This is a genomic window from Bradyrhizobium sp. Mp27 (assembly GCF_029953005.1).
Taxonomy (GTDB): domain Bacteria; phylum Pseudomonadota; class Alphaproteobacteria; order Rhizobiales; family Xanthobacteraceae; genus Bradyrhizobium; species Bradyrhizobium barranii.
Genome location: NZ_JASAUS010000069.1, coordinates 1 through 44,865, shown reverse-complemented (window position 1 = coordinate 44,865; position 44,865 = coordinate 1). Strand labels below are relative to the sequence as shown.

The window sequence follows — 44,865 nt, the reverse complement described above, 5'->3', positions numbered from 1 at the left end:
CCACAAAGCTCGGCTGTCCCGTCCGCTTGACCGCCATCGCTACCCTCCGAGGCTTTGCCTTAGGGAATCACAATTGACGAATTACGCAACAGGCCCACAAGGGGAGAGGGTCAGCACCGTCCGCGCCGCACCATCCTCATCTGCAATTCTGCCCTGCGCCGCCCCGCCCCGGTTGAGCAACCCCAAAACTATCTCTAGTCTGGCCCCAACTAAGAACCAGGAGACGCGCCCCATGTCCGCTCCGCGCGACGACGAATTCGGCTTTGCGCCCGACTACGACTCCCCCGTCCCCTATATGCAGCGCACGCGCGAATATTACACCGCGATCGGCTACACCACGCCGTATCGCTGGGCGCATTACACGGAGGCGCCGTTCCAGCCGCTGAAGAAACCGCTGTCGCAATCGCGCGTCACCATCATCACCACGGCTGCGCCGTTCGATCCCGCCAAGGGCGACCAGGGGCCGGGCGCGGCGTATAATGGCGGCGCCAAATTCTACCAGGTCTATGACGGCGACACCTCGAAGCAGCACGATCTGCGCATCTCGCACATCGGCTACGACCGCAAGCACACCACGGCGACCGACAACGGCACCTGGTTTCCGCTGCCGCAGCTTTTGAAGGCATCTGCCGCAGGCCGCATCGGCGAGGTGAGCCAGCGTTTCTTCGGCGCGCCGACCAATCGCAGCCATCGCGTCACGCTCGACACCGACGCGCCGGAAATCCTGGCGCGCTGCCTTGCCGACAAGGTCGATGTCGCCGTGCTGGTGCCGAACTGCCCCGTCTGCCACCAGACCACCGCGCTGGTGGCGCGGCATCTCGAGGCCAACGGCATTCCGACCGTGGTGATGGGCTGCGCCAAGGACATCATCGAGCATGCCGCCGTGCCGCGCTTCCTGTTTTCGGACTTCCCGCTCGGCAATTCCGCCGGCAAGCCGCACGACGTCGCCTCGCAGGCGCAGACGCTGGAGCTCGCACTGAGGCTGCTGGAGACCGCGAGCGGGCCGCAGACCACGATGCAGTCGCCGCTGCGCTGGAGCGAGGACGCCTCCTGGAAGCTCGACTACAACAACGTCGCACAGCTCTCGCCTGAAGAGCTGGCGCGCCGCCGCGCTGAATTCGACAAGCAGAAGGAGATCGCGCGCGGCAACCGCGCCGCCTGACGTCCTCCGACAACAACAAGCAAAGGGGAGAGCGACGTGACGCGACCGTTCGAGGGCGTGAAGATCCTGGACTTCACGCAAGTGCTGGCCGGCCCCTATGCGAGCTACCAGCTCGCGCTGCTGGGGGCCGACGTAATCAAGGTCGAACGGCGCGAGGGCGAGGACATGCGCCGCACGCCGCTCAGCCGCGAATGGGCCGAGCGCGGACTGGCACCGGCGTTCCAGGCCATCAACGGCAACAAGCGCAGCCTGACGCTCGATCTGCAAAAGCCCGACGCCATCGCGATCGTGAAGAAGCTCGTGGCGCAAGTCGACGTCGTCATGGAGAATTTTCGCCCCGGCGTGATGGACAAGCTCGGGATCGGCTATGAGGCGCTCTCCGCGATCAATCCAAAGCTGATCTATTGCGCCGTGTCCGGCTTCGGCCAGACCGGCCCGGACCGCCTGCGGCCCGGCTATGACGGCAAGATGCAGGCACTGTCGGGCATCATGGCAATCACCGGCCATCCCGAGACGGGGCCGACGCGCGCGGGCTTTGCGGTGTGCGACGTGCTCTCGGGCGCCACGGCTGCCTTTGGCGTGTCGAGCGCGCTGTATCAGCGCGACCGCACCGGCAAGGGACAGCTGATTGACGTCTCGATGCTGGAGGCGACGATGGCATTTCTCTCGGGGCAGATCGCGGACTGGTCGGTCGCCGGCCATCGCCAGCAGCTGTCGGGCAACCAGGCGGTGAGCCGCAGGACCACGGCAAATCTGTTCAAATGCGGCGACGGCCACATCCTGATCGCCGTCAACAACGAGAAGCAGTACCGCGCGCTGATGAGCGCGCTCGGTCGCGAGGACACGCTGTCCGACCCGCGCTTCGCCGACTGGTTCGCGCGCAACGAGAACGAGAGTGCATTGCGCGTCATCATCGAGGAGGCGCTGGCGGCCAGGCCTGCGCGCGAGTGGGAGACAATCCTGGAAGATGCCGGCGCGCCCTGCGCCAGCATCTGGAAGGTCGAGGAGGTCATCGATCATCCGCAAATCAAGGCGCGCGGCGCGATCCAGGAGCTGGATACGCCCTACGGCCGCCTGCGCTTTGCCGGCAGCGGCTTCAAGCTCGCCCATGGCGGCGGCCGGCTGGACCAGATGGCGCCGGAATTGGGTGCGGATACGGATGCGGTGCTGGGCGAGCTGGGATTTGATGCGGCGGAGATCGCGGCGCTCAGGGCAAAAGAGATCGTGTAGATTGCGTAGGGTGGGCAAAGGCGCAACGCGCCGTGCCCACCATCTATCCACTTGCTTGAAACACGATGGTGGGCACGCTTCGCTTTGCCCACCCTACGGCACCGCCGCCTAGAACAACGACCCCTGCCCGTCATCTGACGAGCTAGCAGCAACCTTCCGGGCCGCCTTCTTCGGTTTCGCCGCCTCAGCTTCCGCCTCCATCTCCTCCGCGCTGATCGGCAACACGAGCTGATCGTCGTCATTGGCGACGCGGTTGACGCGGGTGGAGACCGGGTGCCAGGCGAATTCGCCGATGCGCGGGGCGGACATCAGCGGCAACACCGCGTCGACATCGTCGCCGCGGCTGTCGAGCCAGCGCTCGAAATCGCGCGGGCTGATGGTGACGGGCACGCGGTCATGCAGCGCGGCGAGATCCTCGCCCGCCGCCGCCGTGACGATCGCGACGGTGTCGAGCTCCTCACCGTTCGGCCCGACCCAGGTCTCGAATACCGCAGCAAAGCCGAGCGGCTCGCCGTCGGCGCGGTGGATGAAGAAGGGCTGCTTGCGGCCGCCCTCCGTCTTCCATTCATAATAGCCGTCGGCCGGGATCAGGCCACGGCGCCGCCGAATCGCGTTCTTGAAGGCGGGCTTTTCGAGCACCGTCTCGGAGCGCGCGTTGATCAGGAGCGTAAATCCCTTGGGATCCTTGACCCAGCTCGGCAACAATCCCCAGCGCATCAAGCGGAAATGGCGCGCGCCGTTCTCGAGCAGCACGACCGGAATCGGTTGTGTCGGCGCGACGTTGTACCGTGGCGGGAAATTCGGCTGCTCGACATAGCCGAACAGTTGCCGCAAAGCCGCGGGGGCCGAAGTTATGACGAAGCGTCCACACATCCTTGGGTATCTATATAGGGTCCGTTCAGGTCGTTTTAACCCCGAACGCTAACACTGCGGCAGATGAGCTCAAAGGCCTCCCAACCCGCGCGGACGCATGTACAGACGGGCCCCGAGGCTGCCGCCTGGGCCGAGCGGCTGCGCGTGGCCAACATCAACCCGCGAACCGGGCTTGCCACCGACTATCTCAACCATTTCAATGAAGCCGTGATGCTGCTGGAAATGGTCCCGGACATGCCGGAATGCGCCGAAGATTTTTTGACCTGGTCGCCGCTGTCCTATGCCGAGCATTTCACCGCGTCGAATTTCAAGGCACGGGATCTGGCCATCGAAGCCTATGAGAAGGCTGATCCGAACGTGCGCGCCCAGTTCGACCACATCACTGATACCATGACCTCGATCCTGACAGCGGTCGGCTCGGCCATGCGCGAGGTCGAGAAGGACACGACCCGCGTCCGCCTCGCCGAGCAGGCCACGCTCTGGGTCAAGCCGCTGATCGCGGCCTGCGGCGGCATCATCAATGGCGGCGCGGAGGCCGACGTCGACACCATCATGGCGAATTGAGCCAAGGGCCGTTGAAGGGGTGTTGAAGATATGTCCGCGGTCATCCAGCCCACCCACCCCCAGATCGCGGTCAGCGCCGCCATCTTCCGCGACGGCAAGGTGCTTCTGACCCGCCGCGCCCGCTCGCCCGCCAAGGGGTTCTATTCGCTTCCGGGCGGCCGGGTCGAGTTCGGCGAATCGCTGCACCAGGCGCTGGCGCGCGAGGTCGACGAGGAGACCGGGCTCGCCATCGAGATCATTGGCCTCGCCGGCTGGCGCGAGGTGCTGCCGACCGCCCCTGGCGCAGGCCATTATCTGATCATGTCCTTTGCCGCCCGCTGGATGGCCAGGGAGCCGGCTCTCAACGACGAGCTCGACGATTACCGCTGGATCACCCCCGACGCGCTGGCGAGCCTCGGCGGCCTCAAGCTGACCGGGGGGCTGGAGGAGGTCATCCTGTCGGCCGCCCGGCTGATCGGGCCCTGACCGCCCCGTCTTGCGTCATCCGCCCCGAGGGGGCATACACCCCGCCGATGTCCACGCGATTTCTGGCCATTTTTGCCCTGATTCTCGCCTGCGCCTGCGTGCCCACGAGGGCCCAGGACGTGGCGGCGCCGTTTGACGCCGATTTGCAGCGGCTGGCGGAGATTTTGGGCGGCCTGCACTATCTGCGCGGCATCTGCGGGTCCAACGAGGGCAACAAATGGCGCAGCGAGATGCAGGCGTTGATCGATGCCGAAACCCCCTCGGGCGAGCGCCGCACCCGCATGATCGCCGGCTTCAACCGCGGCTATAACGGCTTCCAGCAGACCTATCGGAGCTGCACGCCGGCCGCGACGGTGGCGATCCGCCGCTATATCGAGGAAGGCTCGAAGATCTCGCGCGATCTCACGGCGCGTTACGCGAACTGATTTCTCTTTCCGTCATTCCGGGGCGCGCGAAGCGCGAGCTACGATGCGCAATTGCGCATCTGAGAATCCATCGGACCACCAACTCTGACGCACGATGGAATCCGGGCCCGCGCCTGTCGGCGCGTCCCGGAATGACGAGAGAGATGAACGCGAACGCGCATCCGGAACCCTGTCATCGACTTTGTTCACAGCCGTTAACCGTTCCTAAAGATGTGGCCTAGCGGGCGTTAATACGCGTGCTACACCTTTGGTACAGCGCATCGCCGTGGATCGCGCCCCAGCCCTGATCGAGTTTCATGAGCCATTCAGTGTCCTACGCCCCCGCCCGCGCGCCGCTGCCCGATCACGAGCAGAAACAGGCCGCGCTGAGCTATCTCAACGAGGCCTGGGCCGAAGCGCGCCATGATGGCGTCGACGGCGACTGCCTGGCGCAGGCGAGCCTGTTTGCGGCATTCGCCGAGCTCGTCGGCACCTACGGCGAGGATGCGGTGGCGAAATTCGTCGAGGGCTTTCCGGGCCGCATCCGCAACGGCGAATTCTCGGTCACTCTCGCAAGGCAGTAAGCTTCTTGCGAAAAATGACCCCGCCACAGGGGCGGGGCCAGTCTACGGATGAATGACCTGGCGAACGGGTTCTGGCGAACTGGTTCGCGAAGTCTGCTGCGTTTATCGCACGGAAGCCGCCTCCCCCGGACAAGCATTAGTCTCGCGGTGACCGGGAGATATTCCCACGACGATCGGGAATGCACTCCCTCCTCCCTCACGGCGCGACCTTGAGCGTCGCTTTCATGTTGGGATGATAGCGGCAGTAATAATCGACGGTTCCCGCCTTCTTCAGAACAAACGTTGCCGACTTCTTCGGTGGCAGCATCACGTCGAAATCGCCGCTCTTCGCCGTGGCGGTGTGCGCGAACACGTCCTTGTTGATCCATTCGATGGTATCGCCGACCTTCGCGGACGTTTCGGCCGGTGAAACCACGAGATTGTCCATTGTGATCTGAATGGTCGCGGCGCGCGCCGGGACGACGATCGACAGCAAGACGACCGCAAGCGCGATCGAAGCGAGGTGTCCCGGCTTCATCCCACCCCCTATTTCAGCTCGGCCGCGACATGCTCGGCGTGCTGCTGATGGCCCTGAAAAATCTTCAGGCCGGTCTGCAACAGGCTCTTGAGCTCGGCATTGCTGGCGGACGGGATGAGCTGGGTTTCCAGCGCGCCGTTGACCGCCTTGTGGTAGGCGACCTCGTTCGCGACATAGGCCTTGTCGAAGGCCGCACCGCTCAGCTTGTCGAGCTCCGCCAGCTTGTCGCTCGCCTGCTTCGACAGCGCCTTGCTGGTATCGTTGTCTTCAGGCGTAACGTTCAGCTTCTTGACCAGCGCCAGCGCCTGCTTGTTGACCGCCTCGTGGTCGCGCAGCATGTCCTCGGCAAACGCCTTGACGTCCTTGTTCTTGGCCTTTTTTTGCGCCTGCTTGGCCGCGTTGATGTCGATCACGCCCGCGGTGTAGGCGATGTGGGCGATCTGCGGATCGGTGGGCTTGTCGGCTGCGCTCGCGCCTTGCAGCAGCGCCGGGCTCGACAACAGAATTGCCGCGGCGAGCGCCGTGCTCCATCGGGTGAACATGTCTGAAACTCCTGTGCTGCCGGACGGTTTGCCGGCGTTGCTTCACAGGCGTTGGATGGGATTTTCGCGCAAACGTTCCCGAAAAACTTCAGCCGCCGCTGCCGAGCCGCTTCAGCACCGATACGGTCAGCCGCTCGCAACGCCACCCGGCGAACGGGAACGCATCCATCACCACCGGACCGATCTCCTTCTCGACGTTCTCGCGCAGCATGGTGCGCGCACGGTGCAGCCGCGTCTTCACGGTCTCGGGCTTGACGCCGAGCAGATCGGCGGTCTCCTCGATGTTCATCCCCTCCATGACGCGCGCGACGAAGACCATGCGGAAGACATCCGGCAGTTCGTCGATTGCGCGTTCGACGACGCGCTGGATTTCACGTTGGGCCATGGTCCTTTCCGGATCGCCTGCGGGAGAAACGGGAAATTTTATGATCTGCGCGTCGAGCGCTTCTTCGGGCAGCGCGCTGAGCTCGACATGCGGCTTGCGGCTTCGCGCCCGGCCAAGCGCCTCGTTGATGGCAATGCGCGACAGCCAGGTCGACAGCCCGGACTCGCCGCGAAAGTCGTCCAGATGGGTAAAGGCCCGGACATAGGTTTCCTGCACCACGTCCTCGGCTTCGCTATCGCTGCGCAGGATACCGCGCGCCAGACGGTAGAGCCTGCGGTTGTTGGCCTGCATGATCTCGCGCAACGCGGCCTCGTCACGGCCCCGCGCGCGGTCGACCAGTTCGGCTTCCGATGCTCTGGCGCCGGCGGACAGGCCGGCTGCGGTCCGCTGCATGGTGGTCACCTGTTTCCATTCGTTCCGGACATTGGATGCAGGCCTGCGAGAAAGGTTCCCGACTTTCTTCCTTACCCTCCCCGGAGGGGGGTAAGAGAGTCCCCTAGTCCGTCTCGATCGGCAGTGCCGGATCCCTCGCCCATTCGCCCATGGAGGCATCGTACAGCGTCAGCTTGTCGTAGCCGAGCTGTGTCAGCATGAGCAGGTCGATCGTCGCCGAGATGCCGCCGCCGCAATAGCAGATCACATTCTTGTCGCGCGTAACGCCTTGGGCCGCGAATTTCGCTTCGGCGTCGGCAAGCGTCGTCAGCGTCTTGTCGGCCTTGGCGAGCGTGGCCGCCGGCACGTTGACGCTTCCGGGCACGCGGCCGGGCCGGCCGTAGCGGCTCGGCTCGAGGCCTTGATGAAATTGCGGCCCGAGCGCGTTGACGATCACGGTCGAGGGATCGCCGATCCGCGCCTTCACGGTGGTCTTGTCGACGAAGAAGCCCGCGCGCGGCGCGGCCTTGAAAGTGGTGGCGGGATAGCCCCTCGGCGCGCCCGTCTCGACCGGCCGTCCCTCGTCCTTCCATTTGTCAAAACCGCCGTCGAGCACCTGTGCATCGACACCGAGCGAGCGCAGCATCCACCAGAACCGTGTCGACCACATCATGGTGCCGATGCTGTAGAGCACGATGGTCTTGGATGCATCAGCGCCGTGGCGACCGAAGGCGGCCTCTAGCTGGGGCACGCCAGCCATCATGAAGAGCTGTTGCGCGGAGGTGTCGGAGAACTCGCCCTGCAGGTCGAGGAAATCGGCGCCGGGGATGTGGCCGGCCGCGAAAGTCTTGTCACCGGGGACTGCGCGATAGGGCACATCGCTGCCCGGCGGCACCGGCTCGTTGTAGGTCGTGCAGTCGTAGAGGCGTAGGCTGGGATCACCGAGTATCGCGGCGAGTTGCGCGGTGGTGATGAGGGGTGTCGGTTGGGACATTGCTCTCTCCCAATTTGAGCTTGCGCTTCCCGGCACTCTGTCATTGCCCGCGAAAGCGGGCAATCCAGTATTCCAGAGGCGGCGGTGATCGAACCGAGAAGCCGCGGCGTACTGGATGCCCCGCTTTCGCGGGGCATGACAGCGGAGCGAGAAGCGGGACCTCGCCGTCTACTGCTTCAGCGTCTCCAGAAACCGCACCGGCTCGCCTTGCGAGGCTGTCACCAGTTCGCCCTGCCACATTACGCGGCGGCCGCGGATGAAGGTGCCGACGGGCCAGCCGGTGACGCGGACCCCGTCATAGGGGGTCCAGCCGGCCTTCGACGCCACCCATTTGTTGGTGATGGTTTCGCTGCGCTTGAGATCGACGACCGTGAAGTCGGCGTCGTAGCCTGCGGCAATGCGGCCCTTGCAGGCCATGTTGTAGAGACGCGCGGGGCCCGCGCTGGTGAGGTCGACAAAGCGCGCCAGCGACAGGCGGCCGGCGTTGACATGGTCGAGCATGAGCGGCACCAGCGTTTGCACGCCGGTCATGCCGGAGGGCGAGGCCGGATAGGTCTTCGACTTCTCTTCCAGCGTATGCGGGGCATGGTCGGAGCCGAGCACGTCGATGATGCCCTGCTCGATGCCGCGCCAGATGCCGGCGCGGTGATCGGCCCCGCGCACCGGCGGGTTCATCTGCGCCAGCGTGCCGAGCCGCTCGTAGCATTCGGGTGCTGCGAGCGTGAGATGATGCGGCGTCGCCTCGCAGGAGGCGACATCCTTGTGGTCGCGCAGGAACTCGATCTCTTCCTTGGTCGAGATGTGCAGCACGTGGATGCGCTTGCCGGTCTCGTGCGCGAGCTTGACCAATCGCTGCGTCGCCATCAGCGCCGCGGTCTCGTCGCGCCAGACCGGATGCGAACGCGGATCGCCCTCGATGCGCAGCGACTTGCGGTCGTTGAGGCGGTATTCGTCTTCGGCATGGAAGGCGGCGCGGCGGCGGATCACCTGGAAGATACGGCGCAGGCTCTCGTCGTCCTCCACCAGCAGCGCGCCGGTCGACGAGCCGATGAACACCTTGACGCCCGCGCAGCCGGGCGCGCGCTCCAGCACCGGCAGATCCTGCACGTTCTCGCGGGTGCCGCCGATGAAGAAGGCGAAATCGCAATGCATGCGATGATGGGCACGCTTCACCTTGTCGGTGAAGGTGGCCTCGGTCACGGTCAACGGCGACGTGTTCGGCATCTCGAACACGGCGGTGACGCCGCCCATCACGGCGCTGCGCGACCCTGTCTCGAGGTCTTCTTTCTGCTCCAGCCCGGGCTCGCGGAAATGCACCTGGGTGTCCATCACGCCGGGCAGGATGTGGAGGCCCTTGCAGTCGATCGTTTCAGTGGCGGAGGCCTGCGACAGCGGGCCCAGCTCCGCGATGCGACCGTTGGTGATGCCGATATCGCGAACACCCTCGCCGTCCTGGTTGACGACGGTGCCGCCTTTGAGGATCACATCGAAGCGCTGGGTCATGGCTGAAGGCCTCTCTCATCCCCAAGCGCGGGGCTTGAGGTCTTGTCGTTTATGCCTTGCGGGCTTACGTTCCGGAGCAACATGTCGCAAGAGATTTTCACATGAAATCAGCGTTTCTTCCCGACCGGAGCGTGGTCAAGGTCGCGGGCGAGGACGCGCGCAACTTCCTCAACGGCCTGATCACGACCGATCTCGACAGGCTGAAGCCGGGCCTGGGGCGATTCGGCGCGCTGCTGACGCCGCAGGGCAAGATCATCGTGGATTTCCTGATCACAGAGGTGCCCGCAGGCCATGGCGGCGGGTTCCTGATCGACTGTCCGAAGGCGCTGGCCGAGGGCCTCGCCACCAAGCTGAAATTCTACAAGCTGCGCGCCAAGGTCACGGTGGAAAGCCTCGATCTCGGTGTGCTCGCGGCCTGGGACGGCCAGCTTGCGGCGCAGCCGGACCTTGCGTTCGCCGATCCGCGCAATGATGCGCTCGGCACTCGCATCCTGATCCCCGAAGATCTCAAGCAGAAGCTATCCGATCTCATCGGCGCCGAGCTGGTCGACGCCTCCGCCTATGAGGCGCATCGTATCGCGCTCGGCGTGCCGCGCGGCGGGCTCGATTTCATGTACAGCGATGCGTTCCCGCACGAGACCAACATGGACCGTCTTGCCGGGGTCGATTTCGACAAGGGCTGCTATGTCGGCCAGGAGGTCGTCTCGCGCATGCAGCATCGCGGCACCGCACGCACCCGCAGCGTCAAGGTGCTGCTCGATGACCTCTCGCCGGAGGCCGGCGTCAGTGTTATGGCCGGTGACAAGCCGGTCGGCACGATGGGCTCGTCCGCCCAGGGCAAGGGCATCGCGCTGGTGCGCATCGACCGCGTTGCGGATGCGCTCGATGCCGGCCAGCCGCTCACCGCCGGCGGCCTCGCCGTGAGGCTCGCCGAACCCGACGTCGTCCGCATTCCCCTGAAGCAGCCCATCGCATGAGCCGAGCCCCCCGCCTGCATCCCGACGGAAAGACCCGCTGCCCCTGGCCCGGCGAAGACCCGCTCTATGTCGCCTATCACGACACCGAATGGGGCGTGCCGGAATATGACGACCGTGCGCTCTATGAAAAGCTGATCCTCGACGGTTTCCAGGCCGGCCTCTCCTGGATCACGATCCTGCGCAAGCGCGACAATTTCCGCAAAGCCTTCGATGATTTTCAGCCGGAGAAGATCGCGCGCTACAACGACAAGAAGGTGCACGCGCTGATGAACGATGCCGGCATCGTGCGCAATCGCGCCAAGATCGACGGCGCGATCCTGAGCGCGAAATCGTATCTCGACATCATGGAGAAGGGCCCGGGCTTCTCGAAGCTGTTGTGGGACTTCATGGACGGCCGGCCCAAGGTCAACAATTTCAAGACCACTGCGAACGTGCCGGCCTCGACGCCTCTGTCGATGCAGATCTCCAAGGAACTGTCCTCGCGCGGTTTCAAATTCGTCGGTCCGACCATCGTCTACGCCTTCATGGAGGCGACCGGCATGGTCAACGACCATCTCGTCGACTGCCATTGTCACGCGAGCTGCGGCAAGACGCAGCGCAAGCCGCGCCTCAAGGCCAAATGACCGCGAAGAAAACGGCACGCGACGTGGCATCCCGCGCCTGGCAGCGCATGCTGTCGGGCCGGCGGCTCGATCTGCTCGATCCCTCTCCGCTCGATGTCGAGATCGCCGACATCGCGCATGGGCTGGCGCGCGTGGCGCGCTGGAACGGGCAGACCACCGGCGCGCACATCTTCTCGGTCGCGCAGCATACGCTTCTGGTGGAGACCGTGATGCGGCACGAGATGCCGCGCGTCGACGAGCGCATGCGGCTCGCCGCGCTGCTGCACGATGCGCCCGAATACGTGATCGGCGACATGATCTCGCCGTTCAAGGCCGTCCTCGACGGCCACTACAAGGCGGTGGAGAAGCGCCTGCTCGGCGCCATCCACATCCGCTTCGGCCTGCCGCCGGCGCTGCCCGAGGAGATCACGCAAGCCATCAAGGCCGCCGATCGCGGGGCGGCCTATCTGGAGGCGACCGAGCTCGCCGGCTTCAGCGAAAACGAGGCGAAGCGCCTGTTCGGCAGAGACCCCGGCCTCTCCGACAGCGTCCGCCGCGACTACCTCACGCCCTGGACCGCGGCGCGGGCCGAGAGGCAGTTTCTGGAGCGGTTCAACGCGGTGTTCGCGTAGCATCATCCCTTCGTAGGGTGGGCAAAGCGAAGCGTGTCCACCAAATTAGCCGCGGTGTGCGCAGTGCGAAACGGTGGGCACGGCGCGATGCGCCTTTGCCCACCCTACGAGCGCTCGCTATAATCAGCGGCAAAAAGGTCCGCCATGATCCACGTCTGTTCCCTCGCCGCCCTTCCCGAAACCGTCCGCCTCACCAGGGCCAGCCATGTGCTGACCGTCATGGCCAATGTCGAGCAGGTGGCACGTCCGGTGTCGGTGCTGCCGGCCAACCATCTCAAAGTGTCGATGGACGACATCACCGAGGAGATGGACGGCTTCACCGCACCATCCGAAGCTCATATCGACCAGGTGCTGAATTTCGTGCGCGGCTGGGACCGCAGCGCGCCGCTGGTGGTGCATTGCTATGCCGGCATCAGCCGCTCCACCGCGAGCGCATTCGCGGCCGTCTGCGCCCTCAATCCGGATCGCGACGAGATCGAGATCGCCAAGAAGATCCGCGCGGCCTCCCCGATCGCCTCGCCAAACCGCCGCATCGTCGGCCTTGCCGACCGCGCGCTCGGACGCAACGGCCGCATGCTGCGCGCGCTCGACGAGATGGGCCCGGGCGCAATGATGGTCGAGGGCCGCCCCTTCGTGATCGAGCTCGAATGACAACTGCGACATCAGCCGCATGAGCGACACGCAGCTGACGCCGATCGAGATCGGCCTGACCGCGGCGATCGTCGCGATCGAGGACCATGAGCCGCTGATCCTCACCGCGCACAGCAGTGATGGGCTGGCGGGCCTGCCGTTCGGGCCGTTCGATGCGCCAAGCCATCGCACGTTCGAGATCGGCCTGCGCGCCTGGGTCGAGGCGCAGGCGGGCTTGCGGCTCGGCTATGTCGAGCAGCTCTACACGTTCGGCGATCGCGGCCGTCACGCCGAGGCCGGCGACACCGGTGCGCACATGGTGTCGATCGGCTATCTCGCGCTGACGCGCGCGGTGGGCGGCGAGCTCGCAGCGACCGGCGCGAGCTTCGAACCGTGGTATCGCTTCCTCCCCTGGGAAGACTGGCGCGAGGAGCCGCCCGCGATCATCGCCCGTGACATCATTCCGGCGCTGACGCTATGGGCCGAGGAGGAGACGCCGGAGACCACACGCGCTCTGCCGCGCCGGGATCGCGTGCGGTTCTATTTCGGTCTCGACGGCGCGCCCTGGGACGAGGAGCGCGTGCTCGACCGCTACGAGCTCTTGTACGAGGCCGGGCTGATCGAGGAGGCGCGGCGCGACGGCCGCCCTGCGGCATTGGCGCGCAAGCAGCTTCCCGCGCTCGGCACCTCGATGCGGTTCGATCACCGCCGGATTCTCGCGACAGCGATCGCGCGGCTGCGTGCAAAACTGAAGTATCGTCCTGTGGTGTTTGAACTTTTGACCGCGGAGTTCACACTCACTGAACTGCAGTACACGGTGGAGGCGATCTCCGGCCGGCACCTGCACAAACAAAATTTCCGCCGCCTGGTCGAAACCGAAGCCCTGGTCGAACCGACCGGGGTGATGTCGACACAGACCGGCGGACGGCCGGCGGCGCTCTTCCGCTTCCGCCGCGACGTGCTCCAGGAACGACCCGCGCCGGGCTTGCGCGTACGCTCCCGGCGCTAGATCCTAGGATTTGCGTGACCGGCCCCTGCCCGCCGGTTGCCTGGAGGCTTCATGTTCGACGGCCCGTTTGACGTCTTTGCGCTGATCATTGCGATCATCTCTGTCCTGATCGCGATCAAGGCCTCCAGCCAGGCGGCCGAGCTGCGCCGCCGGCTGGCCTCGCTCGAAGAGATGTTTTACGCGCAGCGGCAGGTTCAGCCGCCGCCGTTGATGCCCGCGCAGGCGCAGGCCGAAGCGCCGGCGACGACGGCTGCCGAGCCGCCGCCGCTCGCGCCGGAAGCCGAGGCAGCACCGCCTCCGCTCGTCACCGAAGAGGTTTCACCGCCGCCGCTCGCAGCGAGCACCGAGGCCGACGCACCGCCGCCGCTGCCCGCGCCGGCACCCGGCTTCGAGGAGCGGCTCGGCACGCGCTGGGTGGTCTGGATCGGCGGCCTTGCGCTCGCGCTCGGCGGCTTCTTCATGGTGCGCTATTCGATCGAGGCGGGCCTCGTCGGCCCCGGCGCGCGCGTGTTCCTCGGCGGGCTGTTCGCAGCCGCGCTGCTGGGCGCCGGCGAATGGTCGCGGCGCAAGGAGAGCATCTCCAACATCGCGGCGCTGCCGATCGCCAACATCCCCGCGATCCTCACCGCGGCCGGAACCGCGGTGGCGTTCGCGACCATCTACGCGGCCTATGCGCTCTATGGCTTCCTCGTGCCCGCCACCGCGTTCGTGCTGCTCGGCATCGTTGCGATGGGCACGCTCGCCGCGGCACTGTTGCATGGGCCCGCACTCGCGGGCCTCGGCGTGGTCGGCGCGTTCGTGACGCCGATCCTCGTCTCCAGCGGCAAGCCGGATTATTGGGCGCTCTATATTTATCTTGCGATCGTGACCGCCGCGAGCTTCGGCCTCGCGCGCATCCGGCTGTGGCGCTGGCTCGCGGTCACGACCATCGCCTTCGCCGTGCTCTGGATCTTCCCGGGGCTCGATACCAGCGAGCTGCAGGTCGCGCCGCACGCCTTCCATGCGATCGCGGGCTTCGTGCTCGCAGCCCTTCTCGTGGTCTGCGGCTTCATGTTCGGCCCGACCATCGAGGGCGGCGAGATCGAGCCGGTGTCGTCGAGCTCGCTCGGCGCCTATCTGTTCGGCGCGATGCTGATCGTGCTGTCGAGCGCGCATGCGGACCTTGCGCTGATCGCCTTCACGCTGCTCGTTGGTGCGACGCTGTTCGTCGCCTGGCGCGCGCCGGCGGCAACGGGCGCGCTGGGCGCGGCCGCAGCGACCGTCTTCATCGTGTTCGCCGAATGGGCGGTGCGCGCCAATCCGGATATGCTAGTGCTGCCGGGCGGCCCCATGCCCGGCGTTGGACCGGTCGCCACCGACAGCTCGGTGACGCTGCATCTGGTGATGGCCGCAATCTTCGCTGCCGGCTTCGGCATCGCGGGCTTTTTCGCGCAGGGCCGGTCGAGTTCGGCAATCATCCCGGTGGTGTGGTCGGCGGCAGCCGTTGCGACGCCGATCGCGATCCTCGTTGCGCTCTACGCGCGCATCGCCCATCTCGACCGCTCGATCCCGTTCGCGATCCTCGCGGTGCTGCTCGCTGCCGCCTTTGGCGCTGCGACCGAAGCGCTGGCGCGCCGCGAAGATCGGCCGGGCGCTGCGACCTCCGTCGCGCTGTTCGCGACCGGCACGCTCGGCGCATTGGCGCTGGCGCTGACCTTCGCCCTCGAAAAGGGCTGGCTCACCATCGCGCTGGCACTGATGTCGCTCGGCACGGCCTGGATCTCGCTGCAGCGGCCGATCCCGGTCCTGCGCCGGCTCGCCGCCATCTTCGCCGCGATCGTGACCGCGCGCATCGGCTACGATCCACGCATCGTCGGCGATGCCGTCGGCACCACGCCGATCTTCAACTGGCTGCTGTGGGGCTACGGCCTGCCGGCGGCCTCGTTCTGGGGCGCGAGCATCTTCCTGCGCCGCCGCGGTGACGATCCGCCGCTGCGCGTCGTGGAGGCCGCCGCGATCCTGTTCACCGCGCTGCTCGCCTTCATGGAGATCCGGCATCTCGCCACCGGCGGCCGCATGACGTCGCCGCCCTCGCTGCTCGAATTTGCCCTGCAAGTCTGCGTCGCGCTCGCCATGGCGATCGGGCTGGAGCGGCTGCGGCTGAGGAGCCACAGCATCGTTCACAATGTCGGCGCGGTCGCGCTCACCGCGATCGCCGGGCTCATCAGCGTGTTCGGCCTGCTGATCCTGGAGAATCCGTGGCTGCTCTCCAGCGTCGATGTCGGCGGTCTCGTCATCAACCTGCTGCTGCTCGGCTACGCTCTCCCGGCGGTACTGATGCTGCTGCTGTCCTATGCGGTGGCAGGGCATCGCCCCGTCGCCTATGCGAACACGATTGCCGGCGGTGCGCTGGTGTTCGCGCTCACCTATTTGACGCTGGAGATCCGCCGCTTCTATCACGGCCCGGTCCTGCTCTACGGCGCCACCACGGGCGCGGAGCAATACACCTATTCGATCGGCTGGCTCGGCTTCGGTGTGGTGCTGCTCGGCGTCGGCATTCTCGTCAACTCCGAGCGGGCACGGCTGGCGTCGGCCGCGGTGATCGCGCTGACGATCCTGAAGGCCTTCGTGATCGACATGTCGACGCTGACAGGCGTCTACCGCGCGCTGTCGTTCATGTGCCTCGGCATCGTGCTGGTCGCGATCGGCTGGCTCTACCAGCGCATCCTGTTCCGGCGGCAGGTCGCACCGCCGCCGGCTCCGCAGGCGAGCACTTGAGGATCAGGCCGCGCGGACCGACTCCAGGAACTGCGCGACCTCGACTTTGAGCCGCGTGCTGTCGGTCGCCAGCGATTTCGCCGCCGACAGCACCTCCGTCGACGCCGAGCCGGTCTCGATCGCACCACGCTGCACGTCCGTGATGTTCATCGAGACCTCCTGCGTGCCGACCGAAGCCTGCTGCACGTTGCGCGAGATCTCCTGCGTGGCCGCGCCCTGTTCCTCGACGGCGGCTGCGATGGCCGCCGCCACCTCGGACAGCCGCTCGATCGTGCCGCCGATCTCCTGGATGGCGCTGACGGATTCCTGGGTCGCAGCCTGGATCCCGGAGACCTGCGCCCCGATCTCGCCGGTCGCTTTCGCGGTCTGCTCGGCCAGCGCCTTGACCTCGGAGGCGACGACCGCGAAGCCGCGGCCGGCTTCACCGGCACGCGCCGCCTCGATGGTGGCGTTGAGCGCCAGCAGGTTGGTCTGACCGGCGATGGTGTTGATCAGTTCGACCACGTCGCCGATGCGGGATGCCGCCTGCGACAGCGCGTTGACGCGATCATTGGTCCGCGTCGCCTGCTCGACGGCCTCCGCGGCCATCCGCGCCGAATCCTGCACGCGGCGGCTGATCTCGGTGATGGAGGACGACAGCTCCTCCGATGCGGACGCAACCGCCTGGACGTTGGTGGAGGCTTCCTCGGACGCCGCGGCGACCACGGTCGCAAGCTCCTGTCCGCGCTGCGCGGTGCTGCTCAGCGTGGTCGCGGAGGCCTCGAGCTCGGTCGAGGCCGACGACACGGTGCCGACGACCTCGCCGATCATGGCCTCGAACTTGCGGGTGATGGCGTCGACGCGACGGCCGCGTTCGATCTTGGCCTCGGCGTCGGCCACAGCGACTTCGTCGGCGGCCTTCTTGGCGATCAACGCCTCCTTGAAGATCTGGAGCGCATCCGCCATCGAGCCGATCTCGGTCTTCTCGCCGCGATGCGGCACCTCGGCGGAGAGGTCGCCTTCGCCAAGCGACTGCATCGGATGGATGATCGAGGCAATCCCGCGAGAAACGTCACGCACGAGATAATAGGCGGCACCGATCGCGATCACGACCGAGAACACGATGATGCCGACCAGCACGCGGAAGATCGTGGCATAGCTGTCGGCCGCCTGCTTCGTCTCCAGCTCGGCGCCCCGGTTGTTCATCTCGATGCCCTTCTGGAGCAGCGGGTCGGCGGCCTGGGCCATCTTCGCGACCTTGGTCTGCAACAGCTCGTTGGCATCGGTCGGGAAGCGACCGACGCCCTTGCGCGACAGCGCCATGACATCCTGCACCCCGTTCAGGTACTCGGCCCACGCCTTGCTCCACTGCTCATAGAGCGAGCGCTCCTCGGCCGAGGTGATCAGCGGCTCGTAGACCTTGCGGGTCTGGTCGATGCGCGCCTGCAGCGAGGCGAGGCGCTTCTCGGCGGCTTCCTTGCCCTCGGCGGTGTCCTGCATCAGGTGCAGGCGCAGCGCGACGCGCAGCTCGTTGATATCGGCGCGAAGCGAGCCGAGCGCACGCACGCTCGGCAGCCAGCTCTCCGCGATCTCGACGGTGTGGGAATTGATACTCTGCATGGTGCCGATCGCCATCACGCCGACGCCGGCGAGCGACAGCACGAGGACCGACAACACGGTCAGAAGCTTGAACACGATCGACAATTTCGACATCACAGCAAATCCCGATGAGACCTAGCAACGCGCAAATCACCTGCGCCGCCATCGTCACGACGGACGACAGGGCGGAAGTCAGTTCAACAATGCTGGCTGATTTTTATCCCGTAAGATTGCGCTCATAGTTGCAAACAGGCGTTAACAGGAACCTACGTGAAACTACGGAATTCGCTGTCGCCGCCGCTATATGTTCCGCAATTATTAGTTGCAGTGCAGCAGACATCGCGCGACGCCACACTGGCGCACCGCGATGCGCGGCTCGAACGGAGCAACTGACGACCTCACGCCGCCCGCACCGACTCCAGGAAGCGCGCGACCTCGCTCTTCAGCCGGTTGCTCTCCTGAGACAGCGATTGCGCTGCCGAATGAACCTGCGCAGAGGCGGCCCCGGTCTCGCCTGCGCCGCGCTGGACGTCACCGATATTGGCGGAGACCTCCGAGGTGCCGTGCGCGGCATGCTGGATGTTGCGGGAGATCTCCTGCGTCGCGGCGCCCTGCTCCTCCACCGCCGCGGCGATCGCGGAGGAAATTTCCGACATCCGCGCGATGGTGTCGCCGATCTCCTTGATCGCGCCGACCGAATCCTGCGTCGCGGTCTGGATCGCGCCGATGTGCTGGCTGATCTCGCCGGTGGCCTTCGCGGTCTGCTCGGCGAGCGCCTTCACTTCGGTCGCGACCACCGCAAAGCCCTTGCCGGCTTCGCCCGCTCGTGCCGCCTCGATCGTGGCATTCAGCGCCAGCAGGTTGGTCTGGCTGGCGATGGTGTTGATCAGCTCGACCACATCGCCGATGCGGCCTGCCGCCTTGGTCAGCTCAGCGACGCGCGCGTTGGTACGCTGGGCCTGCTCCACCGCGACGTCGGCGACGCGGGCCGATTCCTGCACCTGGCGGCTGATCTCCGAGATTGATGTGGTCATCTCTTCGCTCGCCGAGGACACCGACTGCACGTTCGCGGATGCCTCCTCCGAGGCCGCCGCCACCGCCGTGGCGAGCCCGTTGCCGCGCTCGGCGGCCTGGGTCAGCGTATTGGAGGACGCCTCGAGCTCGGTCGCCGCCGACGACACCGTGTCGATGATCTCTCCGACCGCGCCTTCAAACCCGTCGGCGAGGCGCTGCATGTCCGCCTTGCGCCGTTCACGCCCACGCGCGTCAGCCTCGGCCTGCTCCGCACGCAGCCGCTCAGCCTCCGCCATGTTGGTCCTGAACACCTCGACCGCGCCGGCCATCTCGCCGATCTCGTCCTTGCGCCCGACGCCCGGAACGGTAATCGAGAGCTCGCCGCGTGCGAGCCGCGTCATCGCACCGACCATGCCGGACAATGCCTTCGAGATCGAGCGTCCCAGGACGAAGCCGACCACGGCGAGCACGACGACGGTGAGCGCGAAGGCGATCATCATCCACAGGCGTACGGCATCGCGCGTTGCGGCCTCCGCGGCGTCGGCCTGCTTGTACATGGCGTCGACGGCGGTTCGCACCTCGACCATGGAGGGTTCGAGCTCGCGGAATGTCTTCATCATGCTCGCGTCCAGCGCGGCGCTCTGCTGCGCGGTCTCGGCCCAGGCCGCGAACTCGGACTGGTATTTCTGGAGCTTGGCCGTGATGTCGTTCATCACCGCCGTCGGGACTGCGACCACCTCGATCGCCTTGGAGAATTCGATCGCGGCCTTCTTCACTTCGGCAATGTATTTGGGGTCGCGCCGCAGCATGAAGTCCTTCTCATGCCGGCGCATCATCAGCATCCAGCTCGTCGTCCTGGGATCGTCGATCTCCTTGAGCTTCACCTCGATGTCGTGCACGGCGGCGCGGAGCGAGCCGGACAGGCCAAGCGTCTCGTTCAGCCCGAGTCTGGTCTCGGCCACGACGAGCGCCTTGAAATCCTCGGCATAGCGCTTGAAGCCGTCATGCGCCTGCCTGGTCTTGTCGGACAGCGCGCTCATGCCGCCGGCCGCCATCAACCGCTCGACCTCGTCGAAATCGCGGTTGATCGGTTCCATCAGCTCGGCATGCCTTGGCGTAGCTTTCGTTGCGGCGCTGCTGAAAATTCTTCTCGTTGCGGCGCGCCTCCAGCATCTCGATCGTGAGCTGCTTGTTGAGGTCAGCGATCGCGCGGGCGCGGTTGGCAACGGTGCGGGAGGCGTCCTGAGAGAGGCTGCCGATCTCGTAGATCGCGCCGAAGACGACGAGACCGACAAGGCCGAAGAGTCCGATCGCCATGACCTTGTGGGTGAGGCGAATGGAGAAGCCGCTCATTGAATGTGCTCCGATACGTTCGATACGCAATACAGGGAGGGCGACTCGGCGCCCGAATATTGCGAGATCATGACTGCATCGGTTTTCCGGAAGGTTAACCGTGCAGACTTCTCACCGCGGCATCGGCTGCGGACGCATACGAACCGCCACGCGTCCTCGCGCGGCGGTTGCAATCGGCGGATGATGGGGTGAAGACGGCCGCCCTCAGGCGGCGCGCACCGTGGTGAGGAACTTGCCGACCTCGAGCTTGAGGCGGTTGCTGTCGCCGGACAGTGACTGCGCAGCCGAAAGCACCTGCGAGGACGCCGAGCCGGTCTCGCTCGCGCCGCGCTGGACGTCGGTGATGTTGGACGACACTTGATGGGTGCCTTCCGCCGCCTGTTGCACGTTGCGGGAGATCTCCTGCGTCGCGGCGCCCTGCTCCTCCACCGCCGCCGCGATCGCCGAAGAGATCTCCGACAGCCGTTCGATGGTGTCGCTGATGTCCTTGATGGCGCCGACCGATTCCTGGGTAGCAGACTGGATGCCGGAAATCTGCTGGCCGATCTCGCCAGTCGCCTTCGCGGTCTGCTCGGCAAGCGCCTTCACTTCGGAAGCGACGACGGCGAAGCCACGGCCAGCTTCACCTGCACGCGCAGCCTCGATCGTGGCGTTGAGCGCCAGCAGGTTGGTCTGGCCGGCGATGGTGTTGATCAGCTCGACGACGTCGCCGATCCGCGTTGCCGCCTTCGACAGCTCGCTGACACGTTCGGTCGTGGTGCGGGCCTGGCCGACGGCTTCGCTCGCCACGCGTGCGGATTCCTGCACCTGGCGGCTGATCTCGGTGATCGACGACGACAGCTCCTCCGTTGCCGACGCCACCGACTGCACGTTGGTGGAGGCTTCCTCAGAGGCCGAAGCGACCACGGTCGCGAGTTGCTGCGCGTGCTCCGCGGTCGAGGTCAGCGTCGTCGCGGAAGCCTCGAGCTCGGTCGAGGCCGAGCTCACGGTCTCGATCACCTCGCCGACGGCGGTTTCAAACTGGTCGGCAAGCCGGAGCATGTCCTGGCGACGCTGCGCCGCGCTGCGCTGCTCCATCTCCTTCTGCTCGGCTTCCATCCGGATTTTGGCAAGGCCGTTCTCCCGGAACACTTCCGCGGTCTTGGCGACTTCGCCGACCTCGTCCTTGCGATCAAGGCCGGCGATCTCGACCTGATAGCGGCCGGCGGCAAGCTCCTGGAGCACACCGACGATCATGCGGATCGGCTTCGCAATGCCGTACTGACCGATGATGAAGCCCAACACGCCACCGATGACGACACCGAGGCCCGCGAGGATGATCAGGAAGCGCGACGTCGATTCATACTGCTCACGCGCTTCCTTGCTCTTCTCTTCGACGCGCGCATTCAGCCGATCGGCGAGTTCGCGGATCTTGCCTTGAAGGTTCTCCGCGGCAGTCCTGCTCTTCAAGGCGGTGTCGCGCAGCTTGTCAGCGCTGTCGCTCAGCTTCGACAACTTCTCCGCTTCGACGGCCGCCAGTGTCGCGTCCATCTGGCTCTTGTAGGCCGAGAACGCATCGCGCACGCCCGGGAGCAGCGTCTTGGCCTTCTCGTCCGGGGTCTGGCTGACCTCGTCGAAACGCTCCTGATACTGCTTGAGCTGGGCGTTGATGACATCGCGCGCGGCGAGGCGATTGTCGTCACGCGGATCAAGCGCACTGCGGAATTCAGCGCGGTTCAGCGCGATGACGTTCTGGTTGGCGCGCGCGGCGAGCAGAGCCCGCTTGGCCGCGGTCGACATCACGTCGGCCTTTTCGCTGAGATCGCTGAGGGCGGAGACGCCAATCCAGGCGATCGCGGCGCCGATCCCGCACAGCAGGAAGACGATCCCGAGGATCTTGCTCAGGATGCGGAAGCGGCCGAGAAAATGCATGACTGGAACCCTTCATGGACGTTGCCGCTCAAGCGGCTGAATTCCCATGAACTTCGTCCAAAACCATTCCGCTTCCCTCAACCACGTTTGCCGTAGAAACACGGAGTTTTCACCGCGATCGACGCCGCTCTTGCATTCCGAGAGTTGCGCAGGGAGCAAGGCTCTCCCTGCGGTTTTGGTCAGGCCGCGCGAACGGTACCCAGGAACTTGCCGACCTCGAGCTTGAGGCGGTTGCTGTCGCCGGACAGCGACTGCGCCGCCGCCAACACCTGCGAGGACGCCGAGCCGGTCTCGCTCGCGCCGCGCTGCACGTCGGTGATGTTGGACGACACTTGATGGGTGCCTTCCGCCGCCTGCTGTACGTTGCGGGAGATTTCCTGCGTCGCGGCGCCCTGCTCTTCCACTGCAGCCGCGATCGCCGAGGAGATCTCCGACAGCTTCTCGATGGTGTCGCTGATGTCCCTGATGGCGCCGACCGAATGCTCGGTCGCGGCCTGAATGCTGGCGATCTGCTGGCCGATCTCACCGGTCGCCTTCGCGGTCTGCTCGGCGAGCGCCTTGACCTCGGAGGCGACCACGGCAAAACCGCGGCCCGCTTCGCCGGCGCGCGCGGCCTCGATCGTGGCGTTGAGCGCCAGCAGGTTGGTCTGGCCGGCGATGGTGTTGATCAGCTCGACGACATCGCCGATCCGCGTCGCCGCCTTCGACAGCTCGCTGACACGGTCGGTCGTGGTGCGGGCCTGGCCGACCGCCTCGCTGGCGACGCGCGCAGATTCCTGCACCTGACGGCTGATCTCGGTGATCGACGACGACAGCTCCTCCGTTGCCGACGCCACCGACTGCACGTTGGTGGAGGCCTCTTCGGAGGCCGCCGCGACCACGGTGGTGAGCTGCTGCGTGCGCTCCGCGGTCGAGGTGAGCGTGGTGGCGGATGCTTCAAGCTCTGTGGAAGCCGATGACACCGTACCGACGATCTCGCCGACGGCGCCTTCGAAGCTGTCGGCGAGCCTGCGCATCTCGGACTTGCGCTGCTCGGCCGCGAGCTGATCCTGCCGCGACTTGGCTTCCGCGTCCTCTCGCGCCTTCTGTTCGGACACGATCTTGAATTTTTCGACGGCACCGGCGACTTCGCCGACCTCGTCCTTGCGGCCGAGGCCCGGCAGCACCACGGAGAAATCGCCGCCGGCGAGCTTCTCCATCGCCGCCGTCAATGCGCGCATGGGCCGCGCAATGCTGAAGACGGAGAAGATGCACGCCCCGATCATAACCAGCGCGACCAGCACGCCGGTGACGAACGAGGTCCGCGCGACGGACGCGGCCTCAGCTTCGGCTTCGGCGCGGGCTTCGGCACTCTTCTGCTTGGCAAAGTTGATGATCTCGTTGGTCAGCTCCGATATCTCTTCGTTGATCGGCGCCAGCGTCTCCTTGCGGATGCGGTCGACCTCGGCCACGAGCTTTGCGAGCGGCGCTGCCGCTTCGCCGTCCTTCTTCGCGCTCAGGGCGAGCTCCTGCTTGCGGATCGCTTCGATCTGCTGTTGCCCCTTGCTGAAGTTGCCGACCAACACGATCAGGCGGTCGATCCGCTTGTGGTTCTCCGGCGAGCGCGACAGCTTCGTCATCTCGTCCGCGAATTTCAGGGCCGCGGTCTGCCGATCGTTGAAATAGGTGACGGCCTTCTGCAACTCGGCCGGCGACGTGGAACTCAGGATGTCACGAATGCCGATCTGCATCCCGCGGACCGACGCCTTGGCTTCCGCAGCGTTTTGCGCGATCGACTGCTGCGCGGACGCCCCATTACTGAGCTTCTGAACCGCAGCGTCGCCGTTCATCTGGAGGACGATCATCAGCGCGACGAGCGCGATGGTGAGCGCCGAGGTCACGGCGAGCTTGGTGCCAATTCGCAGGTTCTGAATGAACATCATCGACGTAATCCCCGGATACGCATTGCCGCGCCGACGCGCGTAAAAGTCCGAGGAGGTTAACCGCGAGGTTGCTCATTAACGTTAAGGGTGGCCGCGGCAGCCTGGGTAGAAATACTGAAATGGTGCTTAAACTACTGCAGTTGCGGACTTTTCACGTGCAATGAAATGGAACTCGCGGATTTGCACGCGCTGGCGTCCGTTAACGGTTGCCCGTTCGCGGTCATCAGCACACGGTCTCACCGACCAGGCTGACGCGGAAGACCGGCTTCTTGTTCTCGTCGAGCAGCTCCATGCTCCACTTCGCATTCGGCTTCAGGTTGCGCGCGATGCTGCCGAGCAGGTTGGCGCAGACCTCGCTCATCTCGGCCCAGGCGGCGGCGCGATCCTCGAACTCGTACGGCTGGTCGGCGGCGCCGGAATAACGACCGGTGCTGATGCGAAAGAAATACAGCGACATCGTAGAACCCTTGCCCCCCGGCCCTGCGCAAACTGGGACGCGAGTCGCTACCAAGGCATGAAAGCCGCCGTCCGTATGACTACGGCGCGGCGGCTTGGTGACCGATGAATATTTTCAACGACAAAATGCGCGGGCGGCCCCGCGCAGCCAGCTCACTGGGTCGAGCGGCGCAATTCCAGCGGAGCGTCGTTCCTGGCGGGCTCCGATCTGGCTTCGGACTTCACCGGCTCGAGCCGGCTGCTCTCGACACGCGGCGTCTCGACGCGCGCGGCGACTTCAGTGTTGGACGCAGCGACCGAACCGGTGCGCTCCGAAGAGCGCAGCGAACGCGGACGCGCCACGGCGCGGGCCATCAGCATCTGGTTGCCGCCCTGGTGGTGGAAGTCGCAATAGGCGAAGCCCATGCCCGACACCGAGCCGCGGAAGCTGCGATCGTCGGTCTTTTCCAGGTTGAAGCAGGGCTCGAACGGAATGCCCTTGATCGAGGCGCAGACGTTCTGCCCGCGGATCTGGAGCGTGTTGCCGGGCAGGCGGAGATGCTTCACCGGGCCTGCGCCCGAGAACTGCACCGCGCCGGCGGCGCCGAGATCGTCCAGGATGCGGCCTGCGCCGCGGGTACCGTCGAAGCAGGTGAAGGCGAACACCTTACCGGCAACGAAGCGGCGCGCCTCGTCGGCGTTCATGCTTCCTGCAATGGCCGGCGCAAACGTCGCTGCCGCCGTGACAGCCCCCAACACAATACGCGCAAGCATGCTCAACTCCGAACCAACCCCAGCGCGGGCGATGCCTTATCTCTTTACCCGCTGCTTACCATACTAACCAAGGCAACATTGAAGCAGCTTGGTTGGTAAAGTCTGAACGCCGTTAGACAATTTTTACCACGATGCGGCCGCGGACCTGACCGGCGAGGATTTTCGCGCCCCATTCCGAAACTTCCTCAAGCGGAATTTCATGAGTAATTTCAGATAGTTTTGTCCGATCCAGATCGGAGGCCAGACGCTGCCAGGCGGCTTTCCGCGGCTCGATCGGGCACATCACGGAATCGATGCCGAGAAGGCACACCCCGCGCAAAATGAAGGGTGCGACAGAAGACGGCAGGTCCATGCCGGCCGCCAGGCCGCACGCTGCGATCGCGCCGCCATACTTCGTCATCGACAGGAGATTCGCGAGCGTGGTCGAGCCGACGCTGTCGACGCCGCCCGCCCAGCGCTCCTTGGCGAGGGGCTTGGCCGCCGCCGACAATTCATTGCGGTCGATGATCTCGGCCGCACCGATCTCTTTCAAATAGTCGGCTTCCGAGGCGCGGCCGGTCGAGGCGATGACGTAATAGCCGAGCTTCGAGAGCACGGCGGTGGCGACCGAGCCGACGCCGCCGGCCGCGCCCGTCACCACTACAGGGCCGCTCTTCGGCGACAGGCCGTGCTTCTCCAGCGCCAGCACCGACAGCATCGCGGTGAAGCCGGCGGTGCCGATCGCCATGGCGTCGCGCGCCGACAGGCCCTGCGGCAAGGCGACCAGCCAGTCGCCCTTGACCCGCGCCTTCTCGGCATAGGCGCCGAGGTGGGTCTCGCCCATGCCCCAACCGGTGCAGACGACCTTGTCGCCCGCCTTCCATTGCGGATGGGCGGAGGTTTCAACCGTGCCGGCGAAATCGATGCCGGCGATCATCGGGAAGCGACGCACCACCGGCGCCTCGCCGGTGAGCGCGAGGCCGTCCTTGTAGTTCAGCGTCGACCATTCCACACGGACAGTGACATCACCGTCCATCAGTTCGGCGTCGTCGAACTGCGTGAGTGCGGCGGTGGTGCCCTTGTCCGCCTTGTCGATCCGGATCGCCTTGAATGTGGCCACGACTGAACTCCCTGACTTGTTTCAGGGGATGTTTAGCCGATCAGGCAGGCTGCGCAACCGCTCGCTGAACCGGTTTCTCGACGATCGGAAGATTGATCAGCGCGGACAGCACGCCGAACAGGATCGAGAGCCACCAGATCGGCGTATAGGAACCGAACTTTTCGAACACGATGCCGCCGAGCCAGACGCCGAGGAAGCCGCCGACCTGATGGCTGACGAAGGCAAAGCCATAGAGCGTGGCGAGCCAGCGCGTGCCGAACATCAGCGCCACCAGCGCCGAGGTCGGCGGCACCGTCGACAGCCAGGTCAGACCGGAGACCGCACCGAATGCGATCGCCGAGAACGGCGTGATCGGGAACGAGATGAAGGCGAGCGTCGCAAGCGCGCGCGTGAAATAGATCGCGGAGAGGATGTAGCGCTTCGGCAGCGAGTTCTGGAGATAGCCGACGCTCAGTGATCCCATGATGTTGAACAGGCCGATCGCCGCGATTACCCAGCCGCCGGTTTGCGTCGAGATGCCGCGATCGACCAGGAACGCCGGCAGATGCACGGTGATGAAGGCGAGCTGGAAGCCGCAGGTGAAGAAGCCGAGCACCAGCAACACATAGGAGCGATGGCCGAAGGCTTCGGCGAGCGCTTTCGTGAAGGTCTGCTCATCCGCAGGCGTCGTGTTGGCCGTGGTGGCGACCGGCGGCGTCGAGAGCGCCAGCGACAGCGGGATGATCAGCAGCATCAGGAAGCCGAACACGGTGAGCGCCTGCTGCCAGCCGAAATTATCGATCAGCGCCACACCAATGGGCGCGAACAGGAATTGGCCGAACGAGCCCGCCGCGGTGCCGGCACCGAGCGCAAGCCCGCGCTTCTCGGCCGGCAACAGCTTGCTGAACGCCGACAGCACCAGGTTGAACGAGCAACCGGCAAGACCAAAGCCGACCATCACGCCCGCGCCGAGATTCAGCGACAGCGGCGTCGAGGAATAGCGCATCAGCAGCAGGCCGCCGGCGTAAAGCAGCGCGCCGACGCACATCACCCGGAACAGGCCGAAGCGATCGGCGACGGCGCCGGCAAGGGGCTGGCCCAATCCCCACAGCAAATTCTGGAAAGCGATCGCGAGGCCGAACACGTCGCGACCCCAGGCGAATTCGTGGCTCATCGGCTGCACGAAGAAGCCCAGCGCCGAGCGCGGGCCGAAGCCGAGCATGCCGATGGCACAGCCGCAGAGAATGATGATCGCCGGGGTGCGCCAGGAGGAGGAACGCGAGACCGGACCGAGTTCGCCCGCTTGAGTGGACATGGGTTCCTCATCAGTCGCTGGCGGATCCGGAATAGGCAACCGCGAGTCACGCGTTTAATGCAGATGCATGAAGATCCCAAGTCAAAAATGATTGCGTTCCACGAAGGGCTGCCGCCGGAGTACTGCGTTTCATCGCGGCCCTCCCCGACGCACCGGGCGCGATTTGACGTGAATGTGTGCGGCGGGGGCTAGCGGTCTGCTCGGGCGCGTGTTATCTTTGATTTACTCATATTGAGTATATGTAAACTCTGGCGACCCCCCCCCACCGGCCTCTCGGCCGGATTTCTCAGGCCCTATATATACTCATATGGAGCATAATTAGCATTCACGGGAGGCTTCGATGCCCATCACTGGAATTTACGGCCCCGACGACTTCGCCAACCGGCCGCAGGGCCAAGTCCCCGCCCCTCCGCGCGCCATAGCGCCGCGAACCGGCCCCGCGCTGCCGAAGCCCTCACTGGAATGGACTGCAGACGTCGAGCGGGCCACTGCGCCGCTCTATGAGCGCGTGAAGCACGTGATCCCCCCGATCGAGTGGCCGCTGATGGCGCCGACGATCAAGGCGATCAACGAGCTCAAGCAGGCCCGCGGCGCCGTCATCCTCGCGCACAACTATCAGGCGCCGGAGATCTTTCATTGCGTCGCCGACATCGGCGGCGACTCGCTTCAGCTCGCGGTCGAAGCGACCAAGGTGAAGGCCGACATCATCGTGCAATGCGGCGTGCACTTCATGGCGGAGACGTCAAAGCTGCTCAACCCGGACAAGATGGTATTGATCCCGGACGCGCGCGCCGGCTGCTCGCTCGCGGACAGCATCACGGGCGCGGACGTTCGCCTGCTCCGCGAAAAATTTCCCGGCGTGCCTGTCGTCGCCTATGTCAACACGTCGGCGGACGTGAAGGCGGAGGTCGACATCTGCTGCACCTCGTCGAACGCGGTGCAAGTGGTCGAGAGCCTGAACGCGCCGACCGTGATCTTCCTGCCCGACCGTTATCTCGCGACGTATGTGGCCTCGAAGACCGACGTGAAGATCATCGCCTGGAAGGGCGCCTGCGAGGTGCACGAGCGCTTTACGGGCGAGGAGCTGCGCGCCTATCGCGAGGCCGACCCGTCCGTGCAGATCATCGCGCATCCCGAATGTCCGCCTGATGTGCTGGCGGAAGCCGATTTCACCGGCTCGACCGCGCACATGATCAACTGGGTGCGCGAGCGGCGGCCGCGGCGGCTCGTCATGATCACGGAATGCTCGATGGCCGACAATGTCCGCGCCGAGCTGCCTGATGTGGAGATGCTTCGCCCCTGCAATCTCTGCCCGCACATGAAGCGCATCACGCTCGCCAACATTCTGGACAGCCTGCTCACGCTTGGCGAGCAGGTCACGATCGATCCCGCACTCGCGGAACGCGCGCGGCGCTCGGTCGAGCGGATGATCAATCTGAAGAATTGAGAGTGAAGCATGCAAGACAACATCCACAATCTCACCCGCAGCACCGATGACGTCGTCATCGTCGGCGGCGGCCTCGCCGGACTCTTTTGTGCACTGAAGCTCGCGCCGCGGCCGGTAACGCTGATCTCGGCCGCCCCGCTCGGACAGGGCGCATCATCCGCCTGGGCGCAGGGCGGCATCGCTGCGGCCGTGGCCGAAGGCGATAGTCCGGAAGCACACGCTGCCGACACGATCGCCGTCGGCGGTGGCCTCGTCGACGAGGCGGTCGCACTCGGCATCGCGAGCGAGGCAGCACCGCGGATCCGCGATTTGCTCGCCTATGGCGTGCCGTTCGACCGCGACCTCGAAGGCAAGCTCGCTGTCGGCCGTGAGGCCGCGCATTCGGCGCGGCGCATCGTGCATGTGCGCGGCGACGGGGCCGGAGCCGCGATCATCGCGGCACTGAGCGAGGCCGTACGCCGCACGCCGTCGATCCGACTGATCGAAGGTCTCGTCGCGGAAGCGCTGTTGACCGAGGACGGCGCGGTCAGCGGTCTTCAATTGCGCGAGGCCGGCAATCCCGCTGCACGTCCGCTCCTGCTGGCCTCTCGCGCGGTGGTGCTGGCGACCGGTGGCCTCGGCCATCTCTATGCCGTCACCACCAACCCGCTGGAAGCCAGCGGCTCCGGCCTTGCGATCGCAGCACGCGCCGGCGCCGTGATCGCCGATCCTGAATTCGTGCAGTTCCACCCCACCGCCATCATGGCCGGGCGCGACCCGGCGCCGCTCGCGACCGAAGCGCTGCGCGGCGAAGGGGCGACGCTGATCAACGGGTATGGCGAACGTTTCATGACGACGCTCCATCCGCTGGCAGAGCTCGCGCCGCGCGACATCGTGGCGCGCGGCGTGTTCGCCGAGATCGCGGCCGGCCGCGGCGCCTTCCTCGATGCGCGGCAGGCACTGGGTGCGCGTTTTGCCGGAAAATTTCCGACCGTGCATGCAAGCTGCATCGCGGCCGGTATCGATCCCGCCACGCAGGCCATCCCGATCGCGCCGGCCGCGCATTACCACATGGGCGGCATCGCGGTGGACGAGCGCGGCCGCAGCTCGATCGACGGGCTCTGGGCCGCGGGCGAAGTGTCCTCCACCGGTGCGCACGGCGCCAACCGGCTCGCCTCGAATTCGCTGCTGGAGGCCGTGGTCTACGCCGCCCGCATCGCCGACGACATCGCCGGCCGCGCCGTCCCCTCGCCTGCCGGCCTTCCCGATGCGTTGGTGACGTCGCGTGCCGGCACGCCGGACGCTGCCGCCGCGAAGCGGTTGCGAACGATGATGAGCGCGCATGTCGGCGTGATCCGAAACAGTAGCGGGCTTGCCGAGGCCGTGCGCAGCTTCGCCGCAGTCGAACGCGGGCCCGCAAGCATCGCTCTCCGCAACATGGCGGCGTCAGCCCTGCTCGTCGCGGCTTCCGCCTGGAGCCGGCGCGAAAGCCGCGGCGCGCATTTCCGCTCCGACCATCCGGCGGATGTCCCCACGCTGGCAACGAGAACGATGACGACGCTCGCGGAGGCACGTGAGATCGCGGAGAGCCTGAGCGAGCGTCCGCTGCCACGCACCGCCCGACCGATGATCGCCTGATGGAGTCCCCCATGATCACCCCGACCTCACTGCTCTATCCCGACGCCTTCCTGTCGCCGCTTGCGATCGATGAGGCCGTGCATCGCGCGCTCGACGAGGATCTCGGCCGCGCCGGCGACATCACCTCGCTTGCAACGATCCCGGAAGCGACCAAGGCGCAGGCGATCCTGGTCGCGCGCCAGTCCGGCGTGATCGCCGGCTTGCCGCTGGCGCTAGCGACGCTGCAAAAGCTCTCACGCGATATCGAGGTGCGCGCACATGTCCGCGACGCGGCACGGGTTGCCCGCGGCCAGCACGTGCTGACGATCACGGGTCCGGCGCGCGCCATCCTCACCGCGGAGCGGACCGCGTTGAACTTCGTCGGCCGGCTGTCGGGCGTCGCGACGCTCACGGCCGACTACGTCGCGCGGACCGAAGGCACGACAATGCGCATCTGCTGCACGCGCAAGACCACGCCGGGATTGCGCGCGCTGGAGAAATACGCCGTGCGCTGCGGCGGCGGCTTCAACCACCGCTTCGGGCTCGACGATGCGATCCTGATCAAGGACAACCACATCGCGGTCGCCGGCGGCATCCGCCCGGTTCTGGAGCGCGCCCGCGCCCATGCCGGTCATCTCGTCAAGATCGAGATCGAGGTCGATACGCTCGCGCAACTCCGCGAGGTGCTCGGCACCGGGCTCGCCGATGCCGTGCTGCTCGACAACATGGACCTTGCGACGCTGCGCGAGGCGGTCAGGCTCAACGAGGGGCGCCTCCAGCTGGAGGCATCCGGCGGCGTCACGCTGGACTCGATCGCGGCCATCGCGGCGACCGGCGTCGACTACGCCTCATCCGGCGCGCTGACGCATTCGGCGCCAAACTTCGACTGCGCGCTCGATATCGAAGCGTGAGCCACACCGTCATGGCCGGGCTTGTCCCGGCCATCCACGCCTCGCCTCGCAACACAAAGAACGTGGATGCCCGGGACAAGCCCGGGCATGACGAACTTCTGTGAATGACTACCTTCGCTCGCTCACGCCCATCTCGGCGGAGCTCTTGGCTTCCTGCGCGAGCTCGGCGGAGAGCGCGGCGGTCTGGGCCGGGGTGCCCCAGCTCGGTTCTTCGCTGCCGTCGCCCCAGGCGCGCGGGCGATAGAAGGTGTGGACGCCGGTCTTGTACATCTTCTTCATCTCGGCGACCCAGGACGGACGCACCCAGTAGGCGTGGTAGTGCGTGGACTTGCCCACTTCGGGCAGCCAGATCTGGCCGTCGAGCATCGCCTTCGAGATCTTTTTCGCGCGCTCCCACATCTCGGGCTCGCGGATGACGTCGGCATTGTTGTCGCACGCGAAGGTGAACTGACACGCCAAATGGCGGTGCTTGTTCTGATAGACCGCGCCGCACACGGTGTCCGGATATTTGCCGGAGAAGACGCGGTTCATCACGACTTGTGCAACCGCCATCTGGCCGCGCACGGCCTCGCCGCGCGATTCGAAATAGACGGCTTCGGCGAGACACTTCTCGGCCTTTACGCGCGACTTGCCGTCGAGCGCGAGCCGCTCCGCCGGCGATCTGGCGCGCTGGTTGTCGGCATTGACCTCGCCCTTCGGCGCGACGCTCTCGCCGCTTTCGATATCCTTGGCGATCTCGGCCGACGGCGGCGACAGCGCGGCCGTCACCTTCATATCAGGATCGGGCATTACGATCAGCGGCTCGGCGCCGGGCTGCCAGCTCTCGATGCTCTCGAGATTGCCGCCGAGCGAGGAGCTGCCGAAAAACAGGTTCGAGGTCTTGACGCGGAAGGGATCGCGCGGCGCTGCGTCCGGAAGGGTCGCCGGCTTCAGCGCCTCGAGCGGCTGGACCGCGAACGCGCGCGCTGCGTCACTGGCCTGCGGCGGATTGGCATATTGCGGCAGTGGCGGCGCGCGCAGCGCTTCCTGAAGCTCGGGATCGAGCGCCGCCGCGGACTCCGGCGACATGATTTGCGGCAACGCGGCGGTCTTGGCGCCGAACACCGAGCTGTTCGATGTCGCGGGATCCTGCTGTGCCGGCGCGGCCGATGGTGCGGTCGTCTCGGGAGCCTGCGTGGGTGTGACGCTTGCGAGACGATCGCCCTTCATGGAGCGATCGACCTTGGGAAAATCGGCGGCCTGGTAGCGCGGCGGCGCCTGAAGCGCAGGATTGCGGCTGATCGCGCCGGTGACGTCGCGACCGTCGAGGCTCGCGAGGCGAACCATCGCGCTCTGCGGAAGCGACGTGCCGATCGGACGGGAAAAGCTGTAGGTGGCGAGCTGGATCGAGGACGCGGCGGAAAACACCTGCTTCTGCCAGCGCTCGGCGACGCCGGGCTGACGCGCCAGCAACGACGCGATATCCTGATAGCCGGTCTCTCTCGGCAACAATGCGAAGATGCAGAGACCGATTCCGAAGGACGCGAACCGCGCGCCCTTCGGATGGTTACGCAACACTGACATCGACACGCTCACGCTACACTTACGCCAGAAAAATCGAACCGCAGTACGTCCGTACAATTCGATCTTTATCGTCAATATCCAATTTAGGTTGCCGGGGCGTTAATCGGCGTTGCGCGTGCGGCACACTCAAGCGATTGCAGGTGTTTTCACGGGCGATGATGCACGTTGGTAAACGCCGCCTCTCGTAAAGCGGTAAACATTCGGTCAACGCGAATGGTGAAGGAACTCTTGCGCGTGCGTCTCATTACGGGACGCGGGCGGCTCCATCGTTTACGGGAACCACGTCCTGCAAACACCGCTGTCATGCCCCGGCTTGACCGGGGCATCCAGTACGCCGCGGCGGATGTGGTGAGAGCGAGACCTCCAACGCCGGCCTCTGGAATATTGGATCGCCCGGTCGAGCCGCGCGATGACAGCGAGTGCGTGGAAACAACGTCACGCAAAATGAAAGAGGCGGGGTTTGGCCCCGCCTCTTCGCATTCAACATTTCAAATCGGCTTACGCCTGGCTCGCGACCGCCTTGCCCAGCGCGGCCTGCGCCGCCGCGAGGCGGGCGATCGGCACGCGGTAGGGCGAGCAGGAGACGTAGTCGAGGCCGATGTTGTGGCAGAAGGCGACGGAGGCGGGATCGCCGCCGTGCTCGCCGCAGATGCCGACCTTGAGCTGCGGGCGCGTCTTGCGGCCGCGCGCGACGCCGATCTTGACGAGCTCGCCGACGCCCTCCTGGTCGAGCGCAACGAAGGGATCGACCGGGAGGATGCCCTTGGACACGTAGGTCCCGAGGAAGCTCGCGGCGTCGTCGCGGCTGATGCCGTAGGTCGTCTGCGTGAGGTCGTTGGTGCCGAACGAGAAGAACTCGGCGCTCTCGGCGATCTCGGCCGCGAGCAGGCAGGCGCGCGGCAGCTCGATCATGGTGCCGACCTGATAGGTCAGCTTGGTGTTGGTGTCACGCATCACGGCTTTCGCGGTGGCATCGATGCGCGCCTTGACGAGGTCGAGCTCCGCCTTGGTGGCAATCAGCGGCACCATCACCTCGAGTCCGACGGCCTTGCCGGTGCGCTTCTCGGCCTCGACTGCGGCTTCGAAGATCGCACGCGCCTGCATCTCGGCAATCTCCGGATAGGCGATCGCGATGCGGCAGCCGCGGAAGCCGAGCATCGGATTGAACTCCGAGAGCTCGCGCGCGCGGTCAGCCAGGCGCCGCGGGTCGGTGTTCATGGCGCGTGCCACTTCCTCGACCTCGGCATGGGTGTGCGGCAGGAATTCGTGCAGCGGCGGGTCGAGCAAGCGGATCGTGACGGGCAGGCCCTTCATGATCTCGAACAGCTCGACGAAGTCGGCGCGCTGCATCGGCAGCAGCTTGGCGAGCGCGGCGCGGCGCGACTGCTCGTCCTCGGAGAGAATCATCTCGCGCACCGTGCGGATGCGGGTCTCCTCGAAGAACATGTGCTCGGTGCGGCACAGGCCGATGCCTTCCGCGCCGAACTTGATCGCGGTGCGCGCATCCTCCGGCGTGTCACCGTTGACGCGCACGCCGATCTTGCGGACCTGGTCGGCCCATTTCATCAGCGTGCCGAACTCGCCGGACAGCTCCGGCTCGATCATCGGCATGCGGCCGGCGAGCACCTGGCCGAGCGAGCCGTCGATGGTGATGACGTCGCCGGTCTTGAAGGTACGCGAGCCGATGCTCATGGTGCCGCGGCCGTAATCGACGCGGATGGTGCCGCAGCCGGAGACGCAGGGCTTGCCCATGCCGCGCGCGACCACCGCCGCGTGCGAGGTCATGCCGCCGCGGGTGGTCAGGATGCCTTCGGCGGCGTGCATGCCGTGGATGTCTTCCGGGCTGGTCTCGATGCGGACCAGGATCACCTTGCGTCCGTCGGCCTGGAGCTTGGCCGCCTCGTCCGAGGAGAACACGATCTCGCCGGAGGCTGCACCGGGCGAGGCCGGCAGGCCGGTCGCGATGACGTCGCGCTTGGCGTCGGGATCGATGGTCGGATGCAGCAGCTGGTCAAGCGAGGCGGGATCGATCCGCGTCACCGCTTCCTTCTTCGAGATGAGCCCTTCATTGGCGAGCTCGACCGCGATGCGCAGCGCCGCCTTGGCGGTGCGCTTGCCGCCGCGGGTCTGGAGCATCCACAGCTTGCCCTGCTCGACCGTGAACTCCATGTCCTGCATGTCGCGGTAGTGCTTCTCGAGCAGCGTGTAGATCCGCGTCAGCTCCTTGAAGGCTTCCGGCATCGCCGCTTCCATAGACGCCTTGTCGGAACCGGATTCCTTGCGCGCTTCCTCGGTGATGTCCTGCGGCGTGCGGATGCCCGCCACCACGTCTTCGCCCTGCGCGTTGATCAGGAACTCGCCGTAGAGCTTGCTCTCGCCGGTCGAGGGGTTGCGGGTGAAGGCGACGCCGGTCGCCGACGTCTCGCCCATGTTGCCGAACACCATGGCCTGCACGTTGACCGCGGTGCCCCAGGATTCCGGAATGTCGTGCAGCTTGCGATAGGTCACCGCGCGCGCGTTCATCCAGGATGAGAACACCGCGCCGATCGCGCCCCAGAGCTGGTCGTGCGGATCCTGCGGGAAATCCTTGCCGGTCTCGCGCGCGACCGCATCCTTGTACTTGCCGACCAGTCCGACCCAGTCCTCGGCGCTGAGGTCCGTATCGAGCGTATAGCCCTGGCTGTCCTTGAAGGTGTCGAGGATTTCCTCGAAGTGATGATGCTCGAAGCCGAGCACCACGTCCGCATACATGGTGATGAAGCGGCGATAGCTGTCATAGGCGAAGCGACGGTCGCCCGACAGTTCCGAGAGCGCTTCCACGGTCTCGTCGTTGAGGCCGAGATTGAGCACGGTGTCCATCATGCCCGGCATCGAGGCACGCGCGCCGGAGCGCACGGAGACGAGCAGCGGGTTCTTGACGTCGCCGAACACCTTGCCGGTCAACTTGCCGACATGGTCGAGCGCCTTCTCAACCTGCGCCTGCAATTCCTTCGGATAGGACTTGTCGTGTGCGTAGAAGTAGGTGCAGACCGAGGTCGGGAGGGTGAAGCCGGGAGGCACGGGAAGGCCGAGATTGGCCATCTCGGCGAGGTTGGCGCCCTTGCCGCCAAGCAGGTCGCGCATCTCCGTCCGGCCCTCGGCCTTGCCGTCGCCGAACGTGAACACCCATTTGCCGGCCTTGGCCGCGGCTGGCGCCGCCTTGGCGGGCGCGGCCTTTTTGGGGGCAGGCTTCACGGCAACCTTCGGCGCAGCCGACTTGGTCGCAGCCTTCGCCGCGGGCTTCGCAGCCGGCTTTGCAGCCGACTTTACAGCCGCCTTGGCGACCGGCTTCGGGGCGCTCTTGGCGAGCGCCTTGCGAGCCGCCGGCGCGGCTTTCGCCGCGGCGGAGGACTTTGATTTCGCTGGCGTTTTCGCTGGAGTTTTATTGGGCTTCGAGGCGGCTTTGGCCATAGCTTGCACACAACCTGCGAGAGGAAAGGGAAATCGCGCGCCTTACACCACTTTGGGCAGGCCCGCGCAAGTCGAAGAGTTCCGGAAAATGAAGGCCTAGAGATGGAGCCACTTCAACAATCCGAGCCCGATCGCACCATTTATGATGAGAAAGATCGCGACGATCAGGTTGAGAAGGCGCGGCATGATCAGGATGAGCACGCCCGCAAGCAGCGACAGAAGCGGCGAGATGTGGGCGACGGTGATGTGCATGAATTGTCTTTCCGTGACGTGAGGCGAATCGCGGCTGGATCATACCGGACCGGGTTCCGCGGGTAGAGACGCACAAGGCGCGAACAGGTTCCCGGCTTCGCGAAAACTGCCCGAAATTGCCGCTGATGCGGCAGGGCTTTTCCCGGAACATTGCGAAGGGGACATGCATTGGCAACCGGTCGCGCCAGTGGCGCCGGCTGAAATCAGTTCGAAGGAGTTGCCCATGCGGAACAGGATTCTCGCCCTCGCTGCGCTTGGCGCCGCGCTCGGCTCGCCGATCGCAGCGTCTGCGCAATCCGGTCTCACCGTTGGCCGCGCGCCTGTTGTCGTCGACAGCGGCCCGACGATTGCGGTCGAACAGAGGCCGGCATTCCGCGAATATGTCGTCGAGCAACGTGTGCCGGCCTTCCGTGTCCCGGATCGCGTGGTGGTCGGAGCCACCTTACCTGAAAGCGGCGTCACTTATTATGACGTGCCGCAACGTTTCGGCGCCACCACCTATCGCTACACCGTCGTGAACGGCGCAACCGTGCTGGTCGAGCCGCGCTCGCGGCGCGTCGTCGAGGTGATGGATTAGGTTCTCGTCTGAACGCGTTTTCTTCACGCGAACCGGTATCCACTTCGCTTGAAAACGCTTCCGATCAACTCGATGTCCGGCGCGTCACTTCAATCAGGCTGGCGCGCATCGCGTAGTACGGACATCAGGCCTCGCCCGGTTCTCCCCCCGCCGGGCGGGGCTTTTTTTGGGCGCCCGTGTCCCGGACGCGACGCAGCGCGCAGCGATGCGGCGCAGAGCCGGGACCCAGAATCTTTGTGAGGCTAACATGGGCCCCGGCTCTGCAGCGCTCCGCTGAAGAAGCGCTGCGCTGCGTCCGGGGCACGAGAGGCTCAATCCTGGATCTTCGAGAAATCCGCGACCGCACGCGTGGCGCTGCGGATCTCGTTGAGCAGCTTCAGCCTGTTCTCACGCACCTTCGGATCGTCGTCGTTGACGCGAACCTTGTCGAAGAACGCATCGACCGGCGGACGCAGCTTTGCCATCGCGCTCATCGCGGCGGCAAAGTCTTCCCTGGCGACAGCAGCGCTTGCTTCCGCCTGCACCTCGCCGATCGCCTTCGCCAGCGCCTTCTCCTCAGCGAGGCCATAGAGCGCAGCATCGGGCGCACCGTCGAACGCGCGCTTGTCCTTCTTCTCCTCGATGCCGAGGATGTTGCCGGCGCGTTTGATGCCGGCGAGCAGGTTCTTGCCGTCATCGCTCTCGAGGAACTTGCCGAGCGCCTCGACACGGCGGACGATCATCAGGAGATCGTCCTGGCCACCGAGCGCGAACACGGCGTCGACGAGATCGTGACGCGCGCCCTGCTCGCGCAACTGGACCTTCAGGCGGTCGGCGAAGAAGGCGAGGAGATCGCTTGGAAGCTTCTCCGCATCGGCCGACTTCACCGACAAGCCGGCGAGTGCAGATGCCGCCACCTTCATGAGCGACAGACGCAGGTTGTTGTCAGCGATCAGCCTGATCACACCGAGCGCCGCACGCCGCAGCGCATACGGGTCCTTGCTGCCCGTCGGCTTCTCGTCGATCGCCCAGAAGCCGACGAGCGTATCGATCTTGTCCGCAAGCGCGACCGCAACGCTGATCGGATCGGTCGGCACGCGATCAGTCGGGCCTTGCGGCTTGTAGTGCTCCTCGCACGCGGCGGCGACAGAGGCATCCTCGCCCTGCGCAAGCGCGTAGTACTTGCCCATCAGGCCCTGCACCTCGGGAAACTCGCCGACGACCTCGGTCAGCAAATCCGCCTTGGCCAGATGCGCGGCGCGCGTCGCCTTGGCGACGTCGGCGCCGACCAGCGGCGCGATTTCGGCGGCGAGCCGCTCGATGCGTTTGATGCGCGCAGCCTGCGTGCCCAGCTTCTCGTGGAACACGATCTGCTCGAACTTCGGCAGCCGGTGTTCCAGCTTCGTCTTGAGATCGGTCTCATAAAAGAACTTCGCATCCGACAGGCGCGGACGGATCACGCGCTCGTTGCCTGATACGATAGTCTTGCCGCCGTCGGCCGCCTCGATATTGGCGGTGAGGACGAACTTGTTGGTCAGCTTGCCCGTCTTGGAATCCCTGACGACGAAGCACTTCTGGTTGTTGCGGATGGTGGCGCGAATCACCTCTTCCGGGATCGCGAGATATTCCGGCTCGAACGAGCCCATCATGACGACGGGCCATTCGACGAGGCCTGAAACCTCGTCGAGCAGCACCTGATCCTCGACCAGCTCGAACCCTTGCGCGAACGTCAGCTCCTTGGCGTCAGCGAAGATGATGTCCTTGCGCGCCTGCGGATCGAGGATGACTTTGGCGGCCTTCAGCTTCGCTTCGTAGTCCTCGAAACGGCGTACGTTGATCGCCGCCGGCGCCATGAAGCGGTGGCCGTAGGTGGTCTGGCCTGTCTCGATGCCGTCGACCGAGAATTTGACGACATCGGGCTCTTCCGTTTCGGGCCCGAAGGTCGCGGTAATCGCGTGCAGCGGACGCACCCAGCTCAGCGAGCCGGGCTTGCCGGAGCGCGCGCCCCAGCGCATCGATTTCGGCCAGGGGAAGGTGCGGATGATGACCGGCAAAATCTCGGCGAGCACATCGATCGCGTTGCGGCCGGGCTTTTCGATCAGCGCAATGTAGAAGTCGCCCTTCGGGTCGCGCTGGATCTTGGCTTCGTCGAGCGAATTCAAACCCGTCGCTTTCAGAAAACCCTGCACGGCCGCATCGGGCGCGCCCATTTTCGGACCGCGGCGTTCGGTCTTCAGGTCGGGCTGGCGCGCGGGGATGCCATGCACGGTCAGTGCAAGGCGGCGCGGCGTCGCGAACGCTTTCGCACCCTCGTAGACGAGGCCCTCGGCGACGAGCTTGTCGGTGACCATGCGGCGCAGATCGTCGGCCGCCTTGGCCTGCATGCGCGCGGGGATTTCTTCCGAGAACAGTTCAAGCAAAAGATCGGGCATCAGGCCGCTCCGCCCGCTTCAGTATGGATCCAGGCCTCGCCGCAGGCCTTTGCCAGCTCGCGCACGCGAAGAATGTAGCTCTGCCGCTCGGTCACCGAGATCACGCCGCGCGCGTCGAGCAGGTTGAAGACATGGCTCGCCTTGATGCACTGGTCGTAGGCCGGCAGCGCCATCAGGTGCGCCTCGCGCTTGCCGGACTCTGAGTTTTTTTGCCAGCCGGCGTCGAGGTACTTCCGGCACGCGGCTTCCGCCATCTTGAACTGCTCGAACAGCATCGCGGTGTCAGCGACTTCAAAGTTGTGCTTCGAATATTCGCGCTCGGCCTGCAGGAACACGTCGCCATAGGTCACCTTGGCGTCGCCCTCGCGGCCGTTGAAGTTGAGGTCGTAGACGCGGTCGACGCCCTGCACATACATCGCGAGGCGCTCGAGCCCGTAGGTGAGCTCGCCGGCAACAGGCGCGCATTCAAAACCCGCGACCTGCTGGAAATAGGTGAACTGGCTGACTTCCATGCCGTCGCACCAGCATTCCCACCCCAGGCCCCAGGCGCCCAGCGTCGGGCTCTCCCAATCGTCCTCGACGAAGCGGATGTCGTGCACAGCGGAATCGATGCCGATCGCGGCGAGCGACTTCAGGTACAGCTCCTGAAGGTTCGGCGGCGACGGCTTCATGATCACCTGGAACTGGTAGTAGTGCTGCATCCGATTGGGATTCTCGCCGTAGCGGCCATCCTTGGGCCGGCGCGAGGGCTGCACATAGGCGGCGTTCCAGGGCTTCGGCCCAAGCGCGCGCAGCGTGGTTGCCGGATGGAAGGTGCCCGCGCCCATCTCCATGTCGTAGGGCTGCAGGATCACGCAGCCCTGCTCGGCCCAGAACCGCTGGAGCGCGAGGATAAAGCCCTGGAACGAGCGTTCCGGGCGCATATGGGCGGGCAATGAGGCGTCCATCGTCAGATCAGGCTCTCGCGGGGGGTTTTGAATCGCGCGGGACCGTATCGACGGCGGGGATGGGAATCAAGGCAAAGGGGGCGGTTTCGGGCCGATCGCCTTCGTCCGGAGACGGTGCGGTAGGGTGGGCAAAGCGAAGCGTGCCCACCATCGTCACCACAATTGCAAAGGGAATGGTGGGCACGGCGCAAGAGCGCCTTTGCCCACCCTACGGCAGCGCAGCTAACCCGGGCGATACGCTCCGGTCACGGGGTCACGTTTCAGCTTCTGAACATCCCCGGCATGGGCGGCTTCAGCGACGCGCGACAGGCGCATCTCCTCCAGCTCGTGGTTGATCCGGACAGCGGTCTTGTAGGCCCAGCGGACCACAGCAAGACCGCCCAGGACGCCCGCGAAAGCAACAAACGGCGGCTTCGGTCGATCCTTGTCTAGTGCTCAGCCCCCCACAGACATTCTTGCGCAGACCGGGCCGCGCCGCAATTGGCTCGGCCCGGACCAAATGGCGCGGGAGCGTGTCGCCTAGAACCCGAATTTCGCCCAAATCGCCCGCGTCTCGACCGCCGAGATCAGCTCGTCCGGCAGGCCGGCCATTGTTTCCATGGCCGAAAGCTGGCCCGCACCGGGTGATTTCCGCCCCAGAAGGCCCGAGAGCAGACCGGTCGGCTGGGCAATCACGGGGGTGAGAACCTTCTCGCCGTAGCGGGCACGAAGAGTTGAGCGGAGATCGCCGATGCCGTCAGCAAGCCCCAGCGCGATCGAACTCTCGCCGGCCCAGTATTCGCCGGTGAACAGGGTGTCGTCGGCGCCCTTCAGCCGCGCGCCGCGGCTCTCCTTCACCAGCGCGATGAAGATCTGGTGGATCTCGCGCTGGAGCGCCTTCAGCCGCGCCACGTCGTCGGGGTTTTCCGGGAGGAACGGGTCGAGCATCGCCTTGTGCGCGCCGGCCGTGTAGAGCCGCCGCTCGATGCCGAGCCGCTTGATCGCCTCCTGGAAACCAAAACTGCCGCCGACGACGCCGATCGAGCCGAGGATGGAGGACGGATCGCAGATGATCTCGTCGCCGGCGCAGGCGATCATGTAGCCGCCGGACGCCGCGACGTCCTCGACGAACACCAGCACGGGCAGCTTCTTCTCCGCCGCGAGCTGCTTGATGCGCAGATAGATCTGGCGCGACTGCACCGGCGAGCCGCCGGGCGAATTGATCACCAGCGCCACCGCCTTGGCGTTACGGTACGAAAACGCCCGCTCCAGCACCCGCGCGACGCCCGCAAGCGTCATGCCCGGGCGCAGCGGCGTCACCGCACCGATCACACCGGACAGCCGCACCACCGGCACCACCGCCGTGCCGGGACGGAAGCGCGCCGGCAGATATTGCATGAGCTTGTCGGCCAGGCCGGAACCCTCACGATCGTTCAATTGTTCGGCCATGCCGTTACCTCTGCTTAACCATTTCTTATCACGCGACTGTCATTGGAAGTGCCCGGAACGTGTTTTGCAGATTCCTCGTTGGGAAGCTGCAATGAGGCAGCGGAGAACACCATGAAAATCTATCTGCTGTTGCTGCTGGTCGGTGCGCTGTTCATGGCGATCCGTCTGACGACCCCGCAAGAGCAGCAGTCGGAATCGCTTCCGCAGTAAGCCGTCGCGGCTCCGCCAGCGGCAAGAGCGCCCTCCCCTCCAGAATCTCGGTCACCTGATTTTCGGGCACGCCTGACTCGTCGTTGAGCATGAGGCCCGGCAGCAGTCGCGTCGGAGCCCGGCCGCCCTTGACTGCGCGCACCAGCACGCGGATCGCGGGCCGTCCCGCCTCGCCATGAACCGGCAGGATCGACAGGCTGCCGAAGCCGCGTGACAGCGCAGTCAAGACCTCCGCGATCCCATCTGCGCGCCAGATCAGGGTCAGCGCGCCGTCCGATCGGAGGATGCGCCTCGCCGCATGCACCCATGCATTCAGCGTCTCCTCGCTCGCAACATGCGCGGTCCGGCGCGCCTGATCGGGCGAACCGCGATGGCGTGCGGGATCGTTGAAGGGCGGGTTCATCAGCACCACGTCGACGCTGTCGGGCACGAGGCCATTTGCCGCAAACGCCTGCGCGTCCGCCGTAACGTCGAGCACGATCGTCTCGGCGGCGATCGCATTCGCCGCCGCATTGGCGCGCGCAAGCTCCGCCAGTTCCGGATCGATCTCGACCAGGCTCAGCCCGATACCGGCGACGCGCCGGCCGAGCGCCAGCCCGGCGGTGCCGATGCCGGCGCCGAGATCGACGACGCGGTCGCCTGCCCGCGCTTCCGTCGCCGCGGCGAGCAGGATGGCGTCATGCCCGGCGCGGTGGCCGGACCGCTTCTGCTTCAAGCGCAATTGCCCGCCGAGAAAGGCGTCCTCGGTGAAGTCTGTGACGACGTCAATCATCGCCGCGCAGTTCATGGCTGAGGCCGGCCTCGGTGAGGAGCTCCCTGGCCTCCTGGGCGTCATCCTCATGGACCAGGATCCGCCGCGGCAGGATGCCCAGCGAGCCCTCGATAATGCTCATGTTCTGGTCCAGCACCAGATGATGGATGTTGGCGCCGTCGAGCAGCGCGCCGATCGCCGACACCAGCACCATGTCGTTGGTCCGAACCAGTTCACGCAAAACGCAGGTCTCCTGCCTGAAAGGGGCTAAAGCGGCAAATGTCAATGGTTCCGCGGCACTTGCCGCATCCGCTGCCAGTTTCTATTGTCTTTCCATCAGAATAGCCCTTCCGGGGCAAATATTGGAGACCGGCGTGGCCGTCATCGTACCTTTCGAAACTCCCGGCGCGTCGATCGAAGAGCTGGTTGCCCTTGTCGCCGGTGACATGGAGCGCGTCAACGCCACGATCCTGTCGCGGACCGGGTCGGACGTCACCATGATCCCGGAGGTCGCCAACCATCTGATCTCCTCTGGGGGCAAGCGCCTGCGGCCCATGCTGACGCTCGCCATGGCCAACCTCGCCGGCTACACCGGCGACGGTCACATCAAGCTCGCTGCCTCCGTCGAGTTCATGCATACCGCGACCCTGCTCCACGACGACGTGGTCGACGAGAGCGAGATGCGCCGCGGCAAGCTCTCGGCCCGCATGCTCTGGGGCAACGAGGCGAGCGTGCTGGTCGGCGACTTCCTGCTCGGCCAGGCGTTCCGCATGATGGTCGAGGTCGGCTCGCTCCGCGCGCTCGACATCCTCTCCGCGGCCGCCGCCACCATCGCCGAGGGCGAGGTGATGCAGCTTGCGGCTGCCAAGAACACCGCGACCACCGAGGACGAATATCTCGCCGTGATCCGCGGCAAGACCGCCGAGCTGTTTGCCGCCGCCTGCGAGGTCGGCCCCGTCATCGCCAACCGCCCGAAGGCGGAGCAGACCGCGTGCCGCTCGGTCGGCATGAATCTCGGCATCGCCTTCCAGCTCGTCGACGACGTGCTCGACTATGGCGGCAAGAGCGCCAAGCTTGGCAAGAACACCGGCGACGATTTCCGTGAGGGCAAGATCACGCTGCCGGTCGTGCTCGCCTTCCGCCGCGGCAACGACACCGAGCGCGCCTTCTGGATCCGGGCACTCGAGCGCGGCGAGATCGGCGACACCGACCTCGACCACGCCCTCGGCCTGATGAACAAGCATCGCGCGCTGGAAGATACGCTCAGCCGCGCCCAGCACTACGGCGCCATGGCCGTCGACGCGCTGGCGCTGTTCCCGTCCTCGCCGATGAAGAGCGCGCTGGAGCAGGTGGTCGCGTTCTGTCTGGCACGGTCGCACTGAGCGAGACGGCTTAGCGCTCCGCTTCCGCACCACTATTAGCCCCATCATCCTGAGGCGCTCGCGTAGCGAGCCTCGAAGGATGAACGGCCCGGATGCAGCCGGGCCGCCGCCCTTCGAGGCCTCCGCTACGCTCCGGCGCCTCAGGGTGACGGTGATGGATATGCGCACGATGCATCAACATCGTCATTGCGAGCGCAGCGAAGCAATCCAGTCCGTCACCGCGGCAAGACTCTGAATTGCTTCGCCACGCTCGCAATTGTGCATGTTCCCTAATTCGCTGATTGGATCGCTCCACCGGAGGCCGATCCGATGCGCGATAATAGCTACGACCGGACGATTGAGCGCAACTATCTACAGA

Annotated in this window: 38 protein-coding genes and 1 pseudogene; 17 read left to right on the top strand and 22 right to left on the bottom strand. The window is 65.7% G+C overall.

The genetic code is table 11. From position 1 onward, the window contains the following. Positions 1–232: 232 nt before the first annotated feature. Positions 233–1,162, top strand: coding sequence for a glycine/sarcosine/betaine reductase selenoprotein B family protein (locus QJT78_RS29000; RefSeq protein WP_028152170.1), 930 nt, complete (start codon positions 233–235; stop codon positions 1,160–1,162). Between the two features lie 36 nt (positions 1,163–1,198). Further along, positions 1,199–2,392 (top strand): CoA transferase, encoded by a 1,194-nt coding sequence (locus tag QJT78_RS28995; protein ID WP_028152169.1) that lies wholly within the window; start codon positions 1,199–1,201, stop codon positions 2,390–2,392. Between the two features lie 108 nt (positions 2,393–2,500). On the opposite strand, the gene QJT78_RS28990 is transcribed toward QJT78_RS28995, so the two are convergent. Then, positions 2,501–3,265 (bottom strand): SOS response-associated peptidase, encoded by a 765-nt coding sequence (locus QJT78_RS28990; protein ID WP_028152168.1) that lies wholly within the window; start codon positions 3,263–3,265, stop codon positions 2,501–2,503. Positions 3,266–3,328: 63 nt separating this feature from the next. Here QJT78_RS28990 and QJT78_RS28985 point away from each other — a divergent pair, with 63 nt between their 5' ends. From QJT78_RS28985 to QJT78_RS28970, 4 genes are all read left to right on the top strand, one after another. After that, a complete protein-coding gene (locus QJT78_RS28985) occupies positions 3,329–3,829 on the top strand; it encodes a hypothetical protein (protein WP_028152167.1) in 501 nt (166 codons plus the stop codon). A 30-nt stretch (positions 3,830–3,859) separates the two neighbouring features. Further along, positions 3,860–4,294: an NUDIX hydrolase gene (locus QJT78_RS28980; RefSeq protein ID WP_028152166.1), complete on the top strand. Its 435-nt coding sequence runs from the start codon at positions 3,860–3,862 to the stop codon at positions 4,292–4,294. Between the two features lie 47 nt (positions 4,295–4,341). Beyond that, a complete protein-coding gene (locus QJT78_RS28975; RefSeq protein ID WP_028152165.1) occupies positions 4,342–4,719 on the top strand; it encodes a TIGR02301 family protein in 378 nt (125 codons plus the stop codon). A gap of 296 nt (positions 4,720–5,015) precedes the next feature. Then, on the top strand, positions 5,016–5,282 hold the full coding sequence (locus QJT78_RS28970) for a hypothetical protein (RefSeq protein ID WP_014497305.1): 267 nt from the start codon (positions 5,016–5,018) through the stop codon (positions 5,280–5,282). Between the two features lie 196 nt (positions 5,283–5,478). Here the strand turns inward: QJT78_RS28970 and QJT78_RS28965 are convergent, their stop codons facing one another. From QJT78_RS28965 to QJT78_RS28945, 5 genes are all read right to left on the bottom strand, one after another. Further along, on the bottom strand, positions 5,479–5,799 hold the full coding sequence (locus tag QJT78_RS28965) for a cupredoxin family copper-binding protein (protein ID WP_028152164.1): 321 nt from the start codon (positions 5,797–5,799) through the stop codon (positions 5,479–5,481). Between the two features lie 8 nt (positions 5,800–5,807). Beyond that, complete coding sequence (locus QJT78_RS28960) at positions 5,808–6,341, bottom strand: DUF4142 domain-containing protein (protein WP_028152163.1); 534 nt, start codon at positions 6,339–6,341, stop codon at positions 5,808–5,810. Between the two features lie 88 nt (positions 6,342–6,429). Further along, complete coding sequence (locus QJT78_RS28955; RefSeq protein ID WP_028152162.1) at positions 6,430–7,119, bottom strand: RNA polymerase sigma factor; 690 nt, start codon at positions 7,117–7,119, stop codon at positions 6,430–6,432. 103 nt (positions 7,120–7,222) lie between these two features. Beyond that, positions 7,223–8,092 carry a sulfurtransferase gene (locus tag QJT78_RS28950; RefSeq protein WP_038945022.1) on the bottom strand — a complete coding sequence of 290 codons (870 nt, stop codon included), beginning with the start codon at positions 8,090–8,092 and terminating at the stop codon, positions 7,223–7,225. Positions 8,093–8,260: 168 nt separating this feature from the next. Further along, entirely contained in the window at positions 8,261–9,595 is a 1,335-nt protein-coding gene (locus QJT78_RS28945) for a dihydroorotase (protein WP_028152160.1), read from the bottom strand. A 101-nt stretch (positions 9,596–9,696) separates the two neighbouring features. Between QJT78_RS28945 and QJT78_RS28940 the strand changes: the two genes are divergently transcribed. The 6 genes from QJT78_RS28940 (at position 9,697) to QJT78_RS28915 (ending at position 16,202) form a co-directional block, all read left to right on the top strand. Beyond that, positions 9,697–10,572, top strand: coding sequence for a folate-binding protein YgfZ (locus QJT78_RS28940; protein ID WP_028152159.1), 876 nt, complete (start codon positions 9,697–9,699; stop codon positions 10,570–10,572). After that, positions 10,569–11,195, top strand: coding sequence for a DNA-3-methyladenine glycosylase I (locus QJT78_RS28935; RefSeq protein ID WP_038945021.1), 627 nt, complete (start codon positions 10,569–10,571; stop codon positions 11,193–11,195). Before QJT78_RS28940 ends, QJT78_RS28935 begins: the two co-directional genes overlap by 4 nt. Next, positions 11,192–11,806, top strand: a complete 615-nt coding sequence (locus QJT78_RS28930) for an HD family hydrolase (RefSeq protein WP_028152157.1) — start codon at positions 11,192–11,194, stop codon at positions 11,804–11,806. Before QJT78_RS28935 ends, QJT78_RS28930 begins: the two co-directional genes overlap by 4 nt. Positions 11,807–11,950: 144 nt before the next feature. Next, positions 11,951–12,457, top strand: a complete 507-nt coding sequence (locus tag QJT78_RS28925) for a protein-tyrosine-phosphatase (RefSeq protein WP_028152156.1) — start codon at positions 11,951–11,953, stop codon at positions 12,455–12,457. A gap of 19 nt (positions 12,458–12,476) precedes the next feature. Further along, entirely contained in the window at positions 12,477–13,445 is a 969-nt protein-coding gene (locus QJT78_RS28920; protein ID WP_028152155.1) for an NAD regulator, read from the top strand. A 51-nt stretch (positions 13,446–13,496) separates the two neighbouring features. Beyond that, positions 13,497–16,202: a DUF2339 domain-containing protein gene (locus QJT78_RS28915; protein ID WP_028152154.1), complete on the top strand. Its 2,706-nt coding sequence runs from the start codon at positions 13,497–13,499 to the stop codon at positions 16,200–16,202. Between the two features lie 3 nt (positions 16,203–16,205). Here QJT78_RS28915 and QJT78_RS28910 read toward each other — a convergent pair whose 3' ends face one another. The 8 genes and pseudogenes from QJT78_RS28910 to QJT78_RS28875 form a co-directional block, all read right to left on the bottom strand. After that, positions 16,206–17,894, bottom strand: coding sequence for a methyl-accepting chemotaxis protein (locus QJT78_RS28910; protein WP_028152153.1), 1,689 nt, complete (start codon positions 17,892–17,894; stop codon positions 16,206–16,208). Between the two features lie 284 nt (positions 17,895–18,178). Then, positions 18,179–20,147, bottom strand: a pseudogene (locus QJT78_RS28905) (HAMP domain-containing methyl-accepting chemotaxis protein). Between the two features lie 204 nt (positions 20,148–20,351). Then, a complete protein-coding gene (locus QJT78_RS28900) occupies positions 20,352–22,058 on the bottom strand; it encodes a methyl-accepting chemotaxis protein (protein WP_028152152.1) in 1,707 nt (568 codons plus the stop codon). A gap of 179 nt (positions 22,059–22,237) precedes the next feature. Next, positions 22,238–23,980, bottom strand: coding sequence for a HAMP domain-containing methyl-accepting chemotaxis protein (locus QJT78_RS28895; protein WP_038944556.1), 1,743 nt, complete (start codon positions 23,978–23,980; stop codon positions 22,238–22,240). Positions 23,981–24,203: 223 nt separating this feature from the next. Further along, on the bottom strand, positions 24,204–24,437 hold the full coding sequence (locus QJT78_RS28890; protein WP_028152150.1) for a hypothetical protein: 234 nt from the start codon (positions 24,435–24,437) through the stop codon (positions 24,204–24,206). A 152-nt stretch (positions 24,438–24,589) separates the two neighbouring features. Beyond that, positions 24,590–25,189 (bottom strand): hypothetical protein, encoded by a 600-nt coding sequence (locus QJT78_RS28885; RefSeq protein ID WP_028152149.1) that lies wholly within the window; start codon positions 25,187–25,189, stop codon positions 24,590–24,592. 112 nt (positions 25,190–25,301) lie between these two features. After that, complete coding sequence (locus QJT78_RS28880) at positions 25,302–26,288, bottom strand: MDR family oxidoreductase (protein ID WP_038944555.1); 987 nt, start codon at positions 26,286–26,288, stop codon at positions 25,302–25,304. 40 nt (positions 26,289–26,328) lie between these two features. After that, positions 26,329–27,582: an MFS transporter gene (locus tag QJT78_RS28875; protein ID WP_028152147.1), complete on the bottom strand. Its 1,254-nt coding sequence runs from the start codon at positions 27,580–27,582 to the stop codon at positions 26,329–26,331. 340 nt (positions 27,583–27,922) lie between these two features. On the opposite strand from QJT78_RS28875, the gene nadA reads away from it, so the two are divergent. Genes nadA through nadC form a run of 3 tightly spaced genes read left to right on the top strand, consistent with a single transcriptional unit; the run spans position 27,923 to position 31,536 of the window. Further along, positions 27,923–29,029 (top strand): quinolinate synthase NadA, encoded by a 1,107-nt coding sequence (nadA, locus tag QJT78_RS28870; RefSeq protein ID WP_028152146.1) that lies wholly within the window; start codon positions 27,923–27,925, stop codon positions 29,027–29,029. A 9-nt stretch (positions 29,030–29,038) separates the two neighbouring features. Then, the gene (locus tag QJT78_RS28865; RefSeq protein WP_028152145.1) at positions 29,039–30,646 is read left to right on the top strand and encodes an L-aspartate oxidase; all 1,608 of its coding nucleotides are present in this window, start codon (positions 29,039–29,041) and stop codon (positions 30,644–30,646) included. 11 nt (positions 30,647–30,657) lie between these two features. Beyond that, on the top strand, positions 30,658–31,536 hold the full coding sequence (gene nadC, locus QJT78_RS28860; protein ID WP_028152144.1) for a carboxylating nicotinate-nucleotide diphosphorylase: 879 nt from the start codon (positions 30,658–30,660) through the stop codon (positions 31,534–31,536). A gap of 108 nt (positions 31,537–31,644) precedes the next feature. Here the strand turns inward: nadC and QJT78_RS28855 are convergent, their stop codons facing one another. The 3 genes from QJT78_RS28855 to QJT78_RS28845 form a co-directional block, all read right to left on the bottom strand. Continuing rightward, the gene (locus QJT78_RS28855) at positions 31,645–33,099 is read right to left on the bottom strand and encodes a cell wall hydrolase (RefSeq protein ID WP_038944553.1); all 1,455 of its coding nucleotides are present in this window, start codon (positions 33,097–33,099) and stop codon (positions 31,645–31,647) included. 498 nt (positions 33,100–33,597) lie between these two features. Continuing rightward, positions 33,598–36,549, bottom strand: coding sequence for a pyruvate, phosphate dikinase (gene ppdK / locus QJT78_RS28850; RefSeq protein ID WP_038944552.1), 2,952 nt, complete (start codon positions 36,547–36,549; stop codon positions 33,598–33,600). A 96-nt stretch (positions 36,550–36,645) separates the two neighbouring features. Then, complete coding sequence (locus QJT78_RS28845; RefSeq protein ID WP_014497329.1) at positions 36,646–36,801, bottom strand: DUF3096 domain-containing protein; 156 nt, start codon at positions 36,799–36,801, stop codon at positions 36,646–36,648. Positions 36,802–37,024: 223 nt separating this feature from the next. On the opposite strand from QJT78_RS28845, the gene QJT78_RS28840 reads away from it, so the two are divergent. Beyond that, positions 37,025–37,378: a DUF1236 domain-containing protein gene (locus QJT78_RS28840; protein ID WP_038944551.1), complete on the top strand. Its 354-nt coding sequence runs from the start codon at positions 37,025–37,027 to the stop codon at positions 37,376–37,378. Between the two features lie 311 nt (positions 37,379–37,689). Here QJT78_RS28840 and glyS read toward each other — a convergent pair whose 3' ends face one another. From glyS to QJT78_RS28815, 5 genes are all read right to left on the bottom strand, one after another. After that, the gene (gene glyS, locus QJT78_RS28835; protein WP_038944550.1) at positions 37,690–39,789 is read right to left on the bottom strand and encodes a glycine--tRNA ligase subunit beta; all 2,100 of its coding nucleotides are present in this window, start codon (positions 39,787–39,789) and stop codon (positions 37,690–37,692) included. Next, positions 39,789–40,736: a glycine--tRNA ligase subunit alpha gene (locus QJT78_RS28830; protein WP_028153882.1), complete on the bottom strand. Its 948-nt coding sequence runs from the start codon at positions 40,734–40,736 to the stop codon at positions 39,789–39,791. Before QJT78_RS28830 ends, glyS begins: the two co-directional genes overlap by 1 nt. A gap of 519 nt (positions 40,737–41,255) precedes the next feature. Beyond that, a complete protein-coding gene (locus QJT78_RS28825) occupies positions 41,256–42,164 on the bottom strand; it encodes a S49 family peptidase (RefSeq protein WP_014497334.1) in 909 nt (302 codons plus the stop codon). Between the two features lie 151 nt (positions 42,165–42,315). Beyond that, positions 42,316–43,146, bottom strand: a complete 831-nt coding sequence (locus QJT78_RS28820; protein WP_028153884.1) for a methyltransferase — start codon at positions 43,144–43,146, stop codon at positions 42,316–42,318. Continuing rightward, entirely contained in the window at positions 43,139–43,366 is a 228-nt protein-coding gene (locus QJT78_RS28815; protein WP_014497336.1) for a DUF2007 domain-containing protein, read from the bottom strand. Before QJT78_RS28815 ends, QJT78_RS28820 begins: the two co-directional genes overlap by 8 nt. 133 nt (positions 43,367–43,499) lie before the next feature. On the opposite strand from QJT78_RS28815, the gene QJT78_RS28810 reads away from it, so the two are divergent. After that, a complete protein-coding gene (locus tag QJT78_RS28810) occupies positions 43,500–44,507 on the top strand; it encodes a polyprenyl synthetase family protein (protein WP_028153885.1) in 1,008 nt (335 codons plus the stop codon). Positions 44,508–44,865: the final 358 nt, after the last annotated feature.

What these genes read in the sequence shown, in the direction of transcription:
- QJT78_RS29000 (WP_028152170.1), top strand. Translation starts at nt 233, where the DNA reads ATGTCCGCTCCGCGCGACGACGAATTCGGCTTTGCGCCCGACTACGAC.
- QJT78_RS28990 (WP_028152168.1), bottom strand. Translation starts at nt 3,265, where the DNA reads ATGTGTGGACGCTTCGTCATAACTTCGGCCCCCGCGGCTTTGCGGCAA.
- QJT78_RS28985 (WP_028152167.1), top strand. Translation starts at nt 3,329, where the DNA reads ATGAGCTCAAAGGCCTCCCAACCCGCGCGGACGCATGTACAGACGGGC.
- QJT78_RS28980 (WP_028152166.1), top strand. Translation starts at nt 3,860, where the DNA reads ATGTCCGCGGTCATCCAGCCCACCCACCCCCAGATCGCGGTCAGCGCC.
- QJT78_RS28975 (WP_028152165.1), top strand. Translation starts at nt 4,342, where the DNA reads ATGTCCACGCGATTTCTGGCCATTTTTGCCCTGATTCTCGCCTGCGCC.
- QJT78_RS28970 (WP_014497305.1), top strand. Translation starts at nt 5,016, where the DNA reads ATGAGCCATTCAGTGTCCTACGCCCCCGCCCGCGCGCCGCTGCCCGAT.
- QJT78_RS28965 (WP_028152164.1), bottom strand. Translation starts at nt 5,799, where the DNA reads ATGAAGCCGGGACACCTCGCTTCGATCGCGCTTGCGGTCGTCTTGCTG.
- QJT78_RS28960 (WP_028152163.1), bottom strand. Translation starts at nt 6,341, where the DNA reads ATGTTCACCCGATGGAGCACGGCGCTCGCCGCGGCAATTCTGTTGTCG.
- QJT78_RS28955 (WP_028152162.1), bottom strand. Translation starts at nt 7,119, where the DNA reads ATGCAGCGGACCGCAGCCGGCCTGTCCGCCGGCGCCAGAGCATCGGAA.
- QJT78_RS28950 (WP_038945022.1), bottom strand. Translation starts at nt 8,092, where the DNA reads ATGTCCCAACCGACACCCCTCATCACCACCGCGCAACTCGCCGCGATA.
- QJT78_RS28945 (WP_028152160.1), bottom strand. Translation starts at nt 9,595, where the DNA reads ATGACCCAGCGCTTCGATGTGATCCTCAAAGGCGGCACCGTCGTCAAC.
- QJT78_RS28940 (WP_028152159.1), top strand. Translation starts at nt 9,697, where the DNA reads ATGAAATCAGCGTTTCTTCCCGACCGGAGCGTGGTCAAGGTCGCGGGC.
- QJT78_RS28935 (WP_038945021.1), top strand. Translation starts at nt 10,569, where the DNA reads ATGAGCCGAGCCCCCCGCCTGCATCCCGACGGAAAGACCCGCTGCCCC.
- QJT78_RS28930 (WP_028152157.1), top strand. Translation starts at nt 11,192, where the DNA reads ATGACCGCGAAGAAAACGGCACGCGACGTGGCATCCCGCGCCTGGCAG.
- QJT78_RS28925 (WP_028152156.1), top strand. Translation starts at nt 11,951, where the DNA reads ATGATCCACGTCTGTTCCCTCGCCGCCCTTCCCGAAACCGTCCGCCTC.
- QJT78_RS28920 (WP_028152155.1), top strand. Translation starts at nt 12,477, where the DNA reads ATGAGCGACACGCAGCTGACGCCGATCGAGATCGGCCTGACCGCGGCG.
- QJT78_RS28915 (WP_028152154.1), top strand. Translation starts at nt 13,497, where the DNA reads ATGTTCGACGGCCCGTTTGACGTCTTTGCGCTGATCATTGCGATCATC.
- QJT78_RS28910 (WP_028152153.1), bottom strand. Translation starts at nt 17,894, where the DNA reads ATGTCGAAATTGTCGATCGTGTTCAAGCTTCTGACCGTGTTGTCGGTC.
- QJT78_RS28900 (WP_028152152.1), bottom strand. Translation starts at nt 22,058, where the DNA reads ATGCATTTTCTCGGCCGCTTCCGCATCCTGAGCAAGATCCTCGGGATC.
- QJT78_RS28895 (WP_038944556.1), bottom strand. Translation starts at nt 23,980, where the DNA reads ATGATGTTCATTCAGAACCTGCGAATTGGCACCAAGCTCGCCGTGACC.
- QJT78_RS28890 (WP_028152150.1), bottom strand. Translation starts at nt 24,437, where the DNA reads ATGTCGCTGTATTTCTTTCGCATCAGCACCGGTCGTTATTCCGGCGCC.
- QJT78_RS28885 (WP_028152149.1), bottom strand. Translation starts at nt 25,189, where the DNA reads ATGCTTGCGCGTATTGTGTTGGGGGCTGTCACGGCGGCAGCGACGTTT.
- QJT78_RS28875 (WP_028152147.1), bottom strand. Translation starts at nt 27,582, where the DNA reads ATGTCCACTCAAGCGGGCGAACTCGGTCCGGTCTCGCGTTCCTCCTCC.
- nadA (WP_028152146.1), top strand. Translation starts at nt 27,923, where the DNA reads ATGCCCATCACTGGAATTTACGGCCCCGACGACTTCGCCAACCGGCCG.
- QJT78_RS28865 (WP_028152145.1), top strand. Translation starts at nt 29,039, where the DNA reads ATGCAAGACAACATCCACAATCTCACCCGCAGCACCGATGACGTCGTC.
- nadC (WP_028152144.1), top strand. Translation starts at nt 30,658, where the DNA reads ATGATCACCCCGACCTCACTGCTCTATCCCGACGCCTTCCTGTCGCCG.
- QJT78_RS28855 (WP_038944553.1), bottom strand. Translation starts at nt 33,099, where the DNA reads ATGTCAGTGTTGCGTAACCATCCGAAGGGCGCGCGGTTCGCGTCCTTC.
- ppdK (WP_038944552.1), bottom strand. Translation starts at nt 36,549, where the DNA reads ATGGCCAAAGCCGCCTCGAAGCCCAATAAAACTCCAGCGAAAACGCCA.
- QJT78_RS28845 (WP_014497329.1), bottom strand. Translation starts at nt 36,801, where the DNA reads ATGCACATCACCGTCGCCCACATCTCGCCGCTTCTGTCGCTGCTTGCG.
- QJT78_RS28840 (WP_038944551.1), top strand. Translation starts at nt 37,025, where the DNA reads ATGCGGAACAGGATTCTCGCCCTCGCTGCGCTTGGCGCCGCGCTCGGC.
- glyS (WP_038944550.1), bottom strand. Translation starts at nt 39,789, where the DNA reads ATGCCCGATCTTTTGCTTGAACTGTTCTCGGAAGAAATCCCCGCGCGC.
- QJT78_RS28830 (WP_028153882.1), bottom strand. Translation starts at nt 40,736, where the DNA reads ATGGACGCCTCATTGCCCGCCCATATGCGCCCGGAACGCTCGTTCCAG.
- QJT78_RS28825 (WP_014497334.1), bottom strand. Translation starts at nt 42,164, where the DNA reads ATGGCCGAACAATTGAACGATCGTGAGGGTTCCGGCCTGGCCGACAAG.
- QJT78_RS28820 (WP_028153884.1), bottom strand. Translation starts at nt 43,146, where the DNA reads ATGATTGACGTCGTCACAGACTTCACCGAGGACGCCTTTCTCGGCGGG.